Below are 56478 nucleotides of genomic sequence, written 5' to 3' on the forward strand. Positions count from 1 at the left end.
GATCCCGATCGGCACGACCGGGTTCAGCGCGGACAGCGGGTCCTGGAACACCATGCCCAGGTCCCGGCCGCGCCGGTCGCGCATCTGGCCGTCGGAAAGTTTCAGCAGGTCGGTGCCCTCGAACATCGCTGAGCCGGTCACGGTCGTCCCCCGTTTCGGGAGCAGACCCATCAACGCCAGCGAGGTCACCGACTTGCCGCAGCCGGACTCGCCGACCAACCCGACCACCTGCCCGGGCGAGACGTCGAAGCTCACCCCGTCCACGGCGACCGTCTCCGGGGCGCCGCGCCGATGCCCGGCGAACGTCACCCGCAGGTCCTTCACCCGCAACAACGGACTCATCGGGTCACCGCCGGTTCTTCGGGTCGATTGCCTCGCGCAGTGCCTCGCCGAGCAGCGTGAACCCCAGCGCCACCACGATGATCGCTATGGCCGGGTAGAACGCCAGCTCGGGCCGCACGTCCAGGTAGGCCTGCGCGTTGGCCAGCATCAGGCCCCACTCGGCCCGGCGCGGGTCCGCGTCACCGAGGCCGAGGAAGGACAGCGCGGCGGCTTCCAGGATCGAGCTGGCCAGCACCAGGGTGGCCTGCACGATCACCGGGCCGGCCGCGTTGGGCAGCATGTGCCGCAGCACGATCGGGCCGCGCCGCACGCCCAGCGCGACGGCGGCCAGCACGTAGTCGCTGTGCCGCTGGGCGAGCAGGCCGCCGCGCATCAGCCGGGCGAACACCGGCATGCACACCATGGACACCGCGATGATCACCGTGGTCTGGCTGGGCTTGGCGGCCAGCGCGGCGATGGAGATGGCCAGCAGCAGCGACGGCACGGACAGCAGCACGTCGGTCACCCGCATCAGCACGGTGTCTACCCAGCCGCCGAACGCGCCGGCCAGGATGCCGATCACCGAGCCGACGGTCAGCCCGATCAGCGTGGCGAACACGCCGACCAGCAGGGTCTGCCGGGAGGCCAGGATCATCCGGGAGAACTCGTCGCCGCCGTTCTGGTCCGAACCCAGCGGGAACCCGGGTCGCGGCCCGGGTATGGCATCCGGCCGCAGTTCCGCGCGGAGCTCGTCGAACGTGCGCGCGGCGTCGTGCGGGGCCAGCAGCGGGGCGAACACCGCGATCAGCACGAACAGCCCGACGATCACCGCGCCGATGATCGCCACCGGGTTGGAGCGCAGCCGGATGAACGCCTCGGCCAGCAGGCTCTTGCCCTCGGCGGCTTCACCCAGCGAGTCGATCCGTTCCCGGCGCCGGTTCAGAAGTACGTTCATGACAGCCTGACCCGGGGGTCGATGATCGCGTAGGACAGGTCGACCAGCAGGTTGACCAGCAGGTACAGCAGCGCGCCGAGCATCAGCAGCGCCTGCAGCCGGGGGTAGTCGTGCCGGTAGATGCCGTCGGCGAGCAGCGTGCCGACGCCGCCCCAGACGAACACCTTCTCGGTGAGTACCGCGCCGACCAGCAGCAAACCGGTCTGCAGGCCGATGGTGGTGGACACCGGCAGCAGCGCGTTGCGCAGCACGTGCCGCCCGCGCACCGTGCCGGGGGCCAGGCCCTTGGCCCGCGCGGTGCGGATGAAGTCCGCGCCCAGCACGTCCAGCACCGACGCCCGGGTGATCCGCACGATCACCGCCAGCGGGATGGTCGCCACCGTGACCGCGGGCAGGATGAGGTGCTTCATCGCGTCCAGCGAGGCGTCGAACTCCCTGGTCAGCAGCCCGTCCAACACGGCGAATCCGGTGACCCGGGTGGCGTCCAGGCCCACCGACGCGCGCCCGGACGGGGGCAGCCAGCCCAGCTTCACCGCGAACCACGACTTCAGCAGGTAACCCAGGAAGAACACCGGCACCGCGACGCCGACCAGCGTGGCCACGATCGTCGCGCTGTCCAGCGCGGTGCCGCGCCGGGTGGCGGCCAGGTAACCCAGCGGGATGCCCAGCACGATGGCGATGAACAGCGCCATCCCGGTGAGCTCGATGGTCGCCGGCAACGCCCGGCCGATCTCGGTGGTCACCGGTTCGCCGGTGATCAGCGAGCTGCCGAAGTCACCCGTGGCCACCCGGCCGAGGAAGCGCAGGTACTGCTCCCAGATCGGCCGGTCCAGGCCGAGCACCCGGTTCAGCGAGGCGATCTTCTCCGGGGTGGCCTTGTCGCCGAGCAGTGCGCCGGCCGGCCCGCCGGGCAGCGCGCGCAGCCAGGCGAACACCGCGACGGACAGCAGCAGCAGCGTGGGTATTACCTGCAGCAGCCGCCTTATCAGGAAGCGGAGCATGTCAGTTCTTGCTGACCGGGGCGTAGTCCTCGTTGGTCAGCGGACTTGGTACCAACCCGTGTACGTTCTTGCCCACCACGATGAACGCCGGCCCGGAGGCCAGCGGCACCGCCGGCAGGTACGTGCTCATCAGGTCCCGGTTGACCTGCTGGTACTCGGTGGCGTGGGAGGCCGGATCCACCGTGCCGTCGGCCTTGGCGATCTCGGCGAACATGGCCGGGTTGTCGAAGCCGAACTCCGGCTTGAGCCGGCCGAAGAACGTGCCGACGAAGTTGCCCGGGTCGTTGTAGTCGCCGGTCCAGCCGAGCAGGTGCAGGTCGTGCTTGCCCAGCTTCTGCACGTCGTCCTTGTAGCCGCCGTTCCACGGCTCGGGCACCGGGTTGATCTTGATGCCGACCTGGCGCAGGTCCTCGGCGATCACCGCGAAGATGTCCGTCGGGTTGGGCATGTACGGCCGGCTGATCTCGGTCGGGTAGTAGAAGTTCAGGGTCAGGTCGGACACGCCCGCCGCGGCTAGCAGCGCCTTCGCCTTGTTCGGGTCGTACGGGAAGGCCTGCGGGTCCGGTGCGTACCCGGCGGCGGCCGCCGGCACGAACTGGTTCGCCACCTCGGCGCCCTCGGGGAACTTGTTGCGCACCAGCGCCTCGCGGTTCACCCCGTAGGCGATCGCCTGGCGCACCCGGATGTCCTTCAGCGCCGGGTTGTTCTTCTGGTTGATGCCCAGGTAGAGGATGTTGAACGGCTTGCGGGTGAGTACCTGGAAGCCCTCGCCGCGCAGCGCCCCGATGTCGGCGGGGTTGGGGTAGTCGTAGCCGTCGATGCTGCCGGCCCGCAGCTCCTGCTTGCGGGCGTTCTCGTCCGGGATGATCCGGAAGATCAGCTTGGCGACCTTGGCCTTCTCGCCCCAGTAGTCGTCGTTGCGCAGCAGGGTGACCACTTGGTTCGTCCGGTCGTAGCTGCCGAACTTGAACGGACCGGTGCCGGTCGGGTGGTCGGTGGCGTACGCGCCGTAGCTGAACGAGTCGCCGCTCTGGGTCACCGCGTCCGCGTTGTACTGCTTCAGCGCGGTCGGGCTGGAGATCGACAGCGAGTCGAGGGTGAACGCGGCCGGGAACGCACCCTTGGCCTTGTTCAGGTGCAGCACCGCTTGGTTGGGCGCCGGGGCCTCGCAGCTCTTGTACACCGGGGCGCCGCCGGCGTCGCCCTCGTTGCGCTTGAAGCCCTCGAAGACGTCCCCGTAGTAGATCATCTGGGACTGCGCCGCCGCGCCCGGCATGTTGAACCAGCGGTCGAAGTTGGCGCACACCGCGGCGCCGTCGAACGCCGTGCCGTCGTGGAACTTCACGCCCTCGCGGAGGGTGAACGTCCAGGTCCTGCCCTCGTCGCTGGGCGTCCACGCGGTGGCCAGGCCGGGCGCCAGCTCGGCGGTTCCGGGCTTGTGCACGATCAGCTGCTCGATCATCTGGTGGTGGATGCGCCGGCTCTCCCCCTCGTCGGTGAAGATCGGGTCGAACACCTTCGGGGCGCCCGCCGCGCCGAATACGAAGGTGTCTCCGGCGCTCTCGTTACCGCGCTTCGACTCCGCGCAGGACACCAGCGAGACCGCGAGCAGGCTTGTGGCCAGCCCGACAAGGACGCGTCGCATGGGTTTCACTCCCCCAGGTGAACGAACGTGATCCGCGCGACAGTAGCCCCGGTCCCGTACTCGTGGGTAGCCCCCTTTGCCAAGGCTTGACCTAACGATCGGAAACCGCTTACCACCCACCCCGACCCAGTCCCGATTCAGTGCGTTCTGGCGGCTGATTCAGTGTGTTCTGGTGGTTGGTTCAGTGTGTTCTGGTGGTTGGTTCAGTGTGTTCTGGTGGCTGATTCAGTCGATTCCGGCGGCCGAAGTGACTGAACCGGTGTGCTGAAGTGACTGAACCGGTCGCCAGAACCCACTGAACCGGCGTGCTGAAGTGACTGAACCAGCCGCCAGAACCCACTGAACCGGCGTGCTGAAGTGACTGAATCAGGTCATGGCGCGGCGGCCGGAGAGGGCGCGGCCGAGGGTTAGTTCGTCGGCGAACTCCAGGTCGCCGCCCATGGGGAGGCCCGATGCGAGCCGCGACACCGTTAGGCCGGGGAAGTCGCGGAGCAGGCGCATCAGGTAGGTGGCGGTCGCCTCGCCTTCGGTGTTTGGGTCGGTGGCGACGATGATCTCCTTGATGTCCTGCTCGTCGTCGGCCGGGCCGGTGCCGCCGATCCGGGCCACCAGCTGCCGGATGCGCAGCTGGTCGGGGCCGATGCCGGCCAACGGGTCCAGCGCGCCGCCCAGCACGTGGTAGCGGCCGCGGAACTCCCGGGTGCGCTCGATGGCCAGCACGTCCTTGGGCTCCTCGACCACGCAGAGCAGCGTGGCGTCCCGGCGGGCGTCGCGGCAGTAGCGGCAGCGCTCCTCCTCCGACACGTTGCCGCAGACCTCGCAGAACCGCACGCCCTGCTTGATCTTGAGCAGCACCTCGCGCAGCCGCTCGATGTCGGCCGGTTCGGTGGCGAGCAGGTGGAAGGCGATCCGCTGGGCGCTCTTCGGGCCGATCCCGGGCAGCCGGCCGAGTTCCTCGATCAGGTCCTGGACCGGTCCCTCGAACATGGCGGGCTATTCCAGGCCGGGCAGGCCGAGCCCGCCGGCCAGCTGGCCGAGCCCGCCGGTCACGCCGCCCAGCTTCTGCTCCTGTAGTTCCTTGGCGGCACGGTCGGCGTCCTCGATCGCGCCGAGCACCAGGTCCTGCAGGGTCTCGACGTCGTCGGCGTCGACCACCTTCGGATCGATCTCCACCTTGCGGAACTCGCCGGCGGCGGTGCGGGTGATCCGGACCAGCCCGTTGCCGGCCTGGCCAACCACCTCGGTCTCGGCCAGCTCGGCCTGTGCGTCGGCCAGCTGGCGCTGCATCTTCTGCGCCTGCTGCAGAATCAGGTTCATGTCGGGCTGCCCCGGTCTCATACCGTCGAGGGTAATCGCACCGGTCATCGCCGTGTCGGAGGAGCCAGCCATCCGGGGGCGTGCCATGGTTGGAGCCGTGCGGGCCGTGCGGAATATCAGCGTGTTAGCAGTCGTCGGCGCCGCGGTCCTGGCCGGTTGTGGTGGACCCCAGGTGGTGCACCCGGGACACGCGGTGGTCTCCTCCGACCTGGGTGACCGAGCCACCCAGGCGGTGCAAGGGCGGGTCATCGTGCTCGACCCCGGCCACAACGGCGGCAACGCGTCGCACGCCACCGAGATCAACAAGCAGGTGTCCGACGGCCGGGGCGGCACCAAGGCGTGCAACACCACCGGCACCGCCACCAACGCCGGCTACACCGAGCACGCATTCACCTTCGACGTGGCCCAGCGGGTCGCCGCGGTGCTCCGCGAAAAGTCCGTCCAGGTGGTCATGACCAGGGACAACGACACCGGCGTCGGGCCCTGCGTTGACGTGCGCGGGAAGGCCGCCGAGCGGGCCGGCGCGGAGGCCATGGTGTCCATCCACGCGGACGGTTCGTCGCCCGGCGGGCGCGGTTTCCACGTGGCTTACCCGAGCCCGCCGGTGAACGCCGCGCAGGGCGCGCCCTCGCTGGCCCTGGCCACCGCGCTGCGCGACGGCATGCGCGACTCCGGCCTGCCGCTGTCCACCTACCTGGGCAAGCAGGGGCTGGCCGCGCGCTCCGATCTGGCCGGGCTGAACCTGGCCACCCGGCCCGTCGCGCTGGTCGAATGCGCCAACATGCGCAACGCGGCCGAGGCGGCGCTGGTCAGCAGCCCGGACGGCCGGCAGCGCTACGCGCAGGCGATCGCCGCCGGCATCCTCCGCTGGCTGGAGCAGACTCCCCGCTCCTGACGCCCACATATCGCGGGCAGCCGCAGTCCATGTCGCGGATTCGACCACAGTTGGCCGGTTACCAACCCGGCAGAACCCGCGACATGGGGTGGCGGGATCCGCGATATGGGGTGGTGAGGGGCGCGATATGGGTCAGCGACCGGCCAGGGTGGTGAAGAACCACGCCCATTGCTTGTCCGGCGGCTGGGTGAGGATGGCGCGGACGGCCGGGTCCTCGTGGCCGGCCAGGAAGTCGGACCGGTCCTTGCCTGCCAGTACTCGGGCGACCAGCCACAGCCGGGCCCGCTCCAGGTAGCCCCGGCGGGCGTCCGTGCCCATGCCGTCCACCAGGCCACCGGCCAGCGCCCACGCCACGTCCACCGGCTCCGACGAGCTGCGCCCGACCAGGTAGACCTCGGCCTCACCGGGGCCCCGGGCCAGACCGGACTCCACCCAGCCGCGGACCGGCAGGGTCGGCGGCGCGTCGGCCAGCATGCGGTGGCCGACGTCGGTGTAGTGGCCGAGCAGCGACCCGTGGTCGGTCCACACGCACACCACCCGGTCGGTGGCGCAGGCGCGCGGGCCGGCGGCGTCGCGGACCCAGGTGGTCTTGGAGCCGTCCACGGTGCCCAGGGTCATCCCGGTGACCAGCAACCCGGCGGTCAGCGTGACCACCAGTGCGCCCACTCCCCGCCCCGGCCGCACGTCCAGCGCGGCGACCGCCAGCGCGAGCAGCCCGAGCAGCGCGAAAAACAGCGCCTGCAACACCAGCAGCGACGGGTTCGGCGCCTCCGGGCCACCCAGCCAGCCGTCGCCGAGCACCGTGTAACGGGTGGAGGTCCACTCCTCGTCGGCGGCGAGCAGGGTCGGCGCCAGGTAACCGAGGAGCACGGCCAACCCGGCCGCCACCGGCAGCAACCGGCGCCGAGCGCCGGCCAGCATCGCCCCGGTGAGCACGCCCAGCCCGGCGTAGGCGAGCAGCGCGGTGACCGCCGGCAACAGCCAGACCCAGGGGACCGGCGGCGGCCACTGCGGGTTCAACCGGGCCGGCGCGGCGTACGCGACGGCCAGCACCACGGCGAACCCCGCCAGCGACCACCCCCACACCGACAACCCGGCGCCGGCGCTGGCCCGCACCCGCCGCCGCGCGTCCAGCGCGGCCGCCAGCATGACGAACGGGAAGAGGAAGATCAGCGCGTCCGTGCAGGTCAGCGTGGTGTTCGCCCAGCTGCTCAGCCACCAGTTGGACGTGTAGAGCACCCGCCCGACGACCACCGCCGTGCCGATCGGCACCAACCAGCGCGCCGACGACTTCCGGACCAACGCGAACGCCGAGTCGCCGCCCCGGCCGGCCGAGGTCCCGTTGGGGGGCGCGGCCGGTACCAGGGTCGGGGTGGACGTCACGGCGTCACCGGCGCGGTTCGTCCACCGCGCGCGCACCGAGTTGGCTGGCCAACAGCTCGATCGCCACCTCTTCGGGGTCGCGCCGGCTGACTGGCTCGGCCCCGTCCCGGTCGGCCGAGTAGGCGGCCGCCTCGGCGATCATGTCTTCCTCGTCGTCCGGAGGCGGTTCGGGCGGGAGCGGCGGATCGTTCGGCCGGGCGGGCCGGGCATTGCGGGTGGGCGCGCGATGCGCCTCGCCGGCGGACTGGCGCGGCGCTGACCTGGCCGGCGGCGCCGGCGGCTCGCCTCCGGAACCGCCGTTGCCCGCGCTGGGCGCCCGCGTCTGGCCGCCGCCGTCATGCTCGCAGCGAACCCGCCAGGCCACGCCCAACTCGTCGCGCAGCGCGGTGGCGATCACGTCGGTGTTGCGCTGCTCGGACAGGCGCCGGGCCAGCGGGGCGGCGGCGATGGTGAGCACCAGGGTGTCGTTCTCCACCGCGCGCACCGTGGCGTTCATCAACAGCGCGCCGGTGCTGCGGCTGGCCTGTTTCGCGCGGTCCAGGATGCCCGGCCAGACCCGGCGGACCGCCGCCGCGTCGATGCCGTGCGAGCTGGTGGACGGCGCGGGTTCGACGGGCTCGGCCGGTGGGGCGGAACGCTCGCCGGGCCCGTCGCGTTCAGCGGAACGCGATGCGGCGGCGCCGGCGGGCTCCGCATATTCGGCGGAACGCGCCGCGTCGCCCGAATTTCCCGCGGAACCTGCGCCGGCTCCCGAGGTTCCCGCGGAATACGCCGCGTCGCCCGAATTTCCCGCGGAACCTGCGCCGGCTCCCGAAGCTCCCGCGGAATGCGCCGCGTCGCCCGAAGTTCCGGCGGAGCGTGCGGCGGCGGCCGAAGGTTCGGCGGGACGTGTGGCAGCCGCTGGAGATATGGGGGCGCCCGCGTGGTCGGGGGCTTGCCGGCGTTCGGCGGAACGTCGCGCTGCACCGGCGTGTTCGGCGTCCGTTGCACCCGGCTCTTGGGCGGAACTGGCCGCGCCGCCCGAGGGGCCAGCGGCGGCGCGTGGGCGTTCAACGGAACCTCCCGCAGGCCCGGCGGCTCCCGAAGCGTTGCCGGAACCTTGAACGGTTCCCGCGTGTTCGGCGGAACGCCGCGCGGCGCCCGGATACCCATCGGTCCCCTGGGCGGCTCCCGGCTCGCCCGCCGAACTCCCGGCGGCGCCCGAGGTCCCGGCAGCGCCCGCCGCCTCGGCGGAACGCCCCGCGGCACCGGAGTGTTCAGCGGAACGCCCGGAGACGCCCGAGAGCTCAGCCGAACGCCCCGCGGCACCGGAACGCCCCGCGGCAGCGGAGTGTTCAGCGGAACGCCCGGAGACGCCCGAGAGCTCGGCCGAACGCCCCGCGGCACCGGAACGCCCCGCGGCACCGGAGTGTTCAGCGGAACTACCGGCGGCATCGTCCGACGCGCCGGCCCGCCCGGACTGGGACGGGCGCTGGAACGTCCGCCCCGGCTGGCCGGCCCCGTCCGAGGAGCTGTCCACCACGATGTCCGCGCGCCGCTCCATACGTTCGAGCCGCTGCAGCAGGGCGTTGTCCGAGGTGGACGCGGCGGGTAGCAACATCTTCCCGCAGAGCAGCTCCAGCAGCAGCCGGGGCGCGGTGGCGCCGCGCATCTCGGTGAGCCCGGTGTGCACGATCTCGGCGAACCGGCTCAGCGTGGCCGGCCCCAGCCGTTGCGCCTGGTCGGCCATGCGGGACAGCTCGTCGGCCGGCGCGTCCACCAGGCCTCGGCCCGCCGCGTCCGGCACCGCGTCCAGCAGGATCAGGTCGCGCAGCCGGTCCAGGAGGTCGGCGGCGAACCTCCGGGGGTCGTGCCCGGCCTCGACCAGCCGGTCCACCGTGCTGAACACCGCCGCGCCGTCCTGTGCGGCCAGCGCGTCCACCGCGTCGTCGATCAGCGCGACGTCGGTGACGCCGAGCAGCGCGACCGCCCGGTCGTAGGTGACGCCTTCCGGCCCGGCGCCGGCGAGTAGCTGATCCAGCACCGAGAGGGTGTCCCGGGCCGACCCCCCGCCGGCCCGGATGACCAGCGGGTACACCGGCGGCGCGACGATGGCGCCCTCGTCCGCGCAGATCCGTTCCAGCAGGGCGCGCAGCGTGCCGGGCGGGATCAGCCGGAACGGGTAGTGGTGGGTGCGCGAGCGGATGGTGGTCAGCACCTTGTCCGGCTCGGTGGTGGCGAACACGAAGACGAGGTGCTCCGGCGGCTCCTCGACGATCTTGAGCAGGGCGTTGAAGCCCTGCGTGGTGACCATGTGCGCCTCGTCGACGATGAACACCCGGTAGCGCGACTCGGCGGGCGCGTAGAACGCCCGGTCGCGCAGCTCGCGGGCGTCGTCCACGCCGCCGTGCGAGGCCGCGTCCAGCTCGATCACGTCGATGTTGCCGGGGCCTTCCGGGGCCAGCGCGATGCACGAAGGGCACTCCCCGCAGGGGTCCGGCGTCGGCCCGTTCACGCAGTTCAACGAGCGGGCGAGGATGCGCGCGGAGGAGGTCTTGCCGCAGCCGCGCGGCCCGGAGAACAGGTAGGCATGGCTGACCCGGCCGGCGGACAACGCGGTGCGCAGCGGCTCGGTCACATGTTCTTGCCCGACCACTTCCGCGAAGGTCGCCGGGCGGTACTTGCGGTACAGAGCCAGCGCCATATTCACCCACCCCGCCGGCTGTGCCGGCTCGCCGTTCCCGACAACGGCCGAGGCTACCCGGCGGCCCTGACGAGACCGCGGGGCAGGGTGACCCGGACATAAGGGGACCCCGCGCACCCGACAGAGCCCGTTGACCCTTGCTGCCTTCCGGCCCTGGGGGAGTTCACAGGATGGACGCCGCGCGGGGTCCATCGCCCAGTGTAGTGGTTGGCCGCGCGCGGCGTCAGCACGCCTTGGCGAAAGCCGCCAGAAGCGGCCGGTACACTCTGCGGCGGAGGATTCGCCTAGTGGCCTATGGCGCACGCTTGGAAAGCGTGTTGGGTGTTATAGCCCTCGCGGGTTCGAATCCCGCATCCTCCGCCAAAGGAGTGCGGGCGGTATGTCGTCGACGGTGGAGTTGAGCGGCTCGCCCCGCCGGCGCCCGCCCGACCGTCGGCGCCAGATCGTGCGCGCGGCCGCCCGCCTGTTCTGGGAGCGGGGTTATCGCCAGGTCGCCATGGCCGACGTGGCCGGCCGGGTGGAGATCGGCGCGAGCGCGCTGTACCGGCATTTCCGGGGCAAGTCCGACCTGCTCGCGGCGGTCCTGGACGAGGCCGTAGGGCGGCTCGAAGCGGCGGCGATGGAGGAGCCGGCTGACCTGGTCACCGCGCTGGCCGAGGCGGTACTGGCGCGGCCGGAGTACGCCCCGCTGTGGCACCGGACCGCCGGCGAACTGCCCGAGGCGGTGGCCGGCCCGCTGCGGGCCCGCCGGGCGCGAATCCTGCTGATGCTCGGCGAGGCGGGCGAAGTCGGCGAGGCGGGCGAGGGGGCGTTGCGCGGGGCCCGGGCGCGGGCGGCGTTGGCGGTGCTGGAGAGTCCCGCCCAATACCACCTGGACACCCGGCCGGAAGGGCTGGTCGACGCGCTGCGCGCGGCCGCCGTCGCCTGTCTGACCTCACCGATGCCGGACGGTGCCGAGGTCAGACCTCAGGGTGGTCAGCTGGTACCCCGGCTGCGCGGTGAGGCGCTGATGGCGTCGGCCGGGCGGTTGTTCGCCGAGCGCGGGTACCACGCGGTCAGCCTGGGTGACATCGGTGCGGCGGTGGGCATCTCCGGACCGAGCGTCTACCAGGACTACCCGAGCAAGGTCGATCTGCTGGCCGCGATCCTGCACCGGGGCAACGAGGTGCTGTGGTTCGACCTGCACCGCGTGCTGGCGTCGGCCAGCGACCCTTCGGACGCGTTGACCCGGCTGGTCGCCGGCTACGCCGACGTGGTCGGCCCGGCGGCGGGCGTGACGTCCGCGCTGCTCACCGAGGTGGCCGACCTGCCGGGCGGGCCGCGCGAGGAGTTCCGTGCGGCGCGGGCGAACTACTTGGCCGAGTGGGCCGCGCTGCTGCGGGAGTTCCGCCCGGAGCTGACCGGGCCCTCGGCCCGGCTGCTCGCCTGCGCCGCGCTGGCCGTGATCACCACGCTGACCGGGCCGGACGAGGCGCTGCCCGCGAACCAGGTGTGCGCCCTCGCCCGAGCCGTCCTCGGCCTGCCCCCCTCGGCCTGACCTCTTCCGACTTCCCGCCACGGCCTGACCGCTTCCGACTGCCTTCCTCCGCCTGGCCGACCTTCCTCCGCCTGGCCGACGCCGTCCACACCCGGCCCCGGCGCCGTTGAAGTGAATTTCAGTTCAGGATGAACTTGCCAAAGAAGCCATACCATGGCCTACTAAGTGAAGATTGATTCGGATCTACGGAGGCTGCAGTGGACAACCGGTTTCTGAGTGGCAACTTTGCCCCCTCGATCAGCGAGGAGACGATCACCGAGCTGCCGGTCACCGGTGCGATCCCGGCGCACCTGGACGGCCGGTACCTGCGGATGGGGCCGAACCCGGTGGAGGAGATCGACCCGATCACCTACAACTGGTTCAGCACCCGGGGCGACGGGATGATCCAGGCGTGCGCCTGCGCGACGGCCGGGCGGAGTGGTACCGCAACCGGTGGATCCGCTCGCCGGCCGTGTCCCGGGCGCTGGGCGAGCGGCCGATCCGGCCCAACCACCGGGCCGGGGTCTACGTGCCGGCGCCGAACACCAACCCGATCGGGCATGCCGGCCGCACCATCGCCACCATGGAGGGAGGGGTGGCCAACTTCGAGCTCACCGAGGAGCTGGACACCATCGGGCCGTGCGATTTCGGCGGAACCCTCTCCGGCGGCTACACCGGCCACCCGAAGATCGACCCGGTCACCGGCGAGATGCACGCGATCACCTACCGGGTGACCACCGGCGAGTTCGCCGAGTACTCGGTGATCGGTACCGACGGGCGTGCGTGCAAGGTCGTCCGGTTCGACTCGCCGGGCAAGCCGCTGCTGCACGACATCGCGCTCACCGAGAATTACGTGCTCTTCTTCGACACCCCACTGGTGGTGGACAAGATCGGCGTGGTCGAGCGCCAACTGCCGGACTGGTTGCCCCGGTCGACGCGGCTGGTCCTGGCCTCGCTGGCCAGCCGGGTGGTCATGCCGGACCGGTTGGTCAGCCGGTTCACCCGGCGCGAGCTGATCCGTCAGCCGGACGTGGCGCCGATCAGGTGGGACCCCGACCGGCCGTCCCGCATCGGGCTGCTGCCGCGCGAGGGCGAGGCGGTGGTGCGCTGGTTCGAGATCGAGCCGTGCTACGTCTTCCACACGCTCAACGCCTACGAGGAGAACGGCTCGGTGGTCTGCGAGGCGGTCCGGATCCACGGGTACGACCGCGCGGCCCAGTACCAGCTGAAGGACATCTTCGACACCGGCCGGCCGATGATGCACCGGTGGACCGTCGACCTGGGGTCCGGCAAGGTGCGCGAATCCGGCATCGACGACCGGCCGCAGGAGTTCCCCGGGGTCGATCCGCGGCGCATCGGCCGCCGCCACCGCTACGGCTACTCCACGGCCACGACCCTGGGCTGGCACTCGGACCGGGACTCGGTGCTGCGGCACGACCTGGCGCAGGACGTCACCACCGAGCTGCCCCTGCCCGAGCACCACTTCGCCGGCGAGTTCTCCTTCGTGCCCAACGGCGACGGGGCGGCGGAGGACGACGGCGTGCTCATGGGCTTCGTGTACGACCGAACGACCGGCCGCAGCAACCTGTCGCTGCTCGATTCGGCGACCGGCGAGGCGGTGGCCACCGTGCACCTGCCCACCCGGGTGCCGTTCGGGTTCCATGGCAACTGGGTGAGCGCCTGAAACGCCTGGCTGTGGGCCGTCAAGGAGTTGACACGTATCGGGGTGGAGTGGCCGCTCGTTATACGGGGACATGGGCTCCCTTCGACCTTTACTGCTGACCGCGTTCGCCGTCGTGCTGGTCCTGGGAGTTGGGGTGATCCTTGCGATGCGGCTCACCGTGGGGGCCGCTCCGGCGCCGACCCCGCCCCAACTCGCCCCGGCCGCCGACGCGGTGAATGCCCCGCCGCCGATGGCCCCGATGGCGCCCGCCGCTCCTGCTCCTGCTCCTGCTCCCGCCCCGGCCCCCGCGCCCGCTCCGGTCGCCGAGCCGGCTCCGGCTCCCGCTCCGGCCCCGGCGGCGAAGCCCGCGCCCAAGCGTCCGGCCGGTGAGTCCGCCGGGTCGAACGGTTCGCACAGCGCGGCCGACTCGAAGGACGACGACGAAGAAGAGCCGAGGTCCCGGCGGCACGACTCGGACCGCGACGACCACTCGGACCGTTCGGACGACGGGTTCGGCCCGGAAAGCTTCGCGGAGCGGCAGATGCGGGAACGCGCCGCCGAGCAGATCTGCCGGCAGTACGGCATGCCCGCCGGCACCTGCGCCAACGCCGTTCGGTAGGAGCGGGGGTTCGCCGCGCGGGGCAGATCGGGTGATGCCAGGGTTGCCGCATGACCTCGGCGCAAGTGGAGATCGGTGACCTGCACCCGTTCGGCGGGTCGGACGTGTGGCAGCTGTTGGGCACGCGCGCGGCCACCCATGCCGGCCGGCCGTTCATCGTGTGGCAGCCCTACGACGGGCAGCCCAGCCGTACCTACACCTACGACGAGGTGCACCGGGAGGCCGCGGCGACCGCCGCCGGGCTGGCCGCGCGCGGGGTATCCACAGGTGACCGGGTACTCATCCACATGGACAACTGCCCGGAGTTCCTGATCGCGTGGTTCGCCTGCGCGGCGCTGGGCGCGGTGGCGGTGACCACCAACACCCGTTCGGCTGTGGATGAGCTGGCGTTCTACGCGGACGACTGCCGGGCGGTCGGCGCGATCACCCAGGCCGAGTACGCCGAGCTGGTCGGCAAGGCGGCCCCCGGGCTGCGGTTCCTGGTCTCCGTCGGGGGCGGCGCGGAGCCGTTCGACGCATTGCGGGCCGACCCCAACGACCTGCCGAAACGCCCGATCGACCCGCTCGCGCCGTGCAGCGTGCAGTACACCTCCGGCACCACGTCAAGGCCGAAGGGCGTGCTGTGGACGCAGGCCAACGCCCTGTGGGGCGCCCGGCTGAACGCCTACCACGAGACGCTGCGCCCGGACGACTGCCACCTGGTCTACCTGCCGCTTTTCCACACCAACGCGCTGGCGTACTCGATGTTGGCCAGCCTGTGGGTGGGCGCGCGGCTCGTGCTGGTGCCGAAGTGGTCGACCAGCCGGTTCGCCGCGGTGTCCGTGGAGCACGGGTGTACCTGGATCTCGCTGATGGGGCTGTCCATCCGCGCGCTGGCCGGCATGGCGCCGCCTCCGGGGCATGCGTACCGGCTGTTCGGCACCGGCATGTGCGACCTGCCGTTCGACGCCGCCTACGGGGTGAAGACGATCGGCTGGTGGGGCATGACGGAGACCATCTCGCACCCCATCGTGGGTGACGCGTTCGTGCCGAACCGGTCCATGTCCATGGGGCGCCCGTCGCTGTCCTACGAGGTCAAGGTGGTCCGCGAGGACGGCGCGCCGGTCGAGCCGGACGAGTCGGGCGAGCTGCTGGTGCGCGGGGTGCGCGGGTTGTCGCTGTTCGCCGAGTACCTGAACCGCCCGGAAGCCACCGCCGAGTCGTTCGACGCCGAGGGATGGTTCCGCACCGGCGACCTGGTCACCCCGCACGCGGACGGCCACCTCACCTTCGAAAACCGGATCAAGGACATGCTAAAGGTCGGCGCGGAGAACGTGTCGGCGGCCGAGGTGGAGCGGGTCATCCTCGGCGTGCCGGGCGTGGTGGAGGTCGGCGTGGTCGGGCGCCCGGACGACAAGCTGGACGAGGTGGCGGTCGCCTTCATCACCACGACCGGCGACGACCCGGGGCTGGTCGCGCGGATCGAGGAGACCTGCCGCGAGCACCTGGCCGACTTCAAGCGCCCCCGCGCGGTCTACCCGATGACCCAGCTCCCGCACTCCACCCTGAATAAGATCAACAAAGTCGAACTCCGCAAGGTGGCAGGCGCAGACGCCGACCGGGATGGTGCCCAAACCCGCTGGCTAACCGAAGCGATGGTGGACCCCTCCGGCGAAGCCGGCTAACCCCCTCAACCTGATTCAGTGCTTCTAGCACGCTGATTCAGTCACTTTGGCATGCTGATTCAGTCAACACTGTTGACTGAATCACTGTGCTGAAGGCACTGAATCAGGGGTGGTCGAGGACCAGGGAGATCAGTTCGTCGACGAACTGCGGGATCTTCTGCGCGGAGCGTTCGGTCGGGTTGGCGTGGTAGAGCGCCATCCGGCCGTGCGCCGCCATGAACACCACCACGGCGGCCCGGTCGGCGGGCAGGCGCAGTTGCGCGCCACCCTCGGCGGCGCGTTCCAGTGATCGCTGGAACTCGGCCAGGATGGCGGTCATCGGGCTGGGCGACTCGGGCGGCTGGTCGGAGCGGCGGCGGAACAGGATCCGGTAGTGCCCCGGGTGGGCCACCGCGAAGTCGCAGTAGGCGCGCAGCTGGGCGCGCGCCCCGTCCGCGCCGGCGATCAGCTCGCGCATCCGCTCGATCTCGTGGTCCAGCAGTCCGTCCAGGAGCGCGGCCCGGTCGGCGAAGTGCGAGTAGATGCTGGCCGGGGCGATGCCGGTGGCTCGGGCCACGCCCCGGATGGTCAGGCCGTCCTCGTTGTCCAGCTCGGACAGGAGCCGGCTGGCCGCGTCCAGGATCTCCGCGCGCAGCCGGTCGCCCTCACCCCAGCGGTTGCGGGTGCGGGTCATCGGGCCGGCCGGCCGACTGCTCATCACCGCCATTCAACACCCTTCCGGAAGTTACCGAACAAGCGTAAGCTGAGTTAGAGAACACTTGTTAGGTGAGTTAGCTAGAACGGGTGATCATGGCGGCCTCGGCCAGTACCTCTACGGACGAGACGCCGCCCATCGCACCCGAGAACCCGACACTCCGTACCTCAAGTCCCGACTCACCGAGCACGAATCCCCGACTCGCGGGGGAAGCGGGGTGGTTGCTGCCCCTTGGGGTGATCGTGATCGGGATGTTCATGTCGGTGCTGAACACGACCAGCGTGAACGTGGCACTGGCCCGGATGTCGGCCGATCTGGGTGCCAGCACCGAGGACATCCAGTGGGTGTCCACCGCGTACAACCTGTGCCTGGGTGTGGTGGTGCCGGCCAGTGCCTGGCTGGGCGACCGGCTGGGGCTGAAGCGGCTCTACCTGGCGTCGCTGGTGGGGTTCTGCGTCGGCTCCGTGCTCTGCGGCCTGGCCGGCGATCTGACCAGCATGATCTTCTTCCGGATCGTGCAGGCGGCGCCGGGCGGGATGCTGCCGGTGACCTGCATGACTATCCTCTACCGGATCGTGCCGCGCCGGCAGATCGGCACCGCGATGGGCCTGTACGGGCTGGGCATGGTGGTCGCGCCGGCGGTCGGCCCGACCCTCGGCGGCTACCTGGTGGAGTACGCCAGCTGGCGCCTGGTGTTCTTCGTGAACGTGCCGGTCGGGCTGATCGGGCTGGCCGCGGGCGCTTTCGTCCTGCCGAAGCTGGCCGGGCGGCCGGGCCGGCGGTTCGACGGGGTCGGCTTCGCCTGCGTGGCCGGCGGGCTGTTCGCGCTGCTGCTCGCCGCGTCCGAGGGTGCCGACTGGGGTTGGACCGGTTACCGGGTGCTGCTGCTGGTCACCGTCGGGGTGTTGTTGCTGGCGCTGTTCGTGGTGATCGAGCTGGAGGTCACCGACCCGCTGCTGGACGTGCGCGCGCTGCGCAACCTGGCGATGGTCAACTCGCTGGTGCTGATCGCCCTGATGTCCATCGGGCTGTTCGCGGTGTCGTTCTACGTGCCGGTCTTCCTGCAGGAAGGCCAGGGGCTGACCGCGCTGAACACCGGCTTCGTGCTGCTGCCGCAGGGGCTGGTGATGATGGTGTGCATGCCGCTGGCCGGCCGCATCTCCGACCGGTTCGGCGCGCGCTGGCCGGCGGTGTTCGGGCTGGCGGTGTCCGGCATCGGGCTGCTCATGCTGTGCAACGTCAACCCGGACATGACCCGGGGCGAGTTCATCGCGGCGCTGATGTTCCGCGCGGTCGGGCCCGGGGTGGCCATGATGCCGATCACCACCAGCGGCATCTCCGCGTTGCCCGCGCACCTGTCCGGGGCGGGCAGCGCGATGAACCAACTGGTCCAACGGGTCAGCGCCGCGCTCGGCCTGGCCCTGCTCACCGCGATGTCCACCGGCCAACAGGCGCAGTTGATGGCCGACCGCTCCGCGCTCCTCCAGGCCGCCGACGACCCGCGCCTACAGGAGATGGCCGCGCGGGGCACCGAGGGGCTGGCGCCGCTCTACCAGGCGTTGCGGCTGGACGTCTTGGCCCAGGCGTACAGCGACGTCTTCCTGGTCTCCGGCACCGTAACCCTGGCCGCCATCCCCCTAGCCCTCCTCATCCGCTCCCCCCGCTCCCCCCGCTGATTCAGTCGCTTCTGCACACTGATTCAGTCACTTGTGCACATTGGTTCAGTCACTTCTGCCTGCTCAAGTGACTGAATCACCCTGCTGAAGTGACTGAATCAGGTTTGTGGGGGGCGCGGGGGGCGGGGGCGGATTAGGGTCGAAGCCGTGAGCGGGGTGCCGAGGGACGGGCTGGTTGCCGTGGTGAAGCGCGGGTGCCCGACGTGCGAGCTGGTCGAGCCGGTGCTGGCCGCGTTGCCGATCACCGTGTACACCCAGGACGATCCGAGCTTTCCCGAAGGCGTCAGCGACGTGCGGGACGACACCGAGCTGGACGTGAGCCTGGCACTGGACATCCAGACCGTGCCCACGCTGCTGCGCTTCGAAGGCGGCGCGGAGGCCGCGCGCACCGTCGGCTGGCTGCGCGAGGAGTGGGAGTCGATCACCGGGACCACCGGCCTCGGCCCGGGGCTGCCCGATCACCGGCCCGGCTGCGGCTCCCGCACCGGCGACCCCGAGCTGGCCGACAAGATCCTGCTGCGCACCCAGGGCGACCGGCTGCACGCGCGCCGGATCGAGCTGTCCGAGCTGGAGGACGAGCACGAGTCGCTGTTCGACCGGGGCTGGTCGGACGGGTTGCCGGTGATCCCGCCGACGCCCGCGCGGGTGCTGCGCATGCTGGCCGGGACCTCCCGCGCGCCGGACGAGACGGTGGCGATCGTGCCGCCGAACCTGGTCGAGGCCACGGTGGAGAAGGTGGCCATCAACGCGGTGCTGGCCGGTTGCCGGCCGGAGTACCTGCCGGTGGTGCTGGCCGCCGTGGAGGCCGTGTGCACCGACGAGTTCAACGCGCACGGGTTGCTGGCCACGACCTGGGGCGCCGGTCCGGCCATCGTGGTGAACGGGCCGATCGCCCGCGCCATCGGGATGAACTCGGGCGGCAACGCGCTCGGCCAGGGCAACCGGGCCAACCTGACCATCGGCCGCGCGCTGCAACTGGTGATCCGCAACGTGGGCGGCGGGCGGCCGGGCGAGGTGGACCGGGCGGCGCTGGGCAACCCGGGCAAGGTCGGGTTCTGCTTCGCCGAGGACGAGGACGGCTCGCCGTGGGAGCCGTTGGCCGTGTCCCGGGGCGTGCCGGCGGGCGCGAGTGCGGTGACCGTGTTCGCCGCCGAGGGCGTGCGCGGCGTCGCGGACCAGATCTCGCGGCGGCCCGAGTCGCTGGCGCGGTCGTTGGCCGTCGCGCTCCGCTCGGTGGCGCACCCCAAGCTGCCGCTCGGCTTCGACGCGACGCTGGTGGTCGCCCCGGAGCACGCCAGGGTGTTCGCGGAGGCCGGGTGGTCCCGCGCGCGGCTGGAGGAGGCGTTGGGCAGGGAGCTTTTGCTGGACCCGGCGGAGATCGTCCGGGGCGCCGGTGGGATCGACGAGGGGGTGCCCGCCGAGCGGCTGGCCGCCGCCGGGAACGTACCGATCCCGAAGTTCCGGCCGGGCGGGTTGTTGATCGTGCACGCCGGCGGCGGAGCCGGCATGTTCTCCACCGTGATCGGTGGTTGGGTGGGTGGCCCCGGGGGGAGCCAGCCGGTGACCAGGGAGGTAGCGCCGTGAGGGATGTGACCGAAGGGAACGGGCGGGCGGGTTTCAGCAAGATCGTGCTGGACCCGACCGACGAGCGGGGCGCCGCGCACCGCGCTCCGGCGCGGCGGCCGGTATCGCTGGATGGCCTGCGGGTGGGCCTGCTGGACATCTCCAAACCGCGCGGCGACGTGTTCCTGAACCGGCTGGAGGAGCTGCTCGCCGAGCGTGGCATCGCCACGCGGCGTTACGCCAAGCCGACGTTCACCAAACCCGCGCCGGTGGACCTGCGCCGGGAGATCGCCGCCGAGTGTGACGTGGTGATCGAGGCGCTCGCCGATTGAGGCTCCTGCACGTCGTGCAGTGTGCACGACTTCGTTGCCCTGGAGGGCGTCGGCGTGATCCACGCGTTCGTGGCTTCCAGCGAGTTCGTCACGGCCAGCGCCGCCCAGGCCGGTGCGCTGGGCTACGCCGAGGTGCCGTCGGTGTTCGTCCCGCACCCCATCCAGGACCGCACCGACCAGGAGATGCGCGCGCTGGCCGAGGCCGCGCTGCCGGAGATCCTGGCCGCCGTCACCCGTCAGCCCTGAAACCGGTCGCGCGGGCCAGGAAGATCCGCATCACACTTCGGCGCGGGGTGCGCGCCGATGGCGGCGGGCGGCGAGCTCGTCCTCGGGCACCAGGGTGAGCATCGGCTGGCCGGGCACGCACATCATGACCACGACGAACCGGGTCCACGTGTCGGCCCGGTTGTTCCCCGCCTGGTAGTGGATGACGTCCCCGCCGGGCTCCCAGAACGGCTCGCCCGCGCGGAGGATGCGCTCCGGTTCACCCTCCAGCTCGAAGATCATTTCGCCTTCGAGCATGTAGCCGAACACCGGGCCGGAGTGCCAGTGCGGCGGGGTTCCGGGGTCGCCCGGCGGCACCTCGACCAGGGCGGTCATCACGTCGGCGCCGGGCGGTATCGATGGCGGGCGCTGGTCGTCGAGCATGGTCACCACGGTGTTGGACTTTTTCGGCATGCGGTCACGCTAAATCGCGGCGGACCGGGCGAGTGGGCCACTTGTGGCTCGGATGGCTGGTCCAATTTTCAGCTGGTCGCGGCCCGGCCGGCGATCAGCATCCCGGTGACGCCGAGCAGGGTGAGCAGGCCGAGCAGCACCGGCATGGCCAGGGTGGGCACGCCGAACAATGCCAGCAGCGCGCCGCCGACCCCGATCATGGCCGCCGTGCCCAGCTGCTCGCTGACCTGCGCGGCGGACGTGTTGAAGCCGACCTCGGGCCGTTCCGACTGGCGCAGCAGCAGGAAGTTCACCGACGGAAAGCACAGCCCCATTCCGGCGCCGGCGATGGCCCAGGCCAGGAACGACAACCAGGCCGCCCCCCACGGCTGCGCGACCAGTTGCAGCCCCAGCACGGACACGGTGAGCAGCCCGAACCCGACGCGTAGCAACCGCGCGCGGGGCAGGTCCGGGTGCCGGCCCTGCCAGAACGACGCCGCCGACCAACCCAGCGAACCCACCGCCAGCGGAATCCCGGCGGCGGCCAGCGACCAGCGGTGCGAGCTGGTCAGCATGAGGGGCAGGAACGAGTTGGCCGCGCCGAACAAGGCGGCGCACAGCCCGCGCGCGGCGACCAGGGTGGGCACCCCTTGGCGGGCGGCGAAGACGCCCCCGGGCAGCAGCCGGCGCAGCGCCGGCACCAGCAGCAGGATCGCTCCCGCCGCGATGACCAGCGCGAACACGTCCTTACGCTCACCGGCGTAGCTCAGCGCCGAAACCCCGACCGCCGCCGCCAACGCGGCCAGCACCACCCCGCGCCCCCGTGCCCCGGCGTCGCGCGTCGGCGTGTCGCCCGGCGCCGCTTCCGCCAGCCCGCCGGGCACGATCTCGGCCGACCCGCGAGGCCCGATCTCGGCCGGCCCGCCGGGCCCGACCTCGGCCGGCCCGCCGGGCATGATCTCGGCCGGCCCACCGGCCGGCGGGATCCCCCGCTCGGGTTCACCGAGCCGGCGCACCGCCGGTACCACCAGGACGAACGCCATCACCACGATCGGCACCAGGCCGAGGAACACCCAACGCCAGGACCACCGCTCGGTCACGATGCCGGAGATGGGCGGCCCGATCAGCGAAGGCAGCACCCACGCCGAGGACATCAGCCCGAACATCGCCGGCCGCACCCGTTCGGGATAGATCAGCGCGATGAGCACGTACATGGACACGGTCACCGTGCCCGCGCCGAGGCCCTGCAGCACCCGGCCGCCCAGCAGCTGCGGCATTCCGTGGGCCAGTGCGGCAGTGACCAGGCCGGCGCCGAACAACGCCGGCGCCACCAGCAGCGGCACCCTCGGCCCGGACCGGTCGCACCACCAACCGGCCATCACCGTGCCGAACACCGCCGCCGCCATGAATGCCACGAACGGCCACGCGTAGAGGGTCAGTGCGCCGAGGTCCACGACCAGCCTGGGCATCGCGGTGTTCACGCCCATCGCCTCGAACGCGACCATCAGGATGATCAGCAGCACGCCGACCGTGGTGGCCCGCCGCTTCGGCCCGAGCAGTTCCCCGCGTACCGACACCCTGGCCGTGACCCCTCGAGTACTCATCACCTCACACTGCATCCTGAACGACGGTGAAGGTCAATCCCGTTTCGACGGGGGTGTTCAGCGTGACTGCAACGCGTCCAGCGCGACGGCCATCGCGGCGGCCAGCCGGAAGTCCACCCTGGGGTCGGGCACGTCGATGATGTACCGGTCGCGGATGGCCTTCTTTCGTTCGCTGACCAGCACCGGCTGACCGGTGGCCTTGTCGGTGAAGTCGAAGTGGAAGACGAACGGCACCCACAGGTCGCCCAGGTACGGGATGAAGTCCCAGATCCGGCGCAGGATGGCGATGCTCATCCGCCGCTCGGTGCCGACCGCGTCCAGCCCGTTCGGCCCGGCAAGGTTCCACGTGGAACGAAGCAGGCTGGCACCGAACTGCTTGCTGAAGTACCCGAGCGGCGTGCCGAACTCGTCGTACACGTCGTGTTCCGCGTGTACATCCAGCCGCTGCCGGGCCTTGAACGTGAACACCGGCCTGGTCTTCGCCTCGTCCGCGTAGAAGATCACTTCTTCCTTGAGCTTCATCCGCTTCTGCTGGGCGAACGCGAGCAGCTGGTTGCTCTCGCTGCCGTCCGGGTTCGCGGCGAAGATCTGGTACCGGTTGACCATCAGGGTGATCTTCTGGCGTACGAAGAAACGCGGCACGTACATGGGAGCGGTCACGCCCTCGGAGTGTGCCAGGCCGGCATGCTATAGCGGTTGGCGGCGGCTCCACGTCCAGGCGTATCCAGGGTCTTCGCAGCTCTGTCCGCCCTCACCGAGCTCCAGCGGGGCGAAGGTGTCCACCATGACCGCCAGCTCGTCGAAGAACTCCGCGCCGATGGACCGCTCGTAGGCGCCGGGCTGCGGGCCGTGCGTGTGCCCGCCGGGGTGCAGGGAGATGGAGCCCTGGCCGATGCCCGAACCCTTGCGCGCCTCGTAGTCCCCGCCGCAGTAGAACATCACCTCGTCCGAGTCCACGTTGGCGTGGTAGTACGGCACCGGGATGGACAGCGGGTGGTAGTCCACCTTGCGCGGCACGAAGTTGCACACCACGAACCCGTTGCCCTCGAACACCTGGTGGGCCGGCGGCGGCTGGTGGATCCGGCCGGTGATCGGCTCGAAGTCGGAGATGTTGAACGTGTACGGGTAGAGGCAGCCGTCCCAACCGACCACGTCGAACGGGTGGTGCGGGTAGACGTACCGGGTGCCGACCAGCTCGCCCCGGGAGGACCGGTGCTTGACCAGCACCTCGACCTCTTCCTCGGCCGGGTCGGCGAGCAGCGGCGCGGCCGGGCCGTGCAGGTCGCGCTCGCAGTACGGGGCGTGCTCGAGCAGCTGGCCGTACTTGGACAGGTACCGGCGCGGCGGCGAGATGTGCGAGTTGGCCTCGATCACGTACAGCCGCAGCGGCTCGGTCTCCGCGTCGGGGACCCACCGGTGGGTGGTAGCGCGGGGCAACAGCACGTAGTCGCCGGTGCGGGCCGTCAGCTGGCCGAACACGGTCTGCACGGTGGCGGCGCCGGACTCCACGTAGGCCAGCTCGTCGCCGATCGCGTTCCGGTACAGCGGCGACGGTTCCCCGGCGGCCACGTAGCTCAGCCGCACGTCGCCGTTGCCCAGGGCCAGCCGTCGGCCGGTCACCGCGTCGACCGCCTTCCAGTCCTGCCCCTGGGTGAGCTCGTGCAGCTTCAGGTGGCGCGGGCGCAGCGGGTGGTTCGGGCTGGTCCGGATGTCGCCGAGCGGCCAGTCCTGGGCGTCCAGCACGGCCGACGGGATGTGCCGGTGGTAGAGCAGCGACGAGTCCGAGGAGAAGCCCTCCTCGCCCATCAGCTCCTCGTAGTAGAGCCCGCCGTCCGGCGTGCGGTGCTGGGTGTGCCGCTTCGGCGGGACCTCACCGAGCTGCCGGTAGTACGCCATCGCTGCCCTCCTTGCTCGATTCCCCCGACTCGCCGGGGCCGACCGGTGCGCCGTGTGTAGCCGGCTCACCGGGGTGCCCGATCGCGCGGCGCAGCGCGGCGCGCAGCTCCGCCTCATCGGTGACCACGGCGGCGATGTGCGCGTCCGGCCGGACCACCCACCACTCTGCGCCGCGCGCGCCCAACACGCCAGGGAGTTCGGCGGACAGCTCGGCCATGCCCACCGCCCGTGCCGGTACCGGCGCCAGCTCCTCGGCGGCGAGTTCGGCAACCCGCACCGCTCCCGGGCCGCCGCCCGGCGCGACCAGTACCAGCAGCCCGTCCCGGCACACCTCCCGCAACCGGCCGCCGGTTTCCAGCGGGAGGTCGGGGATGAGCACGCCGGGGGCGGGTGCCTGGGCGACGCCGCGCGGTGGGCGGACGGGATGGGGCCGCGTCGGGTCCGGAGTGGTCAGCGGCGATTCGGCGTACCAGTACGCCTCGTACAGGCGGCCGGAGTTGACCCGGGCGCGCGCCTCCGCCGAATCCGCGCTGGCCCGGGCCAGCACGTCCCGCCGGTGCGCCGCCTCGGCGGCGGTCTGCGGGACCAGGAAGTCCATGGTCGCGCTGGTCACCGCGACGTTCTCCCGCGCCGCCGCGTGCCGTTCGATGTGGTAGCTCTCCAGCAGCGCCTCCCTCTCCGTGCCGTCCCACCCGGCGAAAGCCAGCTTCCAGGCGGCGTTCTCCGCGTCCGCCACCCCCGAGTTCAGCCCGCGCGCGCCGAAGGGGGCGTACAGATGCGCGGCGTCCCCGGCGAGCAGCACCCGGCCGACGCGCATCCGGTCCACGCACCGGGTGTGGAACCGGTACACCGAGGACCAGGTCACTTCATACGCCGTGTCCCCGACAATTTGTCGAATGCGCTGGTCAAGGGCGCCGGATGCGGTGTCGGCGGCCAGGGCTGAGGCGTCGTAGTCGGGCGGGACCTGCCAGTCGATGCGGTACTCGCCGCCCGGGCAGGGATGGATCAGCACCTGTCGGCCGGGGTTCCACACCGGGTCGAAGTAGAACCGGCGCTCCCGCGCCCAGTCCGGCAGCTCGGCCCGGATGTCGCAGATCAGGAAGCGGTCCTCGAACGAATGCCCTTCGAACGAGACGCCCAGCCCGGCGCGCAGCCCGTCCGCCCGCGCCCCCGCGCAGACCAGCAGGAACGGTGCCCGCAACCGGAACTCCGGGCCGGAGACCCACACCCCGTCGGCGTCCTGGTCGATCTCGGTCACCCGGTGGCCCCAGCGCACGTCGATCAGCGGCGAACCCGCGATCCGCTGGTCCAGCAACTGCTCGGTTCGGGACTGCGAGACGTTCACGAACGGCGGCAGCGGGGACCGGCCGGCGTCGGCCATCCGCACCGAGAACAGCTCCGTGTCCCGGTAGTAGGTGCGCGCCGTGTCCCAGGTGACGCCCTCGGCGGCCACCCGCGCGCCCACCGCCTCCCACACGTCCAGCACGTCCCGCTGCTGGCAGATCGCCTTGGAACCCACCAGATCACGTGAACGGCGCAGGTCCAGCAGGACCGTCGGCACGCCCCAGCGGGCCAGCAGCAGCGCGGCGGTCTGCCCGACCGGCCCGTTGCCGAGCACGATCACCGGGTCGTGCGGCCACGGGTTCACGACTGCAGCTGGTCCCAGACCTCGCGGTCCCGCTCGGCGGTCCAGATCACCGGACGCTCGACGCCGGACAGCTCGTCCCACAGCCGGGAGACGTCGAAGGGCAGGCAGTGCTCGAAGATCGGCCAACGGCCGTAGTCGTCGACCAGCGCGGCGTGCGACGCCTCGAACGCCTCGCGCAGCGTGCCGCCCCGCGCCTGCACCGCGCCCACCTCACGGATCATCACGTTCAGGAACCCTCGGGTCTGGCCGATCGCCGCATCCACCGCCGCGCGCCCCCGGCTGACCGCGCCGCGCCCGCCGACCAGCGCCTCCGCGCCGAGCGCGGCCACGTTGTCCAGCGTGCCGCTCGCCCAGTCGCGGTGGAACGCGTCGCCGGTGTACAGCGCGGCCTGCGCCTCCACCAGGTCGCCGGCGAACAGGATCCGCTGCTCGGGCAGCCAGCCGACCAGGTCGCCCTCGGTGTGCCCCCGGCCCAGGTAGCGCAGCTCCAGGTCACCCCGGTCACCGCCGAGGTCGATGGTCAGCCGGTCGGAGAAGGTGAGCGTCGGCCAGGTCAGGCCGGGTACCGAGTCCGCCGCCTTGGCCAGCCGGGGCATCCGGGCGAACTCGCTCTCCCAGTCCTCCTTGCCCCGCTCGGCGACCAGCTTGCGGGTGTTCTCGTGGGCCACGATCACGTCCGCGTCGAAGGCGGAAGCGCCCAGCACCCGCACGGCGTGGTAGTGGCTGAGCACCAGATAGCGCACCGGTTTGTCGGTGTGCCGGCGCAGAATGTCCAGCCAGTCCCGCGCGGCAACCGGAGTGGCCAATGCCTCGAAGCACACCAGGAAGTCCTCGCCCTCGATGGCGCCCACGTTCGGGTCGCCCTCGGCGGTCAGGGCGTACACCCCGTCCGCGAGCACCTCCAGCGTCTGTTCCTTGACATCCGTGTCCGCCGAGGAGGCGAACGGCTTTGTGCTGGTCATGAGTCCTCCATGGGGTCGGTGTGGCGCCGGTCGGCCTGGCGTTGCAGCCAGAGTTGGCGCGGGCCTCGGAACGACACGTTGGGCGGGAACTCCAGGCGTTGGTCCGGCAGCAGGGCCAGGTTCGGTGCGCGCGTGGTCAGCTCCTCTAGCACCACCCGCACCTCCATCCTGGCCAGCGGTGCGCCCAGGCAGAAGTGGATTCCCTTGCCGAACGCCAGGTGCCGGTTGGCGTCGTCCCGGTAGATGTCGAACCGCCCGGGTTGCGCGATCAGCGCCGCGTCCCGGTTCGCGCCGGCCAACAGCAACAGCAGTCGCGCGCCGGCCGGGATCTCCGTGCCGGCGATGGTGACCGGTCGCGTGGTCACCCGGCGCCAGGCGACCACGCTGGTGTCGTGGCGGAGCACCTCCTCGACCGCGTTCGGGATCAGCTCCGGCTCGGCGCACAGCGCGCGCCACTGCGCGGGGTGTTCCAGCAGGCGGCGGACCGCGTTGCTGGTCAGGTTGGTGGTCGTCTCGTGGCCGGCGAAGCTCAGCCCGTAGATCACACTGGTGATCTCCAGCTGGGACAGCTGATCCGGGTCCTCGCGGTGGATGCGGACCAGGTCGCTGGTGAAGTCGTCCCGAGGGTCGGTCATCCGGCCGGCGACGAACTCGGTGCAGTACTCCCAGTACCGGCGCATGTCGGCGGCGATGCGTTCCTGCTCCTCGGCGGTCGGGCGGCCCCAGGAGAACGCCATGCGGTTGCCGCACCAGCTCTTCAGCAGTTCGGTGTCCGGCTCCGGGAAGCCGATCAACGTGAAGATCATGAACGCCGGCAGTGGGAAGCTCAGCGCGCTGACCAGGTCGAACGGTTCACCGGTGGGAAGCTCGTCGATCATCCGCCGGGCTGCCTCGCGGACCCTCGGCTCCAGCGCGGCCACCCGGCGGGCGGAGAAAGCGCGCATGTTGAACCGGCGGATCCGGGTGTGCGCCGGCGGGTCGGCGTTGGACATGGTCCTGGGCAGTGGGAAGTCCGGGCCGAGGGCGGCCCGGGCGCCGGGGGACAGCGGGAAGACCGGGTCCTGGGCGATGCCGGCGGAGAAGGTCACCGGGTCGCGGAACACCGCGTCGATGTCCGCGTGCCGGGTGAGCACCCACATGTCCAGCGTCGGCGCGCGGAAGACGTCCGGCAGCTCCGCCAGCGTCGGGTACGGATCGGCCAGGTAGGCCTGGTCAAACGGGTCGAAATCGGCATGCGCCGGGCACGCCGGGGCGCTCGCTGAGGACATCGGCAACTCCCTCGTTGGCCGTGTCCACGAGCATGCGCCGGACGCTTTTCGCGGTCAAACCTGGAGTTGTGCGGATCCTCATGAGGAAAACTGTGGAGCCTGCCGCTCCAGGGCCGTGCGAATGCTGTCCGAGATCGGGGTGGTCGGGCGACCGATCAGTTCGCGCAGCTCGCCGGTCGTGGCGGCCAGCTCGCCCCGGGCGATCGCCGCGTCCGCGTCCACCAGCGCGTCGGCGTCCTCGGCCGGCACGCCGGCTTCGATCATGAACCGGCGGAACTCGGCCTCCGGCATGCTGGTGTAGCCGACTCCGCGGCCGGACTGCCTGGTCACCTCGGCGGCGTACTCGGCCAGGCCCCACGCGCGGTCGCCGCTCAGCTCGTAGGCGCGGTTCTCGTGGCCCTCGCCGGTGAGCACCTCGGCGGCGGCCGCCGCGTAGTCGATGCAGGCGGCCGTGGCCACCCGGCCCGGCCCGGCGCTGGCGAACACCCGGCCGTGGGTGAGCGTGGCGGCCAGGTAGCCGGTGTAGTTCTCGTTGTACCAACCGTTGCGCAGCAGCACGTACGGCAGGCCGGAGTCCCGCAACAACAGCTCGGTGGCCCGGTGGTCGCGGCCGATCTCGAAGGTGGCGGTGTCCGCGCCGAGCACGCTGGTGTAGGCCAGCAGCGCCACCCCGGCCGCCCTGGCCTGGGCGATCACGGCGGCATGCTGCGTGGTCCGCACCTCGCCGGCCTGGTCGCTGGAGATGAGCAGCACCCGGTCGCCGGGCGAGAACGCGTCACACAGGGTGCGCGGCCGGTCGTAGTCGGCCATCCGCACCCGGACGCCGAGCCGGGCCAGTGGGGGCGTCTTCGCCGGGTCGCGGGCCACCGCCACGATCCGTTCGGCGGATGCGCGCTTCAGCAGCTCGTCGATCACCAGCCGGCCCAGCTGGCCGGTCGCGCCGGTCACCACGATGTCCATGAAACCGACCATACGAGCGTCTTGCGCAAACGTACAAGGCGTTTGCGCAAGGCGATCGTGCAAGGATGGTCCGATGGGGAATCGGGAGGACCTGGTCGCCGGGGCCAGGCGCTGCCTGCTCGAGCGGGGCTACGCGCGCACCACGGTGCGGGACATCGCCGGTGCGGCCGGGGTGAGCATGGCGGCGATCGGCTACCACTACGGCTCCAAGGAGGCGCTGCTCAACGCGGCGCTGATGGAGACCGTGCGGGAGTGGGGCGACGAGTTGGCCCGCGCGCTTTCGGCGGACCCGGGAGTTCCGGCGGACCGGCGATTCGCGGCGACGTGGACGCGGGTCGTCGAGTCGTTCGAGCGGAACCGTCCGATGTGGGCAGTGGTATACGAAGTGTATGCACAGATCGATCATGCTTCCGAGCTGCGACAGCAGCTCGTGGACGGTATGCGTGAGGGCCGGCTGGGCCTGGCCCAACTGCTGGGCGGCATCGACCCGGCCCGGCAACCCGCCGAGGCGGACACCGTCGGAGCGTTCTACCAGGCGTTGCTCATCGGCGTGATGATGCAGTGGCTGGTCGACCCGGAGAGCGCACCGACCGGTGAGCGGCTGGCCGAGGCGTTACGGCTGGTCTCGGGCTGAGGCGTGTCCTAGCCGGGGTCGCGGAGTGCCCGGTGGCAGTGGTCGGCGAAGGCGCGGGCGCGGCGCGTGGGGCGGGTGGGGCGCGCGGACCGGTCGGTGCTGGGTGACTGCGGCCAGGCGAGAACCACCGCGGTCGGCTCCACCTCGTCGGCCACCGGGCGGGTCACCAGCGGGCGGCCCTCGTAGCTCACCTCCACCAGCGGTCGCTGGATGAGCAGGGAGAAGCCGCGTTCCCGGGCGACCAGCGAGCGGACCGTCTCGAAGTTGACGCTGCGGTGCCGGATCCGGGGTGCCACGCCGGCGGCGGTCAACAACGAGGTGAAGTGGTGCAGGCTGGGCGGGAAGTCGAGCATGATCATGTCGTGTCCGGCCAGCTCGTGGAGGGCGATCGTGGGCCGCCGCGCCAGCGGGTGGGTGGGCGCGAGCAGGACGTGCGGCCGGGTCAGGTACACGGTCTCCCGGGGCACCGCGGCCGGCAGGTCCTGGTCGTAGAGCAGCGCGACCTCGCAGCGCCCGTCGGCCAACATGGCCTGGAGGTCGACCAGCGAGCCCTCCACGAAGTCCAGCTCCACGCCGGGGTGGGCGGCGCTGAAGCTGTCCAGCAGGTGCGGCAGCACGAACGGGCTGATCGTCTGGAAGCAGCCGACCACCAGCCGCCCGCGCAGCGCGTTGCCCAGCTCGCCGGCGTCCGTGCGCAGCTCCTCGGCCAGCCGCAGCAGCGCGCGGGCGGGTCCGATCAGCTCCCGGCCGGCGGCGGTCAGGGTCAGCCCGCGCGCGCGTTGGCGCAGCACCAGCTGCACGCCGAGGAGCCGCTCCAGGTCGGCCAGCCCGAGCGACACCGCCGACTGGGAGACGTGCAGCTCGGCGGACGCGGCGGTGATGCTGCCGGCGTCCGAGGCGGAGACGAAGTAGGACAGCTGGCGCAGGCTCAACTCTTCGATCACGGATGACATGGAACGCGTTGCCCAGGTCTCGGGCGGTAACCGGGTGGCCACGAATCGCTTCCGGTTGCGCGGGTCGCGCCCGCTCGCCACGATCGGGGGAATAACGTGGTGTGCGCTGGCACACATGCCGTGGGGGGCCGGGCGGATGAGTGATCGGGACCGCGTGTCCGACCCCGCGCTCGACGCCGAACTGGCCCGCCGCACCGAACAGGAGGCCCGGATCGCCGCCGCCCTGGTCGAGCTGGACGGCCACCCCGGGCGCGCCCTGCTCACCGCCGGCCCGCTGAGCGGGGAGACCGCGCGCCGGTGGTCGGACGCTTCGCCCCGGTACGACGCGTTGTGGCGGGACTTCGAGCGGCTCCGCGCCGTGCTGACCGAGGCGCGCGAGTTACGTGACCGCCGAGGCCCGAGGGCGATGGTGGATCTGCTGTTCGGCCGGTGCATCGAACCCGACCCGGCGGAACCCGCCGCGCTGCCGGACCGGTTGCGCTCGGCGGGTGCGGCCGTCGAGCGGATCGACCTGCAACACCTGGTCTCCCGGATCGACGAGGCGTTTCACCAGGTCAGCACGATCGTGGTGGAGGTGGACCGGGTACGCGGGGAGTTCCTCGCCGAGTACGCGCCGCTGGTCGAGCGGCTCCGCGCCGCCCGTGCCCTGGCCGACGAGCTGGGCCTCGACCCGGCCGACCCCGCCGTCACCGACGCCGCCGCCCTGGCCGAACGGGCGCACCAGCTGGACGCCTCGGCTTCCGCCGATCCGCTGGGCTCGCCGCACACCGGGCGGCTGGCCGAGCTGGCGCCGGCGCTCGGCACGCTGGAGACCTGGCTGGCCGGGTTGGCGCGGCACCGGGACAACTGGGCGGCGTCGGTCACCGAGGTCACCGAGGGCCTGCGCCGGGCCGACTCGCTGCTGGCCTCGGTCGACGAGGCCCACCGCCGCGGGCGGGAAGTGATCGCCAACCCGCACCTCGCGCCCGTGCCGGACCGGTTGCCCGCGCTGCGCATCGAGCTGGACCGATTGGCCACGGTCAACGGCTGGTCGGCCCGTGCGGATGCCATGGACCGGTTGCGTGCGCGGCTGCGGGCCGCCGCCGAGGAGCTGCGCGAGGCCCTCCGGCTGGCCGAGGAGCTGGTCGACCGCCGGGCCGAGCTGCGCGGCCGCTACGAGGCGTACCGGGCCAAGGCGAGCCGGTTGGGCCGGGGCGAGCAGCCCGAGGTGCTCGAGCTGGACCGGCGGTTGCGCCAACTGCTGTGGTCCCGCCCGTGCGACCTGGCCGCCGCAACCCGTGCGCTGGTCGAGTACCAGCGGCTGGTCACCACGCCGGTCGGTTCCCGGTGAACGCCGACGGCAGCCCGTGCGCGCGGGACGGGTGCGACGGCACGCTGGAGGACGGCTACTGCAACGTCTGCGGTTTCGCGCCGGTCTCGGCGGGGCCGGACGTGGCGGCTGGAGTCACGGGCCGGGACGCGGCGGGTTCGTCCGGCGGATGGTCGTCCGCAACGGGCGGTCCACCGCCCGGCCCGGACGCGGCGGGTTCCTCGGGTCCGGACGGGATGCCGGCGCCCGACTCCGCCAGGTCCGCCGGTGGGACCGCGGCCCAGCGTTCCGGGGCCGGCGGGGAGGCGACCTCGGGTTCCGGCCCGGCCTCGGCCCGGCCACACGGTCCCGACGGCACGCCGGCCTCCCGCTCGGGGGCGGCCACCCGTTCCGGTCCGGAAGCCACGCAGCGTTCGGGCGCGACGCAGCGTTCGGGTCCCGATGCGACGCAGCATTCGGATGCGACGCAGCGTTCCGGTCCGGATGCGACGCAGCGTTCGGATGCGACGCAGCGTTCGGATGCCACGCAGCGGTCCGGTTCCGACGCAACGCAGCGGTCGGGCGCGGACTCAACGCAGCGGTCGGAGGGATCGGTGGGTTCCCGGCCGTCGCGGCGGACCGGGTCCGGCCGGTCCACCTCCGGGCGGTCGCGGTTGGGCGGCGGGCTGGTCGAGGTGCCCCCGGTGCCCCGGCCCGACCCGGCGACGGCCGTGCTGGCGGATCCCCAGGTGGCGGAGCACAAGAGGTTCTGCGGGCGGTGTGACAAGCCGGTCGGGCGTGGCCGCGAGGGCTCTCCCGGGCGGGTGGAGGGGTTCTGCCCGCACTGCGGCGCGGCGTACTCGTTCCGGCCGAAACTGAAGCCGGGCGACCTGGTCGAGGAGCAGTACGACGTGCGCGGCTGCCTCGCGCACGGCGGGCTGGGGTGGATCTACCTGGCGCTGGACCGGAAGGTGGACAACCGGCCGGTGGTGCTCAAGGGCCTGCTCAACTCCGGGGACGCGGCCGCGATGGCCGCCGCGTACGCGGAGCGGCGGTTCCTGTCCGAGGTGAACCACCCGAACATCGTCACGATCCACAACTTCGCCTGGCACCCGGACGAGCACGGCACGCCGGTCGGCTACATCGTGATGGAGTACGTCGGCGGGTTGTCGCTCAAGGAGTTGATGGAGGCGCGCCGCGACCCGGACGGCCGGCTGGTCCCGCTGCCGTTGCCGCAGGCCATCGCCTACCTGCTCGAGGTGCTGCCGGCGCTGGCCTACCTGCACGAGCAGGGACTGGCCTACTGCGACTTCAAGCCGGACAACGTGATCCAGTACGAGCGGCGGCTGAAGCTGATCGACCTGGGTGCGGTGATCCAGATGGACGACCTGGTCAGCGCGGTCTACGGCACCAACGGCTACCAGGCGCCGGAGATCGCCACGGTCGGCCCTTCGGCCAGCTCCGACCTGTACACCGTGGGGCGCACGCTGGCGGTGCTCGGGCTGGGCATCCCGCCGACCACCGGGGGCCGGTCGACGCCGTTGCCCGAGCCGTCCGAGCACCCGGTGCTGGCCCGGTACGACTCGCTGCACCGGCTGTTGCGGCGGGTCACCGACGCCGACCAGGCAAGCCGGTTCGGCTCCGCCGACGAGATGGCCGACCAGCTCACCGGGGTGCTGCGTGAGGTGCTGGCGGCGGAGACCGGGCGGCCGCATCCGGCCGCGTCCGCGCTGTTCGGCCCGCCGCTCGGCGTGTTCGGCGCGGATCTGCTGAACGCCGAGTCGCTGGCCGGCCTGTACCCAGATCCCCGACACACCGGGCACGAATCCCCGACTCACCGTGCTCGGAGGCCCGACTCATCGGGCACGAATCCCCGACTCGCCGTACCTGAATCCCCGACTCGCCGTGCCCAGATCCCCGACTCGCGGGGAGGGGTGGGGCGGCCGGATCCGGGGCGGGTGGCGGAGGTGCTGCCGGTGCCGGTGGAGGAGGCGGCGGAGGACGAGTGGGGGGTGGACTGGCGGCGGGGGGTGGCGGCGCTCGCCCGGGGGGATGTTGGGGCGGCGGTGGGTGCGTTCGACGCGGTGTACGGTGCGCTGCCCGGTGAGTGGGCGCCCCGGTTGGCGCTCGCGGCGGCGGCCGAGTGCCTGGGTACGGCGGAGGGGGACGAGCTGGCGCGACGGGGGTACCGGCCCGTGGCGGACACCGACCCGAGCCTGGTCGACGCGTCGTTCGGGCTGGCCCGGGCCCGGCTGCGGGTGGGTGACCGGGCCGGCGCGGTGGCCGCGTTGGACGCCGTGCCGAACAGTTCCGGGGAGTACCCGGGCGCACGGCTGGCCTCGGTGCGCATCGGGCTGCTGGAGCCGGACCTCGGCCCGGACGGGCTGGCCGAGCTGGCCGGCCGGCTGACCGGGCTGACGCTGGATCCGGTGGTACGACGGGAGATCCACGCCGAGTTGTTGGAACGGGCGGTACGGGTCGCCGGGCAGCCGTCGACGGCGCCCGAGCTGCTCGGGCATCCGTGGCGGGAGCGCGAACTGCGCTTCGCGCTGGAGGACTGCCTGCGCGCGGCCGCGCGGCTGGCCCCGGACCGGGCGAGACGGGTCGAGCTGGTGGACCGGGCGAACGAGGTCCGCCCGCGCACCTGGCTCTAGTGGATGCTTTGGTGAAGACGGATCGATTGGGAAACGAGTTGGTGAACGCAGTGGACGACACGGAGGCGACGGCGACGTCGCTGACCTGCGGCGAATGCGCGCAGCCGGTAGTCGTCGGGGACCGGTTCTGCGAGGCCTGCGGTGCGGAGGTCGGGGTACGGCAGGGGGAGACCGAACCCGGTCTCCCGGTCTGCCCCGGTGGCGACCGCATCGCCGGGGAGGAGGAGTTCTGCCCGCACTGCGGGCTGCGCACACGCACCGCACTGGACCGGGTGGAGATCGACCTCGGCCCGCTGGCCGGGGTCAGCGACCGGGGCCATGCGCACGCGTTCAACGAGGACGCGATGGCCCTGGGCAGCCGGCAAGGCCTGGGCCGGATGGCCGCGGTGAGCGACGGTGTGTCCAGCAGCCGCACCTCCGAGTGCGCCGCCAGGGCCGCCGCATCCACCGCGTTGGAGGTGCTGCTCGCGGCGGGCGACAAGGCCGGCGGTGACTCCGTCGGGCGCGAAACTGGGCGCCCGACAGATGCCGGCTCCGTCGGGCGCCAAAGTTTGCGGGCGGCGATGCAGGCGGCCATCGAGGCGGTGGCCGCCGAGGGCAGCGGCGAGTTCGACGACCCGGCGTGCACCCTGGTTGCCGCCTTCGTCGGCGAGTGCGGGGAGATCGACATCGGCTGGGTCGGGGACAGCCGGGCCTACTGGCTGGCCGAGACCGGCTCCCGGCGGTTGACCAGGGACCACTCCTGGGCGGCCGAGCTGCTCGACCCGGACGTGGACGAGGCCACCCTGCTCGCCGACCGGCGCGCGCACGTGCTCACCCGGTGGTTGGGCCCGATCGACGAGGCGCCGCCGGAACCGGGGTTCGTGGAGTTCCACCCGGACGGCCCCGGGGTGCTGCTGCTGTGCACCGACGGGCTGTGGAACTACCTGCCGGAACCGGTCGAGCTGGCCGAGCTGGCGCTGGCCCCCGGCACGCCGGCCGAGCGGGCCGCCGCCCTCACCCGGTACGCGCTGGACGCCGGCGGCCGGGACAACATCACCGTGGTGCTGCTCCCGATCTCCCCGGAGGCCGAGTCGTGACGGAGCGGGAGTCGCCGTTCACCGTCACCGTGGACCTCAACCCGTACCTGGCCGAGGGCGCCACCGACGTGGACGCGATCGTCACGGTCACCGCCACCGACGCACTCGCCGCGCCCGACCCGGACGCGGTGGAGGTGCTGATCATCGACTGCTCGGCCTCGATGACCGGCGAGAAGCTCGAGGCGGCCCGCCACGCCTGCGCCGCCGCGATCGCCGAGCTGCGCGACGGCGTGCACTTCGCCGTGGTCGAGGGCACGCACACCGCGATCCAGGTGTTCCCGGCCGGCGGTGGCACCGTGGCCGCCGATGACACCAGCCGCGCCGCCGCCGGCATGGCGATCGGGCAGCTGGTCGCGCACGGCGGCACCGCGATCGGTTCCTGGCTGCGGCTGGCCGCCCAGCTGGTCGACCGGCATCCCGGCGCGATCAAACACGCCATCCTGCTCACCGACGGGCACAACCAGCACGAGGACGAACCCACCTTCCGCGCGGCGCTCGACGCCTGCCGGGACCGGTTCGGCTGCGACTGCCGGGGGGTCGGCACCGACTGGCGGGTGGCCGAGCTGCGCATGGTGACCAACGCCCTGCTGGGCAGCGTGGACATCGTGGCCGACCCCGACGACCTGGCCGCCGACTTCCGCGCGCTGATGGACGCGGCGATGGCCAAGGCGGTGCCCGAGGTCGCGCTGCGGCTGTGGACGCCGAAGGACGCCGCGGTGCGGTTCGTCAAGCAGGTCTCGCCGAGCATCGCCGACCTCACCGACCGGCGCACCGACCTGGACCCGCTGCGCGGCGAGTACCCGCTCGGGGCCTGGGGGGCGGAGAGCCGGGACTACCACGTCGGCGTGCGGGTGCCGGCCGGCGCCGTCGGTGAGGAGCGGCTGGCCGCGCGGTTCACGCTGGTCACCGGGCCTTCGGGGGAGACGCTGGGGTCGGGGCGGGCGGTGGTGAGCTGGACCGCCGACTCCACGTTGTCCACCCGGCTCAACCCGGCGGTGGCCGGGTACACCGGGCAGGCCGAGCTGGCCGAGGCGATCCAGGAGGGGCTGGCCGCGCGCAAGGCCGGCGACGAGCGCACCGCCACCGCGCGCCTGGGCCGGGCGGTCGCGCTGGCCGACGCGGCGGGCAACACGGAGACGGCCCGGCTGCTGGCCAAGGTGGTCGACGTGCTGGACGCGCCGACCGGCACGGTCCGGCTGCGCAAGGCGGTCGCCGCGGCGGACGAGATGACCCTGGACACCCGGTCCACCCGGACCGTCCGGGTCCGTGCCCGCCCGGAGGAGCCCGAGTGATCCGCCCGGAGGAGCCCGAGTGACCTGCCCGGACGGCCATACGTCGGCCAGCGAGGACTACTGCGACGTCTGCGGCGCGGCGATGTCCGGTCCGGACCCGGCCGCCGTCTCCCCCGTTCCCGCCGGGACGTGCGCGAACTGCGGCGCGCCGCTGGCCGGCCGGTTCTGCGAGGTCTGCGGGCACGACGCCACCGCGCCCGTCCCCGACCCGGCCGCACCGGACGCCGGGCCTTCCCCGACCCGGCTGGCTGCCGGGGCTTCCCCGGACCGGCCGGACGGGGCGCTGGTCGCGGTGGTCCGCGCCGACCGCGCCTGGTACGACGCCGTGCGGGAGCGTGGCGGCCCGGACGCGGGCGAGGTCGGTTTTCCGCCGTACTGCCCGGAACGGCGGTTCGCGCTGGTCGGTGACCGGTTGGCGATCGGCCGGCGCAGCCGCGGCCGGGGCACCCGGCCGGACATCGACCTGTCCGGCCCGCCGCTGGACCCGGGCATCTCCGCCCAGCAGGCGATGCTGCTCGGCGACCCGGACGGCGGCTGGCGGGTGGTCGACCTGGACTCCACCAACGGAACGGTGGTCGCCCGCGGCGGCTCGGCCGAGTTCGGCGAGCCCATCCCACCCGGCGAGCCGGTGGAGCTGGCCGGCGGCGACCGCATCCACCTCGGCGCCTGGACGACCATCACGCTCACACGCGCCACATCAGCCACTTAGCGTGTTGTCTGGGTCACATTCGAGGCGCATCATCGTGGTATGTCCAGCACCGGCGTGCACCGAGCGTCGCGGACCCGCGCGGCGCGGCCCGAGGCCAGCCACTCCGCGCTCAAGATGGGCGTGGTGCTGGTCATCTTCGTAGTGGTCGCCCTGGGCGGCTGGCTGGCCGCGATGATCTGGCAGGCGGCGAACGGGCCGGCCCCGGTGGCGCGGGGATCGGTGATCGTGCTGGCCGACGGGCAGGGCGTCGACCTGGACGTCTCCATGCCCGGTGCGATCGGTCCCGGCCCGAACGACCCGAGCGGTTCCGGCACCGCCGACCTGGCGACACGGTCGCGCGCCACCGCGTTGGTGCTGAGTGCCGGCGCGCGGGCGGTCCGGCTGCCGGACGCCGCCACCGGCAGCGGGGAGGAGACCCCCGATCCGTGCACCGCGCTGGCCGACTCGGCCTGGCCGCCGCCCGGGGCCGGTGTGTCCGGCCTGGACCGGATGGAGCGGGGCCAGCGCATCTGTGTGCGCACCAACGCCGGCAACCTGTCCCTGGTGACCATCGACCGGCCGTCCGACCCCAACTCCGGGGCGGTCGACCTGCACTACCTGACCTGGTCGGGTTACTAGAGTCGCCCTTCCGGTGGCATCCGGTCACTCTATGATTGGCGCCCACCATCGACACTGTGGAGCGCCTCGCTTGGTCAAGACGCCGTTTCAGTTCAACGACGAGCCGATGCCGGACCTCGCCGCGAAGCTTCGCTTCGACATTCCGCACTCGGCGCGCATCTACGACTACTGGCTAGGCGGCAAGAACAACTACCCGGTGGACCGGGCGGCCGGCGAGGCGGTGCGCGAGGCGTACCCGGAGGTGGTCCGGGCGGCCACCCAGGGGCGGCAGTTCCTCATCCGCACCGTCCGCCACGTGACCCGCGAGTGCGGCATCCGGCAGTACCTCGACATCGGCACCGGGCTGCCCACCATGCAGAACACCCACGAGGTGGCCCAGGCGATCGCCCCGGAGACCCGGATCGTCTACGTGGACAACGACCCGCTGGTGCTGGTGCACGCCCGCGCGCTGCTCACCAACACCACGCCGGAAGGCGTCACCACCTACGCCGACGCGGACATCCACAACCCGGACCTGATCCTGGCCGACGCGCGAAACGTGCTGAACTTCAACGAGCCGATCGGCGTCATCATCATGAACGTGCTCGGCTACGTCACCGACTTCGACAAGGCCAAGGCCATCGTGGCCCGGATCATGGATGCCGTGCCATCGGGCAGCTACCTGCTGCTGCGCGACGCCACCGACACCAGCGACCAGATCCGCGAGGCGGTGCGCCGCTACGCCGCCGCCGGCACCACGCCTTACTCGCTGCGCAAGGTGGACGAGGTACGCGAGTTCTTCGACGGGTTGGAGCTGGTCGAGCCCGGCCTGGTCACCATCACCCAGTGGCGCCCGGACGAGCAGCACATCGGCGCCCCGCCCGCCCCCATCGACGGCTACGGCGGCGTCGCCCGCAAGCCCTAGCGCCGAATGCGCTGGCCGAGCACGCGCCCAGTTAGGCGCGTGCGGGAGATTCAGCGCCGAGCTAGCCGGTACGGGCCAGCAGCGCCCGCATCACACCCTCCGCCGCCACATGCGCCTTCCGGCACATCAACTCATGCGAAGCCCCCGGCAACTTCCCGTATTCGCTGGTCAACCCGGCCCAGATGCCCTGGCCGGCGGCAACGTCAACCCGGACCATGCACGCTTCGTCCGGATCGAAGCCGCCCGATTCGCTGTCCAGAGCGGGGAATCCCGCAACAGTGGTCACTTCCGCGCCCTCCTCTGCGATGTAGTCCGTGACTGGTCTGTCCGGTACGACCCAGACCTCGAGGGTCAGGATTGGGCGCGCGGAAGTGTCCGACCATTCGCATGAGGATGCTGAGGTCTGCACCGTGTTGGGCTTGCGTCGGCGTTGTTCGGTCCCAACCCCGAGCTCGGCAAGGAGACCGCTGGTGACCAGCGTGCATGGGTCGATCCCGTCCACCCGTACCTCCCGGGGTCGGGAGGGAAAGGCAACGGAGGGCGGCCGAGCCACTGACGGGGTGGGCGATGGCGGTACTGGCTCGGTTGAGCACGCGGTGATCCCGCTGAGCAGCAGAGTTAGCGCGGCAATCGTGGTAAGGCGAATTCTCACAACCGCTGCTCCTGGGCCGGTTGATTAAACGAGGCTCTGATCTGACCCTCGGTGTAACCGTAGTTGCGGGCGATCTTCTCCAACGACCTGCCGGCGGCCTCGAGTTGCTCGCCGTAGTCCCGAGCCTGCCGCAGTTCGTGGTCGATCCGGCGATTGAATGCTCTTGCGGCGTCGATCGAAAGCGGGTCCCCACCGCAGAGGCCGACGTAGCTTCTGTCGGACTGGAGACTTCGAAGGAACTCGCGGATTCGAGCGGCTTCGTCTAGGAACACTTTGCGGACCTTGAGGATGTTGTCCGGGTTGACCTGTAGGCGGACGTTGTTGATGGCCGCCTGGACGCGTTCCGGCCGGGCGCCGTCCCCGATCAGCTCCATAGCTGGTCACGGTAGCGCCCGGCCAGAACACAAATGCCCTAAACGACAGAATCTAGAGCACCCGGCGAATGAGGGATCCGGCTCGCGGCGCTGTCCTCACCCACCCCGGCGGCTTTGCCGCCGTGCCGTCCCCCCGGGGCGGCGCCTCGCTCGCCGCTCCCTGATCGAATCCCTCACTCGCCGGGTGCTCAGCGGCGCCAGAAGAGCAGCAGCTGGGGCAGCCGGTCCAGGTCGAACCACGGCACGAAGGAGATGCCGGACAGCTGGTAGCGGAACCGGATGCCCATGATGACCTTGATGCCCCAGTGCATGCCGAACGTGTTCACCGCCCAGATCCGGCCCAGCCGGCGGTTCAGCAGGCCCAGCGGGGCGAGCAGCTCCAGGGCCAGCGAGCCGACCGCGAACGCGGTGAACAGGCCGCGGTACGGGTAGAGCTTGTAGGCGGTCGGCTCGGCCCGCGAGCCGTAGACCTCCTTGCGGATGCCGTCCATGGCCACCTGGCGGCGCAGCCCGTCGCCCTTGGCCCAGCCCCAACCGCTCGGCCCGACCACCTTGGCGATGCCGGCGAGCAGGTAGGTGAGGGTGGAGGCGGCGTTCATCAGCTGCAGCGGCCAGCCGTAGCGGGGGTGTGGCTCCGGCCTGGCCCGGCCGGCCAGCGAGTCCAGGGATACCGCGTCGGCGGACCGCGCGGCGCCCAGTACCAGGGTGTGCAGGACCAGCGTGTTGTCGCTGTGGAAGATCATTGACCAGGAGTTGCGGTAGGACAGCGTCCACAGCAGCAGCGCCGCGTGAGCCTTGCCGACCACCCGGTGCCCGCTACCCAGCGTGAACAGCGCGGTGCTGACCATGGTGGCGTCGTTGAGGCGGTCGGCGATGTTCGGCGGGATCGGCTTGGTCAGCACCCGGCACGGTCCGACCGGCTTGAACAGGGCCGGGTCGGTGCGGTTCACGCGGCGGAACATGTTCCGCCGCTTATTCAGGTAGTACAGCGTGTACCCGCCGATGATCGCGCGGACCAGGCCGAGGCGGGCCGCGGGCGTGGCCGCCCCGAGGACTTCCCGCGCGGAGATCTTCACTTGGCCACTCCGTTCCGCGTTGACACCCGGCTCACCACTGCCTGGCGCTTGCCGCCGTTCGCGGCGGCGGGCGGGACGATACCGTCGGGCGCGGGCGTCGGGCGAAGTACCTCGGCCTCCGCCAGCACCTCTTCCGACTCGGCCTTCATCTCCCGGTTGAGCATGCATTCGTCCAGGTCGAACACGCCCTGGATGATCTGCACCCGCTCCGCGTCGGGGAACCGCTCGTCGGCGGCCACCCGGGCCGCGACCACCTTGACGAACTCGCCGACCTGGCCGCCGTCGATCACTCGCTTCAGCTGCCGGCGCACCTGGTTGAGCCCGCCGCTGCCGAGCAGCTTGCTGGGGATGTAGTAGCGGGATCCGTCGGCCCGGATGCCGACGGTGAAACGCACCGGGTGGGCGCGCGGGCGCTTGTCGCTGAACATCGGGTAGTAGGACAGCGGGAAGCCGTCCTTGCGATCATCTTTCGGCCGCCAGTTCTGCCAGACTGGATACATGATCGCGCTCAGCATGCCGATCGCCAACGCCGCCGCCACGCCACGTTCGCGTGGCTCCCATTCGTACCCGCTCACTCCACACCTACCATGGATGCTTTAACGGCTGACTAGTTCTCAGGGTTGGTTGGCTCGACCAAGGGTCACCCGATCGGGCCTTTTGAGTGACTGTTCGAACACTCAGCGCAGTCGGTTACAGTCCAGTTTTAGTCTATGAATGAGCTGTGGACACGGCCGCGGCGGGTCGTGCACACCAGGTCCAATGCCGGTGGTTCGGGAGGTATTTCGTGATTACCGTGTCGGCCTACCTCCCCGAGGGCCGGCCTACGCCGGGCCGGGTCGCACAGGTGCCGCTGGTGCTGGTCTCCAGGGGTCCGGCGGAACTCGTCACGGCGGAGGTGACGGTCCGTGACGAACGGGGCGTCAACCTGCTCGACCCGGCTGATACCGGCGACATCCTGGTCGATCCGTCCGCTGGCGGCGGGCCGCTCGGTGACACCGACAGCGACCGGCAGGCGCGCATCTTCGGCCTCACCAACACGGCCTACAACGCGCAGCGGGCGCTGCGCCGGGCCGCCGAGCTGCTCGGCCACCCGCTGCCGCACCTGCTGATCCGGGTCGGCCTGCACGAGTCGCCCCGGCGCTGGGGCGGCGGGCACTACCGCGTCAAGGCGCGCACCTACGACCCGCCGGAGACCGGGCACGCGCTGGCCAGCGGGGAGATCCACCTGGGCGGCGGGGGCAGCTACATCCCCGCGCCGGGCGGCGTGCCCTACTTCAACGCCCCCTCGCACAACCTGGCGATCATCTACCACGAGACCGGTCACCACGTCTGCCGGCACACGGCCGACTTCCGGCTGAACCGGCTGCGCCCGGCCGACGAGCAGACCAACAAGAAGATCGCGCTGGACGAGGGCAGCTGCGACTACCTCACCGCGATCCTGCTGGACTCGCCGGACATCTACGGCTGGCACCGCTCGTCGGTTCCGGAGTGGGACCGCCGGCGCCGCTCGCTGCACGCCGGCTGGAGCATGGCCAGCTTCCAGGGCGGCATGTCCGACCCGCACGCCGACGGCACGGTGTGGGGCTCGGCCTGCTGGACCGCCCGGCAGCGGGTGATCGAGGCCGGGTACGACCGGGAGCGGTTCGACCGGATGGTGCTGCGCGGCCTGGAGCTGTCCTACACGCTGGCCCAGCGGGACGAGCCGGGCATGTCGAAGCAGGCGCTGAAGCTGCGCCGGTACGTGTCCCGCCTGCTCGAGGCCATGCTGCGGGCCGACCCGGAGCTGACCGGTCCGGTGCTGGCCGGAATGGCCGAGCACGGCATCCGTCCCGGTGAGAGCAACGTGGCCCTGCGCGACGCCGACTTCGCCGCGCGGCGCGACGCCCTGATGGCCAGCTCTTAGTTACTCGCCGGCCTCCTGAGGTCTTCCCAAACCCGCCCCGAGCGAGGTACGAAGGAAGACTAACGATCGGGGGCGGCGATGACGGCGCACGACGTAGTTGTTCGGGGCGGCACGGTCGTCGACGGAAACGGCGGCCCGCCGTACACCGCCGACGTGGCCATCGACGGGGCGACGGTCGTCGAGGTGGGCCGGGTGTCCGGGCGCGGCCGGCGGGAGATCGACGCCGACGGCGCGGTGGTCGCCCCCGGGTTCGTGGACATCCACACCCACTACGACGGCCAGGCCACCTGGGAGTCGCGGCTGCAGCCGTCGTCCTGGCACGGCGTGACCACGGTGCTGATGGGCAACTGCGGGGTGGGCTTCGCGCCGGCCAAACCCGAGCACCACGACCGGCTGATCGAGCTGATGGAGGGCGTCGAGGACATCCCCGGCATCGCCCTGCACGAGGGCCTGCCGTGGAACTGGCTGAGCTTCGCCGAGTACCTGGACGTGCTGGACACCCGGCATTACGACGTCGACCTGGGCACCCAGGTGCCGCACGCCGCGCTGCGGGTGCACGCGATGGGCCGGCGGGCGGCGGCGCGCGCCGAGGCCACCGCCGAAGAGGTCGCCCTGATGGCCAAGCTGGCCGCCGAAGCCGTGCGCGCCGGCGCGCTCGGCTTCTCCACCTCGCGCACCCTCAACCACCGCAGCATCGACGGCGAGCTGACCCCGTCCTACGACGTGGCCGCCGACGAGCTGGTGGCCATCGCCAAGGCCGTCGGGGAGACCGGCACCGGGGTGTTGCAGCTGGTCACCGACTTCCCGGACATCGACGTCGAGCTGGACATGCTGCGCCGGATGGTGGCCGAGTCCGGCCGCCCGCTGTCCGTCTCGCTGGCCCAGCTGCCGCACGACCTGGGCGCGCACCGGCGGATCCTCGACCTGCTCGAGGGCGCCTGCAACGAAGGCCTGCCGATGCGCGCGCAAGTGGCGGCCCGGTCCATCGGGCTGATCCTGGGCCTGGCGAACACGCTCAACCCGTTCATGACCAACCCGGTCTACCAGCGGCTCGCCCGGTCGGCGGGTCAGCCGGAGGAGATCGCCGCCGCCATGCGCGAGCCGGCCACCCGCGCGGAGATGCTCGCCGCGCAGACCACCGACGTGGACTCCGGCCGCCTCGGCGGCGGGGCGATCCACCTGTACCCGCTGATGTACGAGCTGACCGACCCGCCGAACTACGAACCCGCCCCGTCGGAGACGCTGGCCGCCCGGGCCGCCGAGGCCGGGGTCGAACCGGTCGAGCTGGCCTACGACATCCTGGCCGGCGGCGGCCTGCTCTACCTGACCGCGCTGAACTACCGCGAGGGAAACCTGGACGCGGTGCACGAGATGCTGTCGCACCCCTGCGCCCTGCCCGGCCTCTCCGACGGCGGCGCGCACGTGGGCACGATCTGCGACGCCAGCTTCCCCACGACCCTGATCCAGCACTGGACCCGGGACCGTTCCGGCGCCCGGCTCCCGCTGGAGTTCGTGGTGCAGCGGCAGGCCCGGGACACCGCGCGCTGGGTCGGCCTGCACGACCGGGGCGTGCTGGCCCCCGGCTACCGCGCCGACCTGAACGTGATCGACGTGGTCGGCATGCGGCTGCGCCGCCCCGAGGTGCACGCCGACCTGCCCGCCGGCGGCCGCCGCATGCTGCAACGCGTCGAGGGTTACCGCCACACCCTGGTCGCGGGCGAGGAAACCTACACCAACGGCGAGCCCACCGAAGCCCTCCCCGGCCGCCTACTCCGAGGCCCCCGCCCCACCCCCTGATTCAGTCACTTCAGCACGCTGGTTCAGTCGGTTCAGCAGGGTGGTTCGGTCACTTCAGCAGGGCCGAGGCGAGGCGCGCCCAGTCCTGGGTGGGCAGGGCGATCATGCCGCGCTCGCTGCCGTCCAGGGCCTGGATGGTGACGTGGTCGGCGCCGGCGTCCCGGTGCTCGGCGACCCGCGCGGCGATGGTCTCCTCGGTGCCCCAGGCGACCAGGGCATCGACCAGGCGATCACTGCCGGGCGCGGCCACGTCCTCCTGGGTGAAGCCGTAGCGGAGCCAGTTGTTCACGTAGTTGGGCAGGCCGAAGTACAGCCGCAGGGCTTCCCGGGCGATCTCCCGGGCCCGCGTCGGGTCGGTCTCCAGGATCACCTTCTGCTCGGGCGCGAGCAGCTTGTCCGGGCCGAGCGCGGCGCGCGCATTCGCGGTGTGTTCGGGCGTGACCAGGTACGGGTGGGCGCCGGCGGCGCGGTCCCGGGACAGCTCCAGCATCTTCGGGCCGAGCGCGGCCAGCACCCGGTGCTCGACCGGCACGGGCGGGTCGGCGGCGTCCAGCTGCTCCAGGTACTCGCGCATCTTGGCCAGCGGCTTGCGGTACTCGCCGGGATGGGTGCCGTCGATGATCAGCGCGTGGCTGACCCCGATGCCGAGCAGCAGCCGGCCGTCGTGCTTGGCCGACAGCTCCGCGTACCGGGCGCCCACCACGGCCGGCTCGTGCATCCACAGGTTCAGGATTCCGGTGGCCACGGTGATGGTGCTGGTCGCGGCGAGCAGCGCGGCCAGCCGGGGGAACAGGTCCTCGCCGCCGGGGTCGGGGACCCAGACGGCGCTGTAGCCCAGCCGCTCCGCCTCGGCGGCGGCCGCGCACGCCTCGTCCTCCGGGCCGAACCGCAGCCCGCCGCTCCAGATGCCCGTCCCAGTCAAGATCGCAGTCATAAAGTTAGCGTCTACTCTCATCCCGGGGTGCCGGCAACCGGACGAGTCGGTCGGTCCGTCGAGGAGGCCTGAGTGAAACGTTTGGTGGCCGGCGTGCTTCTGGCCCTCGCCCTGGTCGCCTGTCAGACACAACCTCCCGACCAGGCCGCCACCGGGCCCGTCCTCACCGGGCCGCTCACCGTCGCCAGCCAGGGCAGCTTCTTCCTGGGTGGCCAGGACGTCCGGTCGGACACGCTGTCCAACTCGGCCCGTTACGAGCCGTCGGGGACGATCACCAACGACCAGGTCTACGTGCACTACCAAACCCCGGTGGATGCCAAACCCGCGTCGATCGCGCTGATCCACGGTTGTTGTCTGACCGGCAAGACCTGGGAAACCACGCCCGACGGCCGCATGGGCTGGGACGAGTACTTCGTGCGCAGTGGTTACCCGACCTACGTCGTCGACCAGGCCTCGCGCGGCCGTTCCGCCGCCACGCCTACGGCGATCAACGCGGCCAAGGTGGGCAAGTCCCCGCCGGACCAGCTCCCGACCCTGTTCGCCATCGGCCGGGAGAACGCCTGGGTCAACTTCCGCTTCGGCGAACGCTATGGGGAGGTCTTCCCCGGCATGCAGTTCCCGGTGGAGGCGCAGGCGGAGTTCTGGAAGCAGATGGTGCCGGACTGGCTGGAGTCGCTCCCGACCCCGAACCCGACCGTTCCGGCATTGTCGGAGCTGTCGAAGCGCCTGAACAACACGGTCCTGGTGAGCCACTCGCAATCGGGCATCTACCCGTTCCAGACGGTCTCCCTCGACCCGGCGGGGGTGGCCGCGATCGTCTCCATCGAGCCGGGCCGCTGCCCGGCCCCGACCGAGGACGTCCGGCCCTACGTGAAGCTGCCGGTGCTGGTGCTGTTCGGGGACTACATCGAACGGTCGCCGCGCTGGTCACCGCGCCTGCAGGGCTGCCGGGAGTTCGTGGATGCGACGAACAAGGCCGGGGGGCGGGCCGAGGTCGTGCTGCTGCCCGACGTCGGTTTCCACGGCAACTCGCACATGCTGATGCAGGACCGCAACAGCCTGGAGGTGGCCGGCTGGTTGCGGCAGTGGATCGAGAAGCACGTGGAGTGAGCTCCCAAACGAAGAACGCCGGTCACCCGTGATCAAGGTGACCGGCGTTTTGCCTGTTCAGGCTATGGCGGTGGCGGTGGGATTTGAACCCACGGAGGCTTGCACCTCACACGCTTTCGAGGCGTGCTCCTTCGGCCGCTCGGACACGCCACCGCTACGAACTGTACCTCAGGGGCTCTGGCGACCGCGGGTTAGCCCTTCAGTTCGGGGAACTGGTCCTCGCGGAACTCTTCGGGGCGCTGACCGGCGTCTTCCTGGCCCCGGAGCTGGACGCGGCGGATCTTGCCGGAGATCGTTTTGGGCAGCTCGGCGAACTCCAGGCGGCGGATCCGCTTGTACGGGGCCAGGTTCTCCCGGGCGTAGCGCAGGATGGACAACGCGGTGTCCCGGTTGGGCTCGTGGCCGGCGGTGAGCACGATGTACGCCTTCGGCACGGCCAGCCGGATCTCGTCCGGCGCCGGCACCACGGCGGCCTCGGCCACCGCCTCGTGCTCGATCAGCACGCTCTCCAGCTCGAACGGGCTGATCCGGTAGTCGGAGGCCTTGAACACGTCGTCGGCGCGGCCCACGTAGGTGATGTAGCCGTCGGCGTCCCGGGAGGCCACGTCGCCGGTGTGGTAGTGGCCGCCGGCCATCGCCTCGGCGTTGCGGTCGGCGTCGTCCCGGTAGCCGACCATCAGGCCCAGCGGGCGCTCGGCCAGGTCCAGGCAGATCTCGCCCTCGTCGGCCGGCTGGCCCGACGCCACGTCGATCAGGGCGACCTTGAACCCGGGGATGGGCCGCCCCATCGATCCTGGCTTGACCGTCTGACCAGGCGTGTTGCCCACCTGCACGGTGGTTTCGGTCTGCCCGAAGCCGTCCCGGATGCGCACCCCCCAGGCCTTCTCCACCTGCTCGATGACCTCGGGGTTCAACGGCTCGCCGGCGCCCACCACCTTCGCCGGCGGCGTGGACAGGCCGGAGAGGTCGGCCTGGATGAGCATGCGCCATACGGTCGGCGGGGCGCAGAAGCTGTTCACCCCGCAGCGGCCCATCACGCCGAGCAGCGCCGCCGCGTCGAACCGGGCGTAGTTGTAGATCAGCACGCAGGCGCCCGCGTTCCACGGCGCGTAGACGTTCGACCAGGCGTGCTTGGCCCAGCCGGGCGAGGAGATGTTCAGGTGGATGTCGCCGGGCTCCAGGCCGATCCAGTACATCGTGGACAGGTGGCCGACCGGGTAGGACACGTGCGTGTGCTCCACCAGCTTGGGCTTCGCCGTGGTGCCCGAGGTGAAGTAGAGCAGCAGGGTGTCGGAGGCCCGGGTGACCCCGTCCGGGGCGAACACCGACGGCTCGGCGGCGGAGTTCGCGTAGTCCAGCCAGCCTTCCGGCGTCGGCCCGCCGACGGCGATGCGGGTGTACCCGCCGGGCACGGCCGACCACTTGTCGGTCTCGGCGGCGGCCACCACGACGTGTTTGGCCTGGCCCCGGTCGATGCGGTCGCGCAGGTCGGCCTCGGCCAGCAGAGTGGTGGCCGGGATGACCACCGCGCCCAGCTTCATCGCGGCCAGGATCGTCTCCCACAGCTCGACCTGGTTACCCAGCATGAGCACGATCCGGTCGCCGCGCCGCACGCCCTGGCCGCGCAGCCAGTTGGCCACCTGGTTGGACCGGGCGGACATCTCGGCGAACGTCCAGCGCTGCTCGGAGCCGTCCTGCTCGACGATCCACAGTGCCGGCCGGTCCGCGCTGTCCGGCGCGGTGGCCAGGTGGTCGAACCACTCCAGCGCCCAGTTGAACGCGTGCAGCTCTGGCCACCGGAAGCCCCGGTAAGCGCCGTCGTAGTCCTCGCGGTGATCAAGTAGGAACTGCCGTGCCGCCTGGAACTCGGCCAACCCGGTCGTCTCGCCCACGAGCGCCCTCCCATTCTCCGAGTGCGACCCTAACCAGGACCGGACCGGTTGCGACATCACCACTTCGGAAGAATTCCTGCTGAAGTGACCGAATCGGGGGGCGGTTAGCGTGTGGGGGTGACGCGGGCGCGGGTGTTGGGGCGGGTGGCGGACCACCTGGTGGCGCGGTTGCCGGGGCGGCGGGTGCGGGTGGCCGTCGACGGGGTCACCGGGGCGGGCAAGACCACGCTGGCGGGAGAGTTGGCGGCCGCCGTGCGGGAGCGCGGGCGGCCGGCGGTGATCGTGTCGATGGACGGGTTCCACCACCCGCGCGCGCACCGGTACCGCGCGGGGCGGCTGTCCGCCGAGGGGTACTACCGGGACGCCTACGACTTCCAAGCGTTCGCGCGGCTGGTGCTCGCCCCGCTCGGCCCGGGCGGGAACGGGCGTTTCCCGGCCCGGATCATCGACCTGGCCGCCGATGCCCCGGTGGACGAGCCGCCGAGCACCGCCGAGCCGGACACGGTGCTGCTGGTCGACGGCACCTTCCTGCAGCGCACCGAGCTGGCGCCGCACTGGGACGAGACGATCTACCTGGATGTGGACCACTCGCTGGCGCGGCAGCGGGCGGTGCAACGGGACATCTCCAACGCGGCGGTGTTCGCCGACGCCGACGAGGCCGAGCGGGCGTACCGCGAGCGCTACCACCCGGCCTGCCGGATGTACGCCGACGAGGTGGACCCGGCTGTCCGCGCCGGCGTGCTGATCGGCGGCGACGACCCGGGCCGGCCGGAGCTGCGCCGCATCGGCGGCGCGGAGGGGGCCACCGCGCGGCTTTTCTCCTACGGCACGCTCCAGCTCGCCGCGGTGCAGCGGGAACACTTCGGCCGGGAGCTGGCCGGCGCACCGGACAGCCTGCCCGGGTACCGGGCGGACTGGGTGACCATCACCGATCCCGAGGTGATCGCGGTCAGCGGCACCGACCGGCACCCGATCGCCCGGCGCACCGGCGACCCGGCCGACGCGCTACCCGGCACGGTGCTCACGCTGAGCACCACCGAGCTGGCCGCCGCCGACCGGTACGAGGTGGACGACTACCGCCGTGTCCAGGTCTCGCTGGGTTCCGGCACGGCGGCCTGGTTCTATCAGTCGTCGTCTTCCCCGTAGCGGTAGAGGGACTCGTCGTCGGTGAAGTTGTGGTCGATGTCCTGGTCGCAGATGAACCGGTCCGAGTCCGCGTAGGACTGGTGCTTGTCCGGGTCGTCCGCCCGGTAGCCCTGCCAGAACTTCTCCGAGACCGTCTTGGTCACCACGAACTGCTGGTCCTGGTTCAGGACCGCCAGCGGGTGGTCGGCCGAGTCCTGCTCCGCGTTGTACCGGTCGTAGACCGCCGCGTTACCCCGGGCCTTGCAGTTGGTGTGCGACCCGCTGGCATACGCGGTGCCGGTGGTGGCCGCCGCGGCGGCGAGCACCATGCCCAATGTGAGCGCTGACCTGGCGATTACTGACACGCTTCCCCTCCATCTGTGCGGCCAAAATCGATCTCTCAGCCAGCCTAGACCGATCTAGCTGGGTGGCTAGAGTTGTCTATAACTCGTAATCGATCAGTTGCCCAACGCCCGGCGGGCATCCAGCACGGCCAGGTCGGCGGCCGCCCGGCCGGCGTGCCAGCCGGCCGCGTTGGAGATGGAGACCCGGCGGGTGGCCAGCTTCGGGTAGTGCCGGTCCAGCAGCTGCTGCACCGCGTGCTCCTTGGCGGCCAGCACCGGCAGCAGCCGGGTCTCGCCGATCGCCTCGGTCACCTCCGCCTCGGCCCGCTGTGACGCCTCGTTCAGCCGCTCGCCGATCCGGCCCGCGTAGGACACCAGGAACGCCTGGCGGAACGAGCGGGTGCGGGAGGTGCCGGTGTGGTCGACCCGGCGACCGGCCGCCAGCATCGCCTTGCCCGCCTGCACCAGCAGCGAGGTGGTGAGCACCTCCACCAGCTCCAGGTCGGTCTCCTCGCCGAGCACGGTGACGAACCCCGGGTCCTCCTGCAGCACCGCGCGGCAGCGGTTGGCCTTGGCCACCGTGCCGACCAGCATCGACTTGGCGCCCAGGTAGGGGTTCTCCAGCCACAGCCGCCGCCCGCCGGTGCGCACCGCCGGGTCCCCGGCCGGGGCCTCCAGCGCGCCGCGTTCCAGGGAGTACTTGCTCATCAGCTCCTGGGCCTTGGCGAAGAACGCGTCCGCCTCCTCGTCGAACTGGGTGGACTCGGCCTTGGCCAGCAGGCCGCGGATCTTGGCCAGCAGCTTGGGGTCCACGCCGGGGTCTTCGCGTGCGGGGGCGCCGGTGTGGCTGCCCGGCGGCGGGAGCAGCGTCGGCTGCGGCGGCAGGATGCGCAGCAGGTGGAGCACCTGGGCGGCCAGCTCGAGGACGTCGACGTCGTTCAGATTCTTACGCGCCGCGTAAGCTTCGGTGAAACACTGCGTGGCCGGCCACCACCGGGTCGCGTCCAGCTCGGCCAGCTGCGCCCGCCAGCGGGGGTGCACGGTGGGCTCCGCGTAGTGCGCGGCCTCCTCGGCGATGGCGCCGACCAGGAAGTCCGTCGCCTTCCCGTCCAGCCGCCGGCGCACCACCTGCCAGACGTCCACGGGTTGCCAACCGATCGCCCACGTCGCCCGCAGGGCGTCGGTGAGCGCGGCGTTGACCGACTTCGGGTCGGACCGTGTGACCCTGCGCCACCAGCTCATGCCGGTCAGTGTGCCTGGTGGCCCCGACGGTTCGCGAAGAACTGGGTGAGCAGGTCCACACACTCCTCGGCGAGCACCCCGCCGACCACCTCCGGCCGGTGCAGCACCCGCCGGTCGCGCAGCACGTCCCACAGCGAGCCCACGGCACCGGTGCGCGGCTCCCAGGCGCCGAACACCACCCGGGACACCCGGGCCAGGCCGATCGCCCCGGCGCACATGGTGCACGGCTCCACGGTGACCGCCAGGGTGGCGCCGTCCAGCCGCCACCGGCCGGCCTTGGCCGCCGCCTCGCGCAGCGCCAGGATCTCGGCGTGCGCGGTCGGGTCGCTGTGCGCCTCGCGGGCGTTGCACGCGGCGGCCAGCTCGACGCCGTCCGCGTCCAGCACGACGGCGCCGACCGGCACGTCCTCCGTGTTCAGCGCCCCGGCGGCGACGGCGAGTGCGCGCCGGATCAGGTCCTCGTCGGCCTTGCTGTGCATGGCGGGCTCAGCGACCGCCGACCACCTCGGCCAGCGCGTCGGCAAAACCACACCGGCGGCCGATGGCGGCCAGTTGTTCGTCGGGATAGAGCTCCCACTCGCCGGCCAGCACCTCCAGCTCGTCGGCCGGCATGCCCAGGTTGGCGATGATGGACATGTCGCCCTCCGGCCACGGCTCGTCGTCCGCCGCGTCCTCCGGTGGCAGGTCCACCCGCAGCAGGTCGAGCACGTCGGCGGCCACGTCGTAGTCCAGCGCGGCCACCGCGTCGGACAGCATCAGCTCCACCCCGCCCGGAATCGGGCGGAGCAGCACGAAGAAGCAGTCGTCGACCGCCAGCAGGCCCAGCACCGCGCCGGTGGATCTCAGCGAGCGCAGCTCGGTGATCGCCTTGTCCAGGTCGACCAACGCGTCCTTGGCCAGGCGCACGCAGCGCCACCGGCCCTCCTCCCGGATCACCGCAACGGCGTATCCCGGCAGCACATCGTCCCGAGCCTCGGTCTTGCCGCCGGCTCGGGCGTCGGCAGGGTCACGGACTGACTGGACGGACATAACACCAAGGTAAGCCCAGTTGGGCGTGTGCTCCAAACCACATCCGGAAGTTGACCCGTTGGTCCAGTCGAGTTGGCCCGCCCGATACCTACTACCAGCTGGTAGCGGACCCGATCGGGTTACTAAGCGCTGTGTCAGTATCTGAAGCTATGCCCGACCACGCCGCACCCGAGTTTCCCGGACTCCGGGACGCCGCGCACGCCGTGCAGCCGCGCACCGTGGCGTTGCGCCGGAGCCTGCACCGCAATCCCGAGCTGGGCCTGCGGCTGCCGCTCACCCAGGCCGCCGTGCTGAGCGAGCTGTCCGACCTGCCGATCAAGACGCACACCGGGCGCACCTGCGGCTCGGTGGTCGGCGTGCTGGAGGGCGACCGGCCGGGACCCACCGTGCTACTGCGGGCGGACATGGACGCGCTGCCGCTGACCGAGGCGTCCGGGCTGCCCTACGCGTCCACCGTGGACGGGGTGATGCACGCCTGCGGGCACGACACCCACGCCGCGATGCTGGCCTCGGCGGCCCGGCTGCTCGTGGACCGGCGGTCGGACCTGGCCGGGCGGGTGCTGTTCATGTTCCAACCCGGCGAGGAAGGCCTGCACGGCGCCCGCTACATGATCGACGAAGGGCTGCTGGACGCCTCCGGGCCGGCCGGCGTGCCCAGCCTGGCGTACGCGCTGCACATCAGCGCCACCATGCCCAGCGGCACGGTGCAGACCCGGCCGGGGCCGCTGATGGCCGCGCACGACTCGCTGCGGGTCACCGTGCACGGGCGCGGCGGGCACGCCTCCGCCCCGCACGACGCCCTGGACCCGGTGCCGGCGGCCGCCGCGATGGTCGGCGCGCTGCAGACCATGCTCACCCGGCGGATCAGCGCGCACGAGCCGGCGGTCATCACGGTGGCCCAGCTGCGCGCCGGAACCACCGGGAACGTGATCCCGGAGACCGCGTTCCTGGAAGCCACCATCCGCACGCTGTCCGACTCCACCCGCGCCTACCTGTGCGAGCAGGCGCAGCTTTGCTGCCAGTACACCGCCGCCGCGTACGGCTGCAGCGCCAGCGTGCGGATCGACCCCGGCTACCCGGTGACCTCGAACGACACCGACGCGGCCGCCCGCATCGACGGCCTGGCCGCCTCGGTGCTCGGTCCGTCCCGGGTGACCCCGATGAACTCACCGATCATGGGCTCGGAGGACTTCTCCTACGTGCTGGCCCGGGTGCCCGGTGCGCTGGCCTTCCTCGGCGGCTGCCCGCCCCACCTGGACCCGGACAGCGCCGCGCCGAACCACTCCAACCGCGTGCAGTTCGACGAGGCCGCCATGGTCGACGGGGTGGCCATGTACGCCGCGCTGGCGCTGGACGCGCTCCGTTAGTTGCCCAGTTGCCGACAGGTCCGGGCGTGGGGCAGAAAGCCCAGGTCACCGCGCCTGCGGGCGGCCGAGGCCTCCCGCGAGGACAGCACCTGGACGATCCGCGACTGGTCACCATTGATGATCAACTCACCACCGGGGACCGGCACCGGGTGGACCGCGACCACCCGATCTTCCGAGTCCCGGCAGCCGATGACCTGTTCGCCGCAGCGGTGACAGCGGCCGAGAACCGGCCGAGTCGCATGCATAACCTGATCCGCTGCGCGGTGCGCGTGGCTTGCGCGCATCATTGGCGTCGTCACTTGGTTTCTCCCGGACCCTTCACCAAACTGGCAGGTTGCGCTGACGCCACCGCGCCGGACCGGCACCGTGGCGCCCCCCAGAACCTGCCGCATCAAGCTACCGATCCGCCCGGAAAGGGAAACCGTGCGCAACGCGATCGCCGGTTATCGCGCGGTTCGCTGCGCTGAGTGGTCGCTGTGGGACGAGGAGCGGTACGCCCACCCGATCAGTGTCGCTTCGCCGCGGGCAGAGCGGCTCTGCGTAGGTATTCGCAACGCCCCGATCGGCGGGGACTACGCTCGACGGCCGTGACTAATCGGCCGATCTGTGTGATCGGGTTGGGGCTCATCGGCGGCTCGCTGGTTCGTGCCGCCACGGCGGCGGGGCGGGTGACCTGGGGGGCGACCGCCTCGGTCGAAACCGCCGACGCGGCGCGCGCCGACGGCTACGACGTGGCCCGCGACACCGACGAGGCGCTGCTGCGGGCCCGCGACGAGGATGCCCTGGTGGTCCTGGCCACGCCGTTGACGGCGGTTGCCACCGTGCTCCGGCGGGTGGACGCGATGGCCCCGGAATGCCGCCTGACCGACGTGGTCAGCGTGCAGGCGCCGGTCACCGAGGCGGTCCTGAGGCTGGCCCCGCGCACCCGCTACGTGGGCGGGCACCCGATGGCCGGCACGGCCGAGTCCGGCTGGCCGGCCGGCTCGGCGAAGCTGTTCGATCGCGCCAACTGGGTGGTCATCGCGGAGGACGACACGGACCCCGAGGTGTGGGCCGACGTGGCCGAGCTGGCCTGGGCGTGCGGCTCGCTAGTCGTTCCGTCCGGCGTGCGGGAACACGACGCGGCCGTGGGCCGGATCTCCCACCTGACGCACCTGTTCGCCGCCATCCTGGCCTCGGTGGCCGCCGCCGGGAACGACCCGTGGAGCGGCGCGGGTGGGGACGACGGCGCCTTGGCGCTGACCCTGGCCGCCGGCTCGTTCGCCGACGCCACCCGGGTCATGGACACCCGCCCGGAGCTGGTGTTGGCCATGTGCGAGGGCAACCGCGCCGGCCTGCTGCCGGCGGTGGACGACGCCCTCGGCCGCCTGGGCGCGGCCCGGGGCTCGCTGGCGTCGACCGGCGGCCTGGCCGCGACCGTGAACGCCGGCCACCAGGCCCGCATGGAGTGGCACGAGCTGCGCTCGGCCCCGGCCCGGCGCACCATCCCGCGCGCCCCGCTCGACCTGGCCGAGCTGCGCAAACTGGGCCACGCCGGCACTCAACTCACCGGCTGGTCGGCTTAGCGCCTGCTGGCCAGCTCCGGGTAGTGGGTGACCATCCCGGACCCGTCGACCTCGATCTCCGCGGTGAAGTCGTGGCCGCGGAATCCGATCAGCGCGCGCTCCCGCTGGTCCAGCGTGGACACCGTCCGGTAGCACTGCGTGACCAGTTCCACGTCCAGGGTCGGCAGCATCACGAAGACCATCGGGATCTCGTGCTCGACGTCGCCCGAGGCACCCACGTGCAACCCCAGACGCCGGATCGGCAGCGCGTTGTACAGCGGACTGAACTGCAGGTCCACGTCCAACGCGCCGCCGAACTCGGTGCGTGAGCCGGCCTTGCCGGAACCGGTGTCCAGCAGCCAGTAGCCGTCCTCGGTGCGGTTCAGGGTCAGGTTGCGCTCCCGCTCGCCGGTCGCGCTGGTCACGGACAGTCGTGACAGGATGCCGTCCTCACCGACGAAAAGCCGGTACGACGCGGTGAACGCGTCACCCTCGCGCGGCGTGCGCACCATCCGTCCGAGTGCGCGCAGCCCGCCTTCGCCGAGCAGCACGCGGGCGCTCTCCAAACCGGTGTCGTCAACGCCCTGCCAGGTGAACATCGCGGTCACCAGCGTCACGGTAGCGCCTTGCGGGCGATCAGCCGAATCGAAGCGGGGGCAACGGCCCGACTACTGCGGGCGGTTCTCCGCCGGCGGTTGCTGGCCGCCCTCGGGCGGTGGCTGCTGGCCACCCTCACCGGTGCCGTCCCAGTCGTGCTCCTTGGCCTTCCCCACCACCTTGTCGATCTGCTCGTCGTGCCCGGCGAACTTCTTCTTGGCGGCTTCGCCGGCCTTGTCCAGCGCCTGGTCCACCTTGTCGTCGTGCTTGCCGAGCAGTCCCTTGGCCTTGTCGGTCAGCGATTTGAAATCCATGGCTGAAGATCCTGGACCCATTCCGGGTTACAGGTCCAGGCGCAACCGCTGTAAAACCGGGTGACGCAGGCGGTGCCCGTCGGTCCAACCGGTGTGGCTGATCTCCACGGTGACCGTCGGCTCGC

General features: G+C 71.7%; 54 protein-coding genes, 2 tRNA genes, 1 other RNA gene and 1 pseudogene (2 of these 58 cut by a window edge). 23 read left to right on the forward strand and 35 right to left on the reverse strand.

What is annotated here, in order from left to right; all coding sequences use genetic code 11:
• From ABEB12_RS00800 to ABEB12_RS00825, 6 genes are all read right to left on the reverse strand, one after another.
• Window positions 1-342, reverse strand: the start of a protein-coding gene (locus tag ABEB12_RS00800) for an oligopeptide/dipeptide ABC transporter ATP-binding protein (protein WP_185058460.1). It extends 672 nt beyond the left edge of the window; 342 of the gene's 1014 nt are visible here — the first part of the coding sequence; its start codon is at window positions 340-342; its stop codon lies beyond the left edge, outside the window.
• Between the two features lie 4 nt (window positions 343-346).
• Entirely contained in the window at window positions 347-1276 is a 930-nt protein-coding gene (locus tag ABEB12_RS00805) for an ABC transporter permease subunit (protein ID WP_185058461.1), read from the reverse strand.
• Window positions 1273-2277, reverse strand: coding sequence for an ABC transporter permease subunit (locus tag ABEB12_RS00810; RefSeq protein WP_185058462.1), 1005 nt, complete (start codon window positions 2275-2277; stop codon window positions 1273-1275). The genes ABEB12_RS00805 and ABEB12_RS00810 overlap by 4 nt, the downstream gene beginning before the upstream one ends.
• A 1-nt stretch (window position 2278) precedes the next feature.
• On the reverse strand, window positions 2279-3922 hold the full coding sequence (locus ABEB12_RS00815) for an ABC transporter substrate-binding protein (RefSeq protein ID WP_185058463.1): 1644 nt from the start codon (window positions 3920-3922) through the stop codon (window positions 2279-2281).
• Window positions 3923-4288: 366 nt separating this feature from the next.
• The gene (recR, locus tag ABEB12_RS00820; protein ID WP_185058464.1) at window positions 4289-4909 is read right to left on the reverse strand and encodes a recombination mediator RecR; all 621 of its coding nucleotides are present in this window, start codon (window positions 4907-4909) and stop codon (window positions 4289-4291) included.
• 6 nt (window positions 4910-4915) lie between these two features.
• Window positions 4916-5239 (reverse strand): YbaB/EbfC family nucleoid-associated protein, encoded by a 324-nt coding sequence (locus ABEB12_RS00825; protein WP_345702458.1) that lies wholly within the window; start codon window positions 5237-5239, stop codon window positions 4916-4918.
• 121 nt (window positions 5240-5360) lie between these two features.
• Between ABEB12_RS00825 and ABEB12_RS00830 the strand changes: the two genes are divergently transcribed.
• A complete protein-coding gene (locus ABEB12_RS00830) occupies window positions 5361-6134 on the forward strand; it encodes an N-acetylmuramoyl-L-alanine amidase (protein WP_345702459.1) in 774 nt (257 codons plus the stop codon).
• A gap of 132 nt (window positions 6135-6266) precedes the next feature.
• On the opposite strand, the gene ABEB12_RS00835 is transcribed toward ABEB12_RS00830, so the two are convergent.
• The 3 genes from ABEB12_RS00835 to ffs form a co-directional block, all read right to left on the reverse strand.
• A complete protein-coding gene (locus ABEB12_RS00835; protein ID WP_185058467.1) occupies window positions 6267-7517 on the reverse strand; it encodes a hypothetical protein in 1251 nt (416 codons plus the stop codon).
• A gap of 4 nt (window positions 7518-7521) precedes the next feature.
• Window positions 7522-10200 (reverse strand): DNA polymerase III subunit gamma and tau, encoded by a 2679-nt coding sequence (locus ABEB12_RS00840; protein WP_185058468.1) that lies wholly within the window; start codon window positions 10198-10200, stop codon window positions 7522-7524.
• 98 nt (window positions 10201-10298) lie between these two features.
• Window positions 10299-10393, reverse strand: an RNA gene (gene ffs / locus ABEB12_RS00845) — signal recognition particle sRNA small type.
• 80 nt (window positions 10394-10473) lie between these two features.
• Here ffs and ABEB12_RS00850 point away from each other — a divergent pair.
• From ABEB12_RS00850 to ABEB12_RS00870, 5 genes and pseudogenes are all read left to right on the forward strand, one after another.
• Window positions 10474-10563 (forward strand) — tRNA-Ser (locus ABEB12_RS00850).
• Between the two features lie 16 nt (window positions 10564-10579).
• Window positions 10580-11737 carry a TetR family transcriptional regulator gene (locus tag ABEB12_RS00855; protein WP_185058469.1) on the forward strand — a complete coding sequence of 386 codons (1158 nt, stop codon included), beginning with the start codon at window positions 10580-10582 and terminating at the stop codon, window positions 11735-11737.
• 197 nt (window positions 11738-11934) lie between these two features.
• A pseudogene (locus ABEB12_RS00860) lies at window positions 11935-13400 on the forward strand (carotenoid oxygenase family protein).
• Window positions 13401-13545: 145 nt separating this feature from the next.
• Entirely contained in the window at window positions 13546-13998 is a 453-nt protein-coding gene (locus tag ABEB12_RS00865) for a hypothetical protein (RefSeq protein ID WP_185058470.1), read from the forward strand.
• A gap of 50 nt (window positions 13999-14048) precedes the next feature.
• Window positions 14049-15662, forward strand: a complete 1614-nt coding sequence (locus ABEB12_RS00870) for an AMP-binding protein (protein ID WP_185058471.1) — start codon at window positions 14049-14051, stop codon at window positions 15660-15662.
• A 103-nt stretch (window positions 15663-15765) separates the two neighbouring features.
• Here the strand turns inward: ABEB12_RS00870 and ABEB12_RS00875 are convergent, their stop codons facing one another.
• The gene (locus tag ABEB12_RS00875) at window positions 15766-16359 is read right to left on the reverse strand and encodes a TetR/AcrR family transcriptional regulator (protein WP_345702460.1); all 594 of its coding nucleotides are present in this window, start codon (window positions 16357-16359) and stop codon (window positions 15766-15768) included.
• 218 nt (window positions 16360-16577) lie between these two features.
• On the opposite strand from ABEB12_RS00875, the gene ABEB12_RS00880 reads away from it, so the two are divergent.
• The 3 genes from ABEB12_RS00880 (at window position 16578) to ABEB12_RS00890 (ending at window position 20173) form a co-directional block, all read left to right on the forward strand.
• Window positions 16578-18032, forward strand: a complete 1455-nt coding sequence (locus ABEB12_RS00880; RefSeq protein WP_185058472.1) for a DHA2 family efflux MFS transporter permease subunit — start codon at window positions 16578-16580, stop codon at window positions 18030-18032.
• Window positions 18033-18179: 147 nt separating this feature from the next.
• Window positions 18180-19616: a thioredoxin domain-containing protein gene (locus ABEB12_RS00885; RefSeq protein WP_221497517.1), complete on the forward strand. Its 1437-nt coding sequence runs from the start codon at window positions 18180-18182 to the stop codon at window positions 19614-19616.
• Window positions 19617-19657: 41 nt separating this feature from the next.
• On the forward strand, window positions 19658-20173 hold the full coding sequence (locus tag ABEB12_RS00890) for a UGSC family (seleno)protein (protein ID WP_425572201.1): 516 nt from the start codon (window positions 19658-19660) through the stop codon (window positions 20171-20173).
• Between the two features lie 30 nt (window positions 20174-20203).
• Here the strand turns inward: ABEB12_RS00890 and ABEB12_RS00895 are convergent, their stop codons facing one another.
• The 8 genes from ABEB12_RS00895 to ABEB12_RS00930 form a co-directional block, all read right to left on the reverse strand.
• A complete protein-coding gene (locus ABEB12_RS00895; RefSeq protein WP_185058474.1) occupies window positions 20204-20605 on the reverse strand; it encodes a cupin domain-containing protein in 402 nt (133 codons plus the stop codon).
• 68 nt (window positions 20606-20673) lie between these two features.
• Window positions 20674-22188, reverse strand: coding sequence for an MFS transporter (locus ABEB12_RS00900; RefSeq protein WP_345702461.1), 1515 nt, complete (start codon window positions 22186-22188; stop codon window positions 20674-20676).
• Between the two features lie 57 nt (window positions 22189-22245).
• Window positions 22246-22848, reverse strand: a complete 603-nt coding sequence (locus ABEB12_RS00905; RefSeq protein ID WP_345702462.1) for an LURP-one-related/scramblase family protein — start codon at window positions 22846-22848, stop codon at window positions 22246-22248.
• A gap of 27 nt (window positions 22849-22875) precedes the next feature.
• Window positions 22876-24084: a homogentisate 1,2-dioxygenase gene (locus tag ABEB12_RS00910; protein WP_185058476.1), complete on the reverse strand. Its 1209-nt coding sequence runs from the start codon at window positions 24082-24084 to the stop codon at window positions 22876-22878.
• Window positions 24059-25732 (reverse strand): FAD-dependent monooxygenase, encoded by a 1674-nt coding sequence (locus tag ABEB12_RS00915; protein ID WP_345702463.1) that lies wholly within the window; start codon window positions 25730-25732, stop codon window positions 24059-24061. The genes ABEB12_RS00910 and ABEB12_RS00915 overlap by 26 nt, the downstream gene beginning before the upstream one ends.
• Window positions 25729-26694, reverse strand: a complete 966-nt coding sequence (locus tag ABEB12_RS00920; RefSeq protein ID WP_185058477.1) for an MBL fold metallo-hydrolase — start codon at window positions 26692-26694, stop codon at window positions 25729-25731. The genes ABEB12_RS00915 and ABEB12_RS00920 overlap by 4 nt, the downstream gene beginning before the upstream one ends.
• Complete coding sequence (locus ABEB12_RS00925; RefSeq protein ID WP_185058478.1) at window positions 26691-27962, reverse strand: cytochrome P450; 1272 nt, start codon at window positions 27960-27962, stop codon at window positions 26691-26693. Before ABEB12_RS00925 ends, ABEB12_RS00920 begins: the two co-directional genes overlap by 4 nt.
• 78 nt (window positions 27963-28040) lie before the next feature.
• A complete protein-coding gene (locus ABEB12_RS00930) occupies window positions 28041-28922 on the reverse strand; it encodes an NAD(P)H-binding protein (RefSeq protein ID WP_185058479.1) in 882 nt (293 codons plus the stop codon).
• Between the two features lie 73 nt (window positions 28923-28995).
• On the opposite strand from ABEB12_RS00930, the gene ABEB12_RS00935 reads away from it, so the two are divergent.
• Window positions 28996-29556 (forward strand): TetR family transcriptional regulator, encoded by a 561-nt coding sequence (locus ABEB12_RS00935; protein WP_185058480.1) that lies wholly within the window; start codon window positions 28996-28998, stop codon window positions 29554-29556.
• An 8-nt stretch (window positions 29557-29564) separates the two neighbouring features.
• On the opposite strand, the gene ABEB12_RS00940 is transcribed toward ABEB12_RS00935, so the two are convergent.
• The gene (locus ABEB12_RS00940; RefSeq protein WP_185058481.1) at window positions 29565-30500 is read right to left on the reverse strand and encodes a LysR substrate-binding domain-containing protein; all 936 of its coding nucleotides are present in this window, start codon (window positions 30498-30500) and stop codon (window positions 29565-29567) included.
• A gap of 145 nt (window positions 30501-30645) precedes the next feature.
• Between ABEB12_RS00940 and ABEB12_RS00945 the strand changes: the two genes are divergently transcribed.
• Window positions 30646-31839 (forward strand): hypothetical protein, encoded by a 1194-nt coding sequence (locus ABEB12_RS00945; protein WP_185058482.1) that lies wholly within the window; start codon window positions 30646-30648, stop codon window positions 31837-31839.
• A 55-nt stretch (window positions 31840-31894) separates the two neighbouring features.
• Here ABEB12_RS00945 and ABEB12_RS00950 read toward each other — a convergent pair whose 3' ends face one another.
• Window positions 31895-32224, reverse strand: coding sequence for a hypothetical protein (locus ABEB12_RS00950; protein WP_345702544.1), 330 nt, complete (start codon window positions 32222-32224; stop codon window positions 31895-31897).
• Between the two features lie 187 nt (window positions 32225-32411).
• Between ABEB12_RS00950 and ABEB12_RS00960 the strand changes: the two genes are divergently transcribed.
• From ABEB12_RS00960 to ABEB12_RS00985, 6 genes are all read left to right on the forward strand, one after another.
• On the forward strand, window positions 32412-34451 hold the full coding sequence (locus ABEB12_RS00960; RefSeq protein ID WP_425572178.1) for a serine/threonine-protein kinase: 2040 nt from the start codon (window positions 32412-32414) through the stop codon (window positions 34449-34451).
• 50 nt (window positions 34452-34501) lie between these two features.
• Window positions 34502-35530, forward strand: coding sequence for a protein phosphatase 2C domain-containing protein (locus ABEB12_RS00965; RefSeq protein ID WP_185058483.1), 1029 nt, complete (start codon window positions 34502-34504; stop codon window positions 35528-35530).
• Entirely contained in the window at window positions 35527-36822 is a 1296-nt protein-coding gene (locus ABEB12_RS00970) for a VWA domain-containing protein (protein ID WP_185058484.1), read from the forward strand. Before ABEB12_RS00965 ends, ABEB12_RS00970 begins: the two co-directional genes overlap by 4 nt.
• A 19-nt stretch (window positions 36823-36841) precedes the next feature.
• The gene (locus ABEB12_RS00975) at window positions 36842-37531 is read left to right on the forward strand and encodes an FHA domain-containing protein (protein WP_345702464.1); all 690 of its coding nucleotides are present in this window, start codon (window positions 36842-36844) and stop codon (window positions 37529-37531) included.
• A gap of 39 nt (window positions 37532-37570) precedes the next feature.
• Complete coding sequence (locus ABEB12_RS00980; RefSeq protein WP_185058485.1) at window positions 37571-38149, forward strand: hypothetical protein; 579 nt, start codon at window positions 37571-37573, stop codon at window positions 38147-38149.
• A gap of 106 nt (window positions 38150-38255) precedes the next feature.
• Window positions 38256-39053, forward strand: a complete 798-nt coding sequence (locus tag ABEB12_RS00985; RefSeq protein WP_185058486.1) for an SAM-dependent methyltransferase — start codon at window positions 38256-38258, stop codon at window positions 39051-39053.
• Window positions 39054-39114: 61 nt separating this feature from the next.
• Here the strand turns inward: ABEB12_RS00985 and ABEB12_RS00990 are convergent, their stop codons facing one another.
• The 4 genes from ABEB12_RS00990 to ABEB12_RS01005 all read right to left on the reverse strand — a co-directional run bounded on the left by ABEB12_RS00990 (window position 39115) and on the right by ABEB12_RS01005 (window position 41730).
• Window positions 39115-39705, reverse strand: a complete 591-nt coding sequence (locus ABEB12_RS00990; RefSeq protein WP_185058487.1) for a DUF3558 family protein — start codon at window positions 39703-39705, stop codon at window positions 39115-39117.
• Window positions 39702-40079, reverse strand: coding sequence for a hypothetical protein (locus ABEB12_RS00995; protein ID WP_185058488.1), 378 nt, complete (start codon window positions 40077-40079; stop codon window positions 39702-39704). Before ABEB12_RS00995 ends, ABEB12_RS00990 begins: the two co-directional genes overlap by 4 nt.
• A 188-nt stretch (window positions 40080-40267) precedes the next feature.
• Window positions 40268-41155 (reverse strand): hypothetical protein, encoded by an 888-nt coding sequence (locus ABEB12_RS01000; RefSeq protein ID WP_185058489.1) that lies wholly within the window; start codon window positions 41153-41155, stop codon window positions 40268-40270.
• A complete protein-coding gene (locus ABEB12_RS01005; protein ID WP_185058490.1) occupies window positions 41152-41730 on the reverse strand; it encodes a hypothetical protein in 579 nt (192 codons plus the stop codon). The genes ABEB12_RS01000 and ABEB12_RS01005 overlap by 4 nt, the downstream gene beginning before the upstream one ends.
• A gap of 209 nt (window positions 41731-41939) precedes the next feature.
• Between ABEB12_RS01005 and ABEB12_RS01010 the strand changes: the two genes are divergently transcribed.
• Window positions 41940-43058: a hypothetical protein gene (locus ABEB12_RS01010; protein ID WP_185058491.1), complete on the forward strand. Its 1119-nt coding sequence runs from the start codon at window positions 41940-41942 to the stop codon at window positions 43056-43058.
• 78 nt (window positions 43059-43136) lie between these two features.
• Window positions 43137-44855: an amidohydrolase family protein gene (locus ABEB12_RS01015; protein ID WP_185058492.1), complete on the forward strand. Its 1719-nt coding sequence runs from the start codon at window positions 43137-43139 to the stop codon at window positions 44853-44855.
• A gap of 49 nt (window positions 44856-44904) precedes the next feature.
• On the opposite strand, the gene ABEB12_RS01020 is transcribed toward ABEB12_RS01015, so the two are convergent.
• Window positions 44905-45789: a TIGR03620 family F420-dependent LLM class oxidoreductase gene (locus ABEB12_RS01020; RefSeq protein WP_185058493.1), complete on the reverse strand. Its 885-nt coding sequence runs from the start codon at window positions 45787-45789 to the stop codon at window positions 44905-44907.
• Window positions 45790-45861: 72 nt separating this feature from the next.
• Here ABEB12_RS01020 and ABEB12_RS01025 point away from each other — a divergent pair, with 72 nt between their 5' ends.
• Entirely contained in the window at window positions 45862-46899 is a 1038-nt protein-coding gene (locus ABEB12_RS01025) for an alpha/beta hydrolase family protein (RefSeq protein WP_221497519.1), read from the forward strand.
• Window positions 46900-46964: 65 nt separating this feature from the next.
• Here the strand turns inward: ABEB12_RS01025 and ABEB12_RS01030 are convergent.
• Window positions 46965-47052, reverse strand: a tRNA-Ser gene (locus ABEB12_RS01030).
• A gap of 38 nt (window positions 47053-47090) precedes the next feature.
• On the reverse strand, window positions 47091-48791 hold the full coding sequence (locus ABEB12_RS01035) for an AMP-binding protein (protein ID WP_345702466.1): 1701 nt from the start codon (window positions 48789-48791) through the stop codon (window positions 47091-47093).
• A 117-nt stretch (window positions 48792-48908) separates the two neighbouring features.
• Between ABEB12_RS01035 and ABEB12_RS01040 the strand changes: the two genes are divergently transcribed.
• Window positions 48909-49937 (forward strand): gamma-glutamylcyclotransferase, encoded by a 1029-nt coding sequence (locus ABEB12_RS01040; RefSeq protein ID WP_221497520.1) that lies wholly within the window; start codon window positions 48909-48911, stop codon window positions 49935-49937.
• Here the strand turns inward: ABEB12_RS01040 and ABEB12_RS01045 are convergent.
• From ABEB12_RS01045 to ABEB12_RS01060, 4 genes are all read right to left on the reverse strand, one after another.
• Window positions 49916-50281 carry a hypothetical protein gene (locus tag ABEB12_RS01045; protein WP_185058496.1) on the reverse strand — a complete coding sequence of 122 codons (366 nt, stop codon included), beginning with the start codon at window positions 50279-50281 and terminating at the stop codon, window positions 49916-49918. The two genes, ABEB12_RS01040 and ABEB12_RS01045, sit on opposite strands and share 22 nt — an antisense overlap.
• A 93-nt stretch (window positions 50282-50374) precedes the next feature.
• Window positions 50375-51502, reverse strand: coding sequence for a DUF2786 domain-containing protein (locus ABEB12_RS01050; RefSeq protein WP_185058497.1), 1128 nt, complete (start codon window positions 51500-51502; stop codon window positions 50375-50377).
• 5 nt (window positions 51503-51507) lie between these two features.
• Complete coding sequence (locus ABEB12_RS01055) at window positions 51508-51981, reverse strand: deaminase (protein WP_185058498.1); 474 nt, start codon at window positions 51979-51981, stop codon at window positions 51508-51510.
• 7 nt (window positions 51982-51988) lie between these two features.
• Window positions 51989-52531, reverse strand: coding sequence for a tRNA adenosine deaminase-associated protein (locus ABEB12_RS01060; protein ID WP_185058499.1), 543 nt, complete (start codon window positions 52529-52531; stop codon window positions 51989-51991).
• 149 nt (window positions 52532-52680) lie between these two features.
• On the opposite strand from ABEB12_RS01060, the gene ABEB12_RS01065 reads away from it, so the two are divergent.
• Window positions 52681-53898: an amidohydrolase gene (locus ABEB12_RS01065; protein ID WP_185058500.1), complete on the forward strand. Its 1218-nt coding sequence runs from the start codon at window positions 52681-52683 to the stop codon at window positions 53896-53898.
• On the opposite strand, the gene ABEB12_RS01070 is transcribed toward ABEB12_RS01065, so the two are convergent.
• On the reverse strand, window positions 53895-54143 hold the full coding sequence (locus ABEB12_RS01070; RefSeq protein WP_185058501.1) for a hypothetical protein: 249 nt from the start codon (window positions 54141-54143) through the stop codon (window positions 53895-53897). The genes ABEB12_RS01065 and ABEB12_RS01070 overlap by 4 nt on opposite strands.
• Window positions 54144-54485: 342 nt before the next feature.
• Between ABEB12_RS01070 and ABEB12_RS01075 the strand changes: the two genes are divergently transcribed.
• Window positions 54486-55463 (forward strand): prephenate dehydrogenase, encoded by a 978-nt coding sequence (locus ABEB12_RS01075; RefSeq protein WP_185058502.1) that lies wholly within the window; start codon window positions 54486-54488, stop codon window positions 55461-55463.
• Here the strand turns inward: ABEB12_RS01075 and ABEB12_RS01080 are convergent.
• The 3 genes from ABEB12_RS01080 to ligD form a co-directional block, all read right to left on the reverse strand.
• Entirely contained in the window at window positions 55460-56041 is a 582-nt protein-coding gene (locus ABEB12_RS01080) for a putative glycolipid-binding domain-containing protein (protein ID WP_221497740.1), read from the reverse strand. The genes ABEB12_RS01075 and ABEB12_RS01080 overlap by 4 nt on opposite strands.
• A gap of 69 nt (window positions 56042-56110) precedes the next feature.
• A complete protein-coding gene (locus tag ABEB12_RS01085) occupies window positions 56111-56353 on the reverse strand; it encodes an Rv0909 family putative TA system antitoxin (RefSeq protein WP_185058504.1) in 243 nt (80 codons plus the stop codon).
• A 27-nt stretch (window positions 56354-56380) separates the two neighbouring features.
• On the reverse strand, window positions 56381-56478 hold the 3' portion of the coding sequence (ligD, locus tag ABEB12_RS01090; RefSeq protein ID WP_221497741.1) for a non-homologous end-joining DNA ligase. Its footprint extends 790 nt past the window's final position; the window shows 98 of its 888 coding nt (coding positions 791-888); its start codon lies off the right edge, out of view — the gene reads right to left on this strand; it ends in the stop codon at window positions 56381-56383.

The organism is Actinospineispora eucalypti, assembly GCF_039543365.1.
GTDB classification, from domain to species: Bacteria; Actinomycetota; Actinomycetes; order Mycobacteriales; family Pseudonocardiaceae; genus Pseudonocardia; species Pseudonocardia eucalypti.

Coding starts and splice junctions, on each gene's coding strand:
- ABEB12_RS00805 (WP_185058461.1), bottom strand. CDS start 1,276: ATGAACGTACTTCTGAACCGGCGCCGGGAACGGATCGACTCGCTGGGT.
- ABEB12_RS00810 (WP_185058462.1), bottom strand. CDS start 2,277: ATGCTCCGCTTCCTGATAAGGCGGCTGCTGCAGGTAATACCCACGCTG.
- ABEB12_RS00815 (WP_185058463.1), bottom strand. CDS start 3,922: ATGCGACGCGTCCTTGTCGGGCTGGCCACAAGCCTGCTCGCGGTCTCG.
- recR (WP_185058464.1), bottom strand. CDS start 4,909: ATGTTCGAGGGACCGGTCCAGGACCTGATCGAGGAACTCGGCCGGCTG.
- ABEB12_RS00825 (WP_345702458.1), bottom strand. CDS start 5,239: ATGAACCTGATTCTGCAGCAGGCGCAGAAGATGCAGCGCCAGCTGGCC.
- ABEB12_RS00840 (WP_185058468.1), bottom strand. CDS start 10,200: ATGGCGCTGGCTCTGTACCGCAAGTACCGCCCGGCGACCTTCGCGGAA.
- ABEB12_RS00855 (WP_185058469.1), top strand. CDS start 10,580: ATGTCGTCGACGGTGGAGTTGAGCGGCTCGCCCCGCCGGCGCCCGCCC.
- ABEB12_RS00865 (WP_185058470.1), top strand. CDS start 13,546: ATGCGGCTCACCGTGGGGGCCGCTCCGGCGCCGACCCCGCCCCAACTC.
- ABEB12_RS00870 (WP_185058471.1), top strand. CDS start 14,049: ATGACCTCGGCGCAAGTGGAGATCGGTGACCTGCACCCGTTCGGCGGG.
- ABEB12_RS00875 (WP_345702460.1), bottom strand. CDS start 16,359: ATGAGCAGTCGGCCGGCCGGCCCGATGACCCGCACCCGCAACCGCTGG.
- ABEB12_RS00895 (WP_185058474.1), bottom strand. CDS start 20,605: ATGCCGAAAAAGTCCAACACCGTGGTGACCATGCTCGACGACCAGCGC.
- ABEB12_RS00900 (WP_345702461.1), bottom strand. CDS start 22,188: ATGAGTACTCGAGGGGTCACGGCCAGGGTGTCGGTACGCGGGGAACTG.
- ABEB12_RS00910 (WP_185058476.1), bottom strand. CDS start 24,084: ATGGCGTACTACCGGCAGCTCGGTGAGGTCCCGCCGAAGCGGCACACC.
- ABEB12_RS00920 (WP_185058477.1), bottom strand. CDS start 26,694: ATGACCAGCACAAAGCCGTTCGCCTCCTCGGCGGACACGGATGTCAAG.
- ABEB12_RS00925 (WP_185058478.1), bottom strand. CDS start 27,962: ATGTCCTCAGCGAGCGCCCCGGCGTGCCCGGCGCATGCCGATTTCGAC.
- ABEB12_RS00930 (WP_185058479.1), bottom strand. CDS start 28,922: ATGGACATCGTGGTGACCGGCGCGACCGGCCAGCTGGGCCGGCTGGTG.
- ABEB12_RS00935 (WP_185058480.1), top strand. CDS start 28,996: ATGGGGAATCGGGAGGACCTGGTCGCCGGGGCCAGGCGCTGCCTGCTC.
- ABEB12_RS00945 (WP_185058482.1), top strand. CDS start 30,646: ATGAGTGATCGGGACCGCGTGTCCGACCCCGCGCTCGACGCCGAACTG.
- ABEB12_RS00980 (WP_185058485.1), top strand. CDS start 37,571: ATGTCCAGCACCGGCGTGCACCGAGCGTCGCGGACCCGCGCGGCGCGG.
- ABEB12_RS00985 (WP_185058486.1), top strand. CDS start 38,256: ATGCCGGACCTCGCCGCGAAGCTTCGCTTCGACATTCCGCACTCGGCG.
- ABEB12_RS00995 (WP_185058488.1), bottom strand. CDS start 40,079: ATGGAGCTGATCGGGGACGGCGCCCGGCCGGAACGCGTCCAGGCGGCC.
- ABEB12_RS01015 (WP_185058492.1), top strand. CDS start 43,137: ATGACGGCGCACGACGTAGTTGTTCGGGGCGGCACGGTCGTCGACGGA.
- ABEB12_RS01020 (WP_185058493.1), bottom strand. CDS start 45,789: ATGACTGCGATCTTGACTGGGACGGGCATCTGGAGCGGCGGGCTGCGG.
- ABEB12_RS01050 (WP_185058497.1), bottom strand. CDS start 51,502: ATGAGCTGGTGGCGCAGGGTCACACGGTCCGACCCGAAGTCGGTCAAC.
- ABEB12_RS01055 (WP_185058498.1), bottom strand. CDS start 51,981: ATGCACAGCAAGGCCGACGAGGACCTGATCCGGCGCGCACTCGCCGTC.
- ABEB12_RS01060 (WP_185058499.1), bottom strand. CDS start 52,531: ATGTCCGTCCAGTCAGTCCGTGACCCTGCCGACGCCCGAGCCGGCGGC.
- ABEB12_RS01065 (WP_185058500.1), top strand. CDS start 52,681: ATGCCCGACCACGCCGCACCCGAGTTTCCCGGACTCCGGGACGCCGCG.
- ABEB12_RS01070 (WP_185058501.1), bottom strand. CDS start 54,143: ATGCATGCGACTCGGCCGGTTCTCGGCCGCTGTCACCGCTGCGGCGAA.
- ABEB12_RS01080 (WP_221497740.1), bottom strand. CDS start 56,041: ATGTTCACCTGGCAGGGCGTTGACGACACCGGTTTGGAGAGCGCCCGC.
- ABEB12_RS01085 (WP_185058504.1), bottom strand. CDS start 56,353: ATGGATTTCAAATCGCTGACCGACAAGGCCAAGGGACTGCTCGGCAAG.